The organism is Nonomuraea sp. KM90 (assembly GCF_052246675.1).
GTDB lineage: Bacteria > Actinomycetota > Actinomycetes > Streptosporangiales > Streptosporangiaceae > Nonomuraea.
In genome coordinates this window covers 56,764-112,279 of the sequence record NZ_JBQQCB010000022.1, presented here as the reverse complement: position 1 = coordinate 112,279, position 55,516 = coordinate 56,764, and the positions used below count along the sequence as shown (strand labels likewise).

The following is a 55,516-nucleotide window of genomic DNA, read 5'->3' as shown; positions in this document are numbered from 1 at the left end:
CCCCGGATCGACCCGCCCCAGCTCGGCCAGCGCCGCCGCGGCCTCCAGCCCCATCCGGTGCCTGATCGCCGGGTCGGAGGCGTGCGGCTCCGGCAGCCCCGTCGAGGGGTTGAACCCGGCCACCGGCTCCATCAGGTAGAACACCGGCTCCCGCGCGGTCTGCGCGGCCACCAGCCGGGGCGCGGCGACGGGCGTGTCGCGCAGCACCGCGAGCACCCGCGCCTCGCGGCGCAGCACCTCGTTGCTCTTCTGCCGGGTGTGCATGGGGGGCCGGCGCAGGATGTACGGGCGGCCGGCGCGCTCGAAGCGGACCATGACGTTCTGCGTGCCGCCCAGGACCGGCGCGGTGCCGCTGATCGGGCCCCCGGGCAGCCCCTGGTCGTCCATCCACGCGCCCAGCGCGTCGAAGTCGATGGCGCCGACGTCGATGTGGGTGGAGGTCATGTACCGCCCTTCGACAGAACGATATTCTGGTAGCCGACCCTACGAGAGCGCCGCGCGCACGGTCAACCCAGCGCCTGCATGTACGGCAGGAACTGGCAGGAGCGGTCGCCGGGCAGCTCGCCGCCGCGCACCATCATCGAGACCTCCCACGGGCTCCCGATGCCGTGCTCGCCCGCCCACCGGACCAGGCCGGCCTTGGCCAGGTCGAGATCCATGCGCACCTCGCCGCCCGCGTGCAGCGCCAGGTCGCCGATCAGGGCGCGGGCGGTCTCCTCGTCCCTGGCCACGACCGGGCCGATGACCGTGTTGTCGTCGTTGCGCCAGCACTGGCCGAAGCCGCCCTCGGCGATGCGCACCTGCTCCCCGAAGCCGAACATCCGCCGCAGCGCCGCCGACCGGTCCGTGCCGAACAGCTCGGCGTCGAGCTCCAGGATCCGGCCGAGGTCCGCCTCCGTGGCCGGGCGGGTCCGGCCCGACGGCTCGCCTTTGAAGACGCCGGTGTGCTTGGCCGCCCGGCCGACGACACGGAAGCCGAGCCGCTCGTACAGGGGGCGGCCGTGCTCGGTGGCGTACAGCGAGACCGTGCGCCCGCCCGCCTGCTCCAGCACGTGCTCCATGAGCCGCCGGGCCAGGCCCTGCCTGCCGAACCTGGAGGCGGTCAGGACCATGCTGATCACCGCGTGGTCGTCGCCGTAGCGGGTCAGGATGTTCGTGGCGGCCAGGCCGTCGCCGTCGGGGGCGTCCATTCCGTACACCTCGCCGATCTCGAACAGCAGGCGCCACTTGTGCCGCTCCGGCAGCCAGCCGCGGTCCTTGGCCAGGCGGGAGCAGTCGTCGAGGTCGTCGAGGGTGAGTCGGCGTACGGTCATGCGTGTCCTTCTGCGTGCCGAGGGCTCGTGCGGGTGGAGGATATCCGGATGGATTACGTGGCCGCGATTGATTTGGGCGGCACCACCATGAAAGGCGGATATATCGCCCGCGATGGGACAATCCTGGATTTTGACCGGCGGCCCACACCCCGGGCCGAAGGCCCGGATCGGGTGATCGCCGCGGTCTCCGCCTTCGTCGCCGACCTCGCCCGGCCGCGCGGCGGCGCCCGGCCGCTGGCCGTGGGGCTGGCGGTGCCGGGGCTGGTCACGCCGACGCACGCCGTCTTCTCCGCCGCGTTCGGGTGGCACGACGTGCCCGCCGCCGCGTTCACGGACGTGGACCTGCCGGTCGCGCTGGGACATGACGTGCGGTCCGCGGGAGAGGCTGAGCTGGCGTACGGGGCGGGCGGGAAGGACGTGCTGTACCTGCCCATCGGCACGGGGATCGCGGGCGCCGTGGTGCTGTCCGGGGCGCTGTACGGGGGTGCGGGCGGCTGGGCCGGGCAGATCGGGCACGTGCCGGTGCGGCCGGACGGGCTGCCCTGCGGGTGCGGGCAGCGGGGGTGCCTGGCGGCGTACGCGTCCGGCTCGGCCGTCGCGGCGCGCTGCGGGGTGGGCTCGGCCGAGGAGGTGGTGCGGCTGGCCGCCTCGGGGGATCCCCGGGCCGTGGAGGTGTGGGGGGAGGCGGTGGAGGCGCTCGCCCTGGCGCTGGCGACGTACACGCTGCTGCTGGACCCCGCCGCCATCGTGGTGGGCGGCGGGGTGTCGCTGGCGGGGGACGCGCTGGTCGGGCCGCTGCGGGAGCGGCTGGCGGCGCGGCTCGGGTTCCGGCCGGCGCCCGAGGTGCGGGTGTCGGAGCTGGGGGTGCTCGCCGGGCTGCGGGGGGCCGGGCTGCTGGGGTGGCGGGCCGTGTCAGGGGAGGAGGGCCGCCGGGAGGTCGACGGGCCGGGCGCGTAGCTCCTCGCCCAGGGCCTTCGCCTGGGGGTCCATGCGCGGGCTGGCCGCCACGCCCCTGCCCAGGAGGCCGTGCACGACGAAGTTGAGCGCCTTGAGGTTGGGCAGGTCGTGGCGGTCGATGTGGTGGTCCTTCAGGGCCGGGAGGAGCTGTTTGAGGGCGTCCGAGGTGAGGTGGGCGGCCAGCCAGTCGTAGCGGGCCCGGGTGTCGGTCCACACGCCGAGGTTGGCGGTGCCGCCCTTGTCGCCCGAGCGGGCCCCGGCGATGCGGCCCAGAGGGACGCGCACGACATCGCCCGCCGGGGAGGGAACAGCCTCCGGGGCGCCGGGGTCGGCCGCCCGGTCAGGGGGTGCGGGGGCGCCGGGTACGGGCGCGCCGGTGGTGGCGGGGCCGGTGCCGGGGAGCTCGCGGCCGTTCAGGAACACCCGGGGGCGGACCTCTGAGGCGGGCACCAGGACCGGCCAGTACACCCCGTACGGCGAGGCGTCGCCCGGCGGCGTGAGGCCGTAGAAGCCCGGGTAGCTGGCCAGGCCCGTCTCCACCACGGCCGAGGAGAAGGCGCGGCCGGCCCGGCGCGGGTCGGCGTCCATGACCGTGATCCGCAGCAGGCCCGACTCCGTGAGCGTCACGTCCACCTGGTCGAACGACTCGCGGGGGATCCGCGCCCAGATCGCCTCCTCCGCCACCCGCGCCTTCTCCGCCACGTCCAGGCCGGTCAGCACGAGCGTCATCGTGTTCCGGTAGCCGCCCAGGTAGTTGACGGCCACCTTGAGCGTGTCGGGCGGCGGCTCGCCCCGCACGCCCGAGATCAGCACCCGGTCGGGCCCGTCGTCCGACAGCGTGATCGTGTCGAACCTGGCCACCACGTCGGGGCCCAGGTAGCGCGGGCCGCCCAGCTCGTACACGAGCTGCGCCGTGACCGTGCCGACCGAGACCAGGCCGCCCGTGCCGGGATGCTTGGTGATCACCGCCGAGCCGTCCGCGCGCAGCTCGGCGAGGGGGAAGCCGCAGTGCGCGAGGTCCGGTACGTCCTGGAAGAACGCGTAGTTGCCGCCCGTGGCCTGGCAGCCGCACTCGATGACGTGGCCGGCCACCACCGAGCCCGCCAGCGGGTCGAGGTCGTCCGGCCCCCAGCCGTACCGCCAGATGCCGGGACCCGTCACCAGGGCCGCGTCCGTCACGCGGCCGGTCACCACCACGTCCGCGCCCGCCGACAGCGCGGCCGCGATCGGGCGGCCCCCGAGGTAGGCGTTCGCGGTCAGGGGCGTGGCCGTGAGGCGCTCGCCCGTGTCGGCGTTGACCAGGTCGAGCGGGCGGCCGGTGAGGTCGTCGCCGGTGACGTGGGCGACGGCGGGGGACAGGCCCAGGCGGGCGGCCAGCTCGTGCACGGCCTCCGCGCAGCCCTCCGGGTCCAGGCCGCCGGCATTGGTCACGATCTTGATGCCTTTGTCGAGGCAGGGGCCCAGGACGTCCTCCAGCTGGCGCAGGAACGTCGGGGCGTAGCCGGGGCGACCCTTGAGGCGGTTCCCCGCCAGGATGAGCATCGTCAGCTCGGCCAGCCAGTCCCCGGTCAGCACGTCGATCGGCCCGCCCTCGACCATCTCCTTGGCGGCGGAGAGGCGGTCACCGTAGAAGCCGCTGCAGTTCGCGACGCGCAGGACCATGATCAGACCTGCGGCGGGACCCACTTGGGCGGCCGCTTCTCCATGTAGGCCGCGATGCCCTCCTGGCCCTCCTCCGAGGTGAAGCGCTCGGCCGACAGCTCGGTCATCCGCCGCAGCCCCTCCTGGAACGACACCCCGGGAACCTCCCTGACCAGCCGCTTCGTGATCGCCAGGGCCTCCGGCCCGCCCTTCATCAGCATCCCGGCGTAGCGGGCGACGGTAGCGTCCAGCTCGTCCTCCGGCACGGCCTTCGACAGCAGCCCGATCTCCGCCGCCCGCGCGGCGTCGAACACCTCGCCGGTCAGGAAGTATTCGGCCGCCGCGCGCGCGCCCAGCCTCCTGAGCACCGGCACGGAGATCATGGCGGGCGCGACCCCGAGGCGTACTTCCGTGAACGCGAACGACGCCGTCAGCGGCGCGATCGCGAAGTCGCACGCGGCCACCAGCCCCAGCCCGCCCGCCCGCGCGGTGCCGTTGAGGCGGCAGATGACCGGCTTCGGGCTTTCCCAGAGCAGCTCCAGGATCTCCGGGAACGACGCCGTCACCGGCGCCCCCGGCCGGCCCTCCGAGGCGCGCTGCTCCTTGATGTCGGCCCCGGAGCAGAACACCGTGCCCGTGGCGGTCAGCACGATCACCCTGGCCTCCGGCTCGGCCAGCGCCCAGCCGAGCCGGTCGGCCAGCTCGCCGAGCAGGCGTACGGACAGCGCGTTGCGGTTGGGCGGCGAGTCGAGCGTGATCGTCGCGACGCCTCCCGCGAGGTCCTGGTGCACCAGGCTTGTCATAGGTCCCCCTCCTGGATGATCGCCAGCACGGCTCCCGCGTCGACCTGCTGGCCCTTCTCCACGTGTACGCCGGACACCACGCCGTCGGCCGGGGCGGTGATCCGGTGCTCCATCTTCATCGCCTCGAGGACGAGGACCGCCTGGCCCTTGGTCACCCGGTCGCCGGGCTCCACCTCGACCCGCAGCACGCTACCCGGCATGGGGGCGAGGAGGGAGCCGGGGGCGAGGTGTTCGGCGGGTTCGGGCAGGCGGGGGAGCGGGGTGAGCTCCGCGCGGCCCTCGGCGTGGTCGACGTGGACCTTTCCGTCCGGGTAGGAGGCCACCTCGAACGTACGCCGGACGCCGCCGCGCTCCAGGACCACCGCGTACGGTTCCGCGCTGACGACCGAGACCCCCTCCGGGAGCGGGTCGTAGACCACCTCGGCCTCCACGAAGCGGGCGACGCGGGGCTGGGAGCGCACGTTGCGCCAGCCGGCGGGCAGGCCGGACAGGACCTGCGCGCGGCGGCGGTTGGCGGCGGCGGTGGCGAGCGCGGCCGCCAGCACGGCGAGCTCGTCGGGGGCTTCGGGGCCGGTTTCGTGGGCGTCGCGGACGGGGCCGCCGGGGTCGAGGAAGCCGGTGTGCGTGTCGCCGGCCATGAAATCCCGATTTGTCAGGATTTTTAGCAGTAAGTCGCGGTTTGTCGTGAGGCCGTGGAGCTTCGCCCGCCGCAGCGCCATGACCAGCTTCCGCACCGCCTCCGCCCGCGTCGAGCCGTGCGCCACGATCTTGGCCAGCATCGCGTCGTAGTGCGGCGACACGACCGACCCGGACTCCACCCCCGAATCCACGCGTACGTCACCCGGGATCTCGAACCGCCGCAACACCCCCGTCTGCGGCAGATGCTCCCCGTCCTCCGCGTACAGCCGCGCCTCGACCGCCCACCCGGCGGGCGCGGGCGGGTCCGGCGGCAGTGCCGCGCCGTCGGCCACCTCCAGCTGCAGGCGTACGAGGTCGACGCCGTGGACCAGCTCGGTGACCGGGTGCTCGACCTGGAGCCGGGTGTTCATCTCCAGGAACGCCACCCGGTCCCCCTTGACCAGGAACTCCACCGTCCCGGCCCCGACATAGCCGATCTTCCGGGCGGCCCGGACGGCGGCGTCGTACAGCACCGCCCGCGTACCGTCCGAGATCCCAGGCGAGGGGCACTCCTCGACCACCTTCTGGTGCCGCCGCTGCACGCTGCACTCGCGCTCGCCCAGCGCCCACACGGCCCCGTGCCGGTCGGCCAGCACCTGGACCTCCACGTGCCTGGCGCCCTCCAGCAGCGGCTCCGCGAACACCGTGCCGTCGCCGAAGGCCGCCTCCGCCTCCCGCCGCGCCGACTCCACCTCGCGCGCCAGCTCCCCGGGCCCGCGCACCACGCGCATCCCGCGCCCGCCCCCGCCCGCGGACGCCTTCACCAGCAGCGGGAACTCCCCGGGATCGGACAGGTCGAGCGAGGGCAGCACGGGCACTCCGGCCTCCGTCATCAGCCGCTTCGCCCCGACCTTGGCGCCCATGGCGGCGATGGCCTCGGGCGGTGGCCCGACCCACACCAGGCCGGCCGCCAGCACGGCCCGGGCGAAGTCCGCGTTCTCGGACAGGAAGCCGTAGCCGGGATGCACGGCGTCCGCACCGCTCGCCCGGCAGGCCGCCAGGACGCGCTCGACGTCCAGGTAGGTGTCGGCGGGGCGGGCGCCGGGCAGGCGCACCGCCAGGTCGGCCTCGGCCACGTGCGGCGCGCCGGCGTCGGGGTCGGAGAACACGGCGACCGTAGAGATGCCGAGCGACCGGCACGTACGGAAGACACGGCGGGCGATCTCGCCCCGGTTCGCGACGAGCAGGCGGGTGATCATGGCCGGAACACCCCGAATCCCGCCGCCTCGGGAACCGGCGCGCTGTTGATCGCCGACAGGCACATGCCCAGCACCGTACGGGTGTCGCGGGGATCGATGACCCCGTCGTCGTACAGTCGGCCCGACAGGAAGAACGCCAGCGACTCGGCCTCGATCTGGGCCTCCACCATCGCCCGCATGGCCGCGTCCGCCTCCTCGTCGTACACCTGCCCCCTCGCCTGCGCCGACGCCCGCCCCACGATGGACAGCACCCCGGCGAGCTGCGCCGGCCCCATCACCGCCGACTTGGCGCTCGGCCAGCTGAACAGGAAGCGGGGGTCGTACGCGCGGCCGCACATGCCGTAGTTGCCCGCGCCGTACGAGGCCCCCATGACCACCGTCAGATGCGGCACGGTCGAGTTGGACACCGCGTTGATCATCATCGCGCCGTGCTTGATGATGCCGCCCTGCTCGTATTCCTTGCCGACCATGTAGCCGGTCGTGTTCTGCAGGAACACCAGCGGCGTGCGCGACTGGTTCGCGAGCTGGATGAACTGCGTGGCCTTCTGCGACTCCGCGCTGAACAGCACCCCGCGGGCGTTGGCCAGCACGCCCACCGGATGGCCGTGGATCCGCGCCCACCCCGTCACCAGCGAGGCCCCGTAGACCGGCTTGAACTCCTCGAACTCGCTCCCGTCCACCACCCGCGCGATCACCTCCCGCGGGTCGAACGGCACCTTGAGATCCTCCGGCACGATCCCGAGCAGCTCGTCGGCCGGATACGCCGGCTCCCGCACGTCCGGCTCCGGCGGCCGGCCCAGCTTGCGCCAGCCGAGCGAGGCGACGATCCGCCGCCCGAGCCGCAGCGCGTCGTGCTCGTCCTCGGCCAGGTAGTCGGCCAGGCCGCTGACCCTGGCGTGCATCTCCGCGCCGCCCAGCGACTCGTCGTCCGACTCCTCCCCGGTCGCCATCCTGACCAGCGGCGGGCCGCCCAGGAACACCTTGGCCCGATCCCGCACCATCACCACGTAGTCGCTCATCCCGGGCACGTAGGCCCCGCCCGCCGTGGAGTTGCCGAACACCAGCGCCACCGTCGGGACCCCCGCCGCCGACAGCCTCGTCAAGTCCCGGAAGATCTGCCCGCCCGGGATGAAGATCTCCTTCTGCGTCGGCAGGTCCGCGCCGCCGCTCTCGACCAGGTTCACGTACGGGAGCCGGTTGCGCAGGGCGATGTCCGACGCCCGCAGGGACTTCCGCAGCGACCACGGGTTGGAGGCGCCGCCGCGGACCGTGGGGTCGTTCGCCGTGATCACGCACTCGACGCCCTCGATCACCCCGATCCCGGACACCACGCTCGCCCCCACGGGGAAATCGCTGCCCCAGGCCGCCAGCGGCGACAGCTCCAGAAAGGGGGAGTCGGGGTCGACCAGCAGCTCGATCCGCTCCCTGGCCAGCAGCTTGCCGCGGGCGCGATGGCGCTCGACGTATTTCGCCCCGCCGCCGGCCACCGCCTTGGCGTGCTCGGCGTGCAGTTCGGCCAGCTTGGCCAGCATCGCCTCACGGCGCAGCCGGTAGTCGTCGCTCCCGGTGTCGAGCCTGCTCCTGATCACGCGCCCTCCTGGAGTCCACGACGGCCGTCAGCCCCACGAGCACGCAACCGAACAGCGTTTCCCAAGGGGAACCGGTGGCCTGGCGATCACGTTAGCGCACGACCGCGCAGACGGGCACGGGACAGGGCGTCCTGACCGGCTGCCGATGACGGGCGCTGGTCGGTGCTCGGAAAAGGACCGGGCACCGACTCATGGAGACGCTCCAGGACTACTTGCAGTGGCTCCAGCCGGACTTCCAGGTGTAGGAGCTCCACGAGCCGCCCCAGATCACGCACTTCTTCGCGGCGGGCAGGCGGATCGGGCCCGCGTACGCCGTGAACTTGCCCGGGTTGCTCGCGCTGGAGCCGCCCTTGACCTGCAGGATCGCGTTCATGCTCATCTTGCTGGGGATCAGCATGCGGGACATCGTGACCACGCAGTTCTTGCCGGCGCTGCTGTTGTACAGCAGGTAGATCGTGGCGTTGCTGCCCAGCGCGTGCGAGTCGACGACCTTGTAGCCGGCGCCGCACACGGCGGTCGGCTTGTACGTGTTCGGCTTCAACGTCGGGGTCGTCGGCCTGGTGGACTTGCCGGTCGCCGGAACAGTTGTCGTGGGGCCCTCGGACGGGCGCGATGTCGGCTCCATGTCCGGCTCGACCAGGGTGTTCGGCGTCTTCTTGGTCTTCGTCGGGGTGGGCGTGGGCTCGGGGTCGGGCCGCTTGGTGGTGGTCTGGGGCCTGGGAGCGTCCGTGGCCGGGTTGGGCACCTGGGCGACGGGCTCCTCGGTCGGCTTCTTGACCTTCTTGGTCTCTTCCGGCTCGATGTCCAGCGTCGGGACCGTGGGGGAATCCTCCGGCGTCGGCAGCACCGGGTCCGCGGTCTGCCCCGGGTCGGTGCTCACGGGGGGCTCGTCCGGCTGGTCGCCGCCCGAACCGCCGCCGTCCGTGTTGTTGGAGGAGTTGCCCACGGCGACCACCGGGACCTCCTGGCTGTTCGCCTGGACGACGACGGCACCGGCGACCACGAGCAGGGCCGCGGCGGCGGCTCCGGACAGGGCGAGCGTCAGGGTGCGGCGCTGCTTGGCGGGGGCCCCGTCACCCGGTCGCGCCGCTCCGGCCGCGCCCGGCCTTCCGGGACCGCCCGGCCCGCCACCGGCCGCGCCGGGTCCTCCCTGCTGGAAGGGCCGGCCTGGAGCGCCGGAGCCCTGTGGGGGCATTCCGGACGCCGCGGCCTGGAGACCGCCGTTGGGGCCGGCCTGCATGGCGGGGCCGCCCTGGGCAGGGGAAGCCGGGCCATGGGCGGAGGGGCCGCCCTGAGCGCCTCCGGGCGGCGTCTGGGCGGCCGCCTGAGGGCCGCCGGGCATCCCGGGCCCGGGCTGGGGCTGGGGCGCGCCGCCGGGCGGCTGGTGCGATCCAAACGGCATCCCGGCCTGCGGACCGCCATGAGGTGTACCGGCCTGGGGACCGCCATGAGGTGTACCGGCCTGAGGACCGCCATGAGGGCTTCCGGGCTGTGGGCCGCCATGGGGCGGGGGTGTCTGCGGTGCGCCGACCTGACCGGGCCCGCTCTGACCGGGGGCGCCGTGGGGCGGGGGGCCGGCGGTGGGGGTCTGTGCGGCCGCGGCGGCGGCCGGGTGGCCGTAGTCGCCGGTCTGCGGCGGGGTGCCCACAGGGTGGGGGCCGGTCGGCTGGGTCCAGGGGCCGGGGTAGTTGTCCTGGCCCGCGGGTGTGGTCCCCGGGTTGCCGCCGGGGCCGTTCGCGGCAGCGCCGGCGGCGGCAGCCGCGGCGGCGCCCGCCTGGACGGCGTTCTGGCCCGTCACCGGCTCGACGGCCGCCTTCGGGGCCGGCTGGCCGGTGAGGTGGACGATGAGCTCGTTGGCGCTGGGCCGCTGCGCCGGGTCCTTCGACAGGCAGGCGGCCACCAGGTCGCCCAGCAGCCCCTCCATCTTCCCGAGCTCCGGCTCCTCGTTCAGGATCCGGTTCATCACCACGGGAATGGAGTCGGCGCCGAACGCGGGCTTCCCGGTCGCCGCGAACACCATCGTGACGCCCCACGCGAACACGTCGGCCGCCTCCGACACCGCGGCCCCGCTGAGCTGCTCGGGCGCCAGGTACGAGGGCGTCCCCATGGCCATCCCCGTGGCGGTCGCGCCGGGGGAGTCGAGGGCGCGGGCGATGCCGAAGTCGATCACGACGGGACCCTCGGGCCCCATCAGCACGTTGGCGGGCTTGAAGTCGCGGTGCAGGATCCCCGCCCGGTGGATGGCCGCGAGCGCGGTGGCCGTACTGATCGCCAGGCGTTCCAGGGCGGCGCCCCGCCGCGGCCCCTCGTTGATCACCATCTCGCGCAGCGAGGGGCCGGGGACGTACTCGCTGACGATGTACGGCCGGCTCCCCTCGAGGTCGGCGTGCAGCACGGGAGCGGTGCAGAACCGGGCCACCCGCTGCGCCACCGCCACCTCGCGCAGGAACCGCGTCCTGGCGTCGGCGTCCGCCACCAGGGCGTTGTGCAGCAGCTTGACCGCGACCTGTTCGCCGGAGTCGCTCTTGCCCAGATAAACAACGCCCTGGCCGCCCTCGCCGAGCCGGGCGACGATGTCATACGTCCCCAGCCGTCGCGGATCGTCCGCCGCCAACGGCTGGAACTGATTCACGTCGGACCCCCATCACAACCCAACAGATGTGGCAAAACGCTACCAGCGAGACCCTTGGGGCGTCTGCCGGACGTGTCAGAAGTTTCGCGTTTTGACGGATCAAGTCAGTGTTTCGTCGCAGGTCGTGTACATCTTGGAACCCAAGGTCACGGCTTGGTGACGGGAGATCGCCCCTTTCAGATCGCCTTACCGGGGTTGAGGATGCCCAGGGGGTCGAAGACGGCCTTGATCCCGCGCTGGACCTCGGTCCCCACCGGCCCGGACTCCAGCGCCAGCCAGCGCTGCTTCAGCAGGCCCACGCCGTGCTCCCCGGTGAGCGTGCCGCCGAACTCCAGCGCCTTCGTGAACACCTCGTCCGCCGCGGCCCACACCTCCGGGGGCGGTTCCACGGTGCCGTGCTCGAAGATGAAGACCGGGTGCAGGTTGCCGTCCCCGGCGTGCGCCACCGTGGCGATCCGCACGCCGTGCCGCACCGCCGCCGCCTCGATCGCGGTGATCATGTCGGGCAGTACGGAACGCGGCACGCACACGTCTTCGACCAGGCACGCGCCCTGGCGCTCCTTGGCCCCGTACGCCAGCCGCCGCAGCCCGATCAGCTCCTCGGCCTCCTGCGGGCTGGAGGACACGGCCACGAAGGAGGAGCCGTTCTCGGTGCAGATCCGCTCCATGCGCTCGACCGCGGCCTGACTGTCGGCCGCGTCGGACTGCCCGATCAGCATGGCCTGCGTCGTGCTCTCCAGCCCGATGTTGCGCCAGTCGTCGATGGCCTCCAGCGTGGCCCGGTCGAGCAGCTCCATGAGCGACGGCTGGCAGCCGGCCGCCATGATCGCCGACACGGCCGCACCCGCGTCCCGCAGCGAGCCGAACTCGGCCGCGAACGTCGCCGGTGGCGCGGCCGGCGCGCGGCGCAGCCGCACCGTGGCGGCGGTGATCACGCCGAGCGTGCCCTCCGAGCCGACGAACAGGCCGGTCAGGTCGTAGCCCGTGACGCCCTTCATCGTGCGCCGGCCGGTGTTCAGGATCCGGCCGTCGGCCAGCACGACCTCCAGGCCGAGTGCCGAGTCCCGGGTCACGCCGTACTTCACGCAGCGGAGCCCGCCGGCGTTGGTGGCCAGGTTGCCGCCGATGGTGGAGATCTCGTACGAGGACGGGTCCGGCGCGTACATGAGCCCGTGCTCCCTGGCGGCCCGGTCCAGGTCGGCGGTGATGACGCCGGGCTCGACGACGGCGATCTCGTCGGCGGGGGAGAGCTCCCGGATCGCGGTCATCCGCGCCAGCGACAGGACGACCGAGCCGTCACCGGCGACGGAGGCGCCCGCCAGGCCGGTGCCGGCGCCGCGCGGCACCACCGGCACGCGGTGCTCGGTGGCCCACTTCATGGTGGTCACCACGTCGTCGCGGGAGGCCGCCAGCACCACGCCGAGCGGCTTGCCGGGTTCGAGGAACGTGCGGTCGCGGGCGTAGGAGTCGATCACGTCCGGGTCGGTCACGACCCGGGCTTCGGACAGAGAGTTCACCAAGGCATCAATCGGTCTCACGCTATGCAGATTAGGCGCTGAACTCCGCTGCCTGCGGTTTGCGCAGTGGGTTCCTTAAGGCCAGACTGCCCGGGTGGAAGTCAGGTGCCCGGTGTGTTCGGAGACTGACCAGGTTGTCGCGGTCCCCGGAGCGGTCGCCGCCGGGACCACGTACAAGATCGGGCGGGTCAGGTTACCGGGCACGCGCGAGGTCGCCGATCTGCCCACCGCGGCGTCGCTGGGCGCGTCGAAGCACGTCATGAGCCGCACGCAGCTCGCGGTCTGGCTGTCGTTCCCCAGCCGCCACTACACGGCGTGGACCAGGAACCAGGGCTACGTCCTGCTCCTGGTGGCGGCCCTGGTGCACCTGGTCGTGTCGCTGGTGATCGCGATGGGGCAGGAGCCGCAGTGGGGCGAGGTGCTGCTCGCCCCGTTCTGCCTGACGGGCCTGTTCTGGGGGCTCGGGCTGCTGAACGTGCTCGGCTCGTACGGCGCCCGCAAGCGTGACACGCAGGAGGCCCCGGCCAGGGAGAAGGCCCTGGCCGTCTGGGAGCGCCTCTATTACTGCGCCCGCGACAACGTGGCGTTCGAGCCGGGGGTCGGCGTCTCGTTCCACCCGAGCGAGACGCGCGAGTACATCTTCGGTTTCCGGAACGGCGGCGGCCCCCGCTGAGCGGGGGCCGGCTCACCTCAGGGGTCAGCCCCGCTCCTCCGCCACCAGCCGGACGCAGACGGCCAGGCCGTTGATGGCCTGCTCCAGCTCGTCCAGTTCGGGGAAGGTGGGCGCGATCCTGATCGTGCGGTCGTCGGGGTCCTGCCCGTACGGGTGCGTGGCGCCGGCCGGCGTCAGCGCGATGCCGGCCGCCTTGGCCCGGGCCACCACCTCGGCGGCGTGCGGCACCTCCAGGCTGATGAAGTAGCCGCCCTTGGGGCTGGTCCAGGTGGCCAGGTCGCCGAGCCGCTCGGTCAGCACCTTGTCCACCAGCTCGAACTTCGGGCCGATCAGCTCGGCGTGCCGCCGCATGTGCGCGGCCACGCCGTCGGCGTCGCGCAGGAACTCCACATGGCGCAGCTGGTTGATCTTGTCGGGGCCGATGGACTGCTTCGAGGTGTTGTGCAGGAACCACTCGACGTTGGCGGGCGAGCCGCCGAAGAACGACACGCCGGAGCCGGCCAGCGTCACCTTGGAGGTGGAGGCGTAGACGAACACGCGGTCGGCGTTGCCCTGCTCGGCGCTGAGCGCCAGCAGGTCGGCCAGCTCGTCGGGGGTGTCGGTGAGGTGGTGCACCGCGTACGCGTTGTCCCAGAAGATCCGGAAGTCCGGCGCGGCCGTCGTCATGGCGGCGAGCCTGCGGACGGTCTCGTCGCTGTAGGTGACGCCGGACGGGTTGCTGTACTTCGGCACGCACCACATGCCCTTGACGCTCGCGTCGGCGGCGACCAGGCGCTCGACGACGTCCATGTCGGGGCCGCCGGCGTTCATCGGGACGGGGACCATCTTGATCCCGAACCGCTCGCAGATGGTGAAATGCCGGTCATAGCCGGGGACCGGGCACAGGAACGTGATCTCCGGCTCCTCGATCCACCGGCGCGCGGCGCCCGGCACCGGGGTGAGCAGCGCGTGCACCACGGTGTCGTGCATGAGGGCCAGGCTGGCGTTGCCCCCGACGACGAGCTGCCCCGCCGGGACCTGAAGCAGCGGCGCGAACAACTCGCGCAGCTCGGGCAGGCCCTGCAGATTTCCGTAGTTGCGCCCGTCGGTGCCGTCGGCCGCCTTGTACGACGCGGGCAGCCTGAGCAGGTCGTCGGAGAGATCGAGCTGGCGCGGTGACGGCTTGCCCCTGGTCAGGTCGAGCGAGAGCCCTCGCTGGACGAGGTCGGCGTAGTCACTCTGTGCGGTCACGATCATCTCCTCCGAGTCGGTCCGGTAACGAAGGATAGAAGATGTCGCCAGGTGGGCCGGTAAGTATCCGCAATATGGACGGCCGCCGGAACGATCAGTCGCCAAAGCTTTCGGCGGCGAATAACAAAGAACGACTTCCCGAGCGGCGATCGTTGGCGTGGAATGGGTAGATCGGGGCAGGCAAAACTCCGCTCTGGAGGGAGCAGCCGTGACGACCGTTCGAGAGACCTCGATCGATCAGGTCAGGCGCCGTCGCACCGGGACCGTCATCGCCTCCTGGATGTCGACGACCGATCACAAGGTCATCGGGTACCTCTACCTGATCACCTCGTTCGGGTTCTTCCTGGCCGCGGGCATCATGGCCATGGTCATCAGGGCTGAGCTCGTCTCCCCGGGCATGCAGCTCGTCACCCAGCAGCAGTACAACCAGCTCTTCACCATCCACGGCACGGTGATGCTGCTGCTGTTCGCCACTCCGCTGTTCGCCGGGTTCGCGAACGTGGTCATGCCGCTCCAGATCGGCGCGCCCGACGTGGCGTTCCCGCGGCTGAACGCGGTGGCGTACTGGCTGTTCCTGTTCGGCGGGCTCATGGTGGTGGCCGGCTTCTTCACGCCGGGGGGCGCGGCAGACTTCGGCTGGTTCGCGTACACGCCGCTGTCGTCGGCGGTGTACTCGCCGCAGGTCGGCGCGGACCTGTGGATCATGGGCCTGGCGCTGTCCGGCCTCGGTACGATCCTCGGCGCCGTCAACTTCATCACCACGATCATCGGCATGCGGGCGCCGGGCATGACCATGTTCCGGATGCCGCTGTTCACCTGGAACGTGCTGCTGACCAGCATGCTCGTGCTGATGGCCTTCCCCGTGCTGGCCGCGGCGCTGCTGGTGCTGGAGTCGGACCGCAAGCTGGGCACGCAGGTCTTCCTCAGCGACAACGGCGGGCCGCTGCTCTGGCAGCACCTGTTCTGGTTCTTCGGTCATCCCGAGGTCTACATCATCGCGCTGCCGTTCTTCGGGATCATCACCGAGGTGATCCCGGTCTTCAGCCGTAAGCCGATCTTCGGCTACATGGGGCTGGTCGGCGCCACGATCGCGATCGCCGGCCTGTCGATGACCGTCTGGGCGCACCACATGTTCCCCACCGGCCAGGTGCTGCTGCCGTTCTTCTCGTTCATGACGTTCCTCATCGCCGTCCCGACCGGGGTGAAGTTCTTCAACTGGATCGGCACGATGTGGCGGGGCCATCTGAGCTTCGAGTCGCCGATGTTGTTCTCGGTGGGTTTCCTGGTGACGTTCCTGCTGGGCGGTCTGACGGGGGTCATCCTGGCCTCGCCGCCGCTCGACTTCCACATCAGCGACACCTACTTCGTCGTGGCCCACTTCCACTACGTGGTCTTCGGCACCGTCGTGTTCGCCATGTTCGCCGGGTTCTACTTCTGGTGGCCGAAGATGACCGGCCGGATGCTCGACGACCGGCTGGGCAAGGTGCACTTCTGGACGCTGTTCATCGGCTTCCACACCACCTTCCTCATCCAGCACGTGCTCGGGCAGTTGGGCATGCCGAGGCGCTACGCCGACTACGGCGTGGCCGACGGCTTCACCACGCTCAACCAGGTCTCCTCCGTCGGCGCGTTCCTACTGGGCGCCTCGACGCTGCCCTTCCTCTACAACGTCTGGAAGACGGCCAGGCGCGCGCCCAAGGTCACGCTCGACGACCCGTGGGGCTACGGCAACTCCCTGGAGTGGGCCACGAGCTGCCCGCCGCCGCGCCACAACTTCACCAGCATGCCCCCCATCCGCTCCGAGCGCCCCGCCTTCGACCTGCACTACCCCCGGGAGGAGACGGACAAGTCTCCCGAGGTGGAGGAGGGCGAGACCCCCGAGGTGCCGCCGCGCCACGACGCACCCGGCTGACCCCCCATGATGTTTCGCCCATCTAAGGAGATCGGCGATGACAGGCACGAAGATCCCCTTCGACCCCGAGACGGCCCCCTGCGGGAAGAGGTCCGGCGGTGAACGCCTCGTCGACGATGACGGCTATGGGCTGGTGATCCGCGACCAGTTCTTCGCGTGCGGCTGCCGCCGGATCCGCCACGAGTACCACGACGGAAGCATCCACCTGTCCGCCGTCCGCCACGACGGCAAGCGGGTGAAGGACCCGATAGAGCCGGACCATGGGAAGTGACGTAAATGATCGATGTGCTCATCGTCGGGGGCGGCGGGGCGGGACTGCGGGCGGCCATCGCGGTCGCCGAGACGGACCCGGCGCTCAAGGTGGCCGTGGTGTCGAAGGTCTATCCGATGCGCAGCCACACCGTCTCCGCCGAGGGCGGCGCCGCCGCCGTGATCGGCATCGGCGACACGCTCGACGAGCACTGCTACGACACGATCTCCGGCGGTGACTGGCTCTGCGACCAGGACGCGGTCGAGGCGTTCGTGGACGAGGCGCCCAGGGAGCTGATCCAGCTGGAGCACTGGGGCTGCCCCTGGAGCCGCGAGAGCGACGGCCGGGTGGCGGTCCGCCCGTTCGGCGGCATGAAGAAGATGCGCACCTGGTACGCCGCCGACAAGACCGGCTTCCACCTCCTGCACACGCTCTTCCAGACCACCCTGAAATATCAGGACATCATCAGGTACGACGAGTGGTTCGTCACCAAGCTCGTCGTCGACGACGGCCGCGTCCACGGCGTCGTGGCCGTCGAGATCAGGACCGGCCGGGTCGAGACCATCCCGGCCAGGACCGTCATCCTGGCCACCGGCGGCTGCGGCAAGGTCTTCCCCTTCACCACGAACGCCGCCATCAAGACCGGCGACGGCATGGCGCTGGCCTACCGCGAGGGGGCGCCGCTGAAGGACATGGAGTTCGTCCAGTACCACCCCACCGGCCTGCCGTTCACCGGCATCCTCATCACCGAGGCGGCCAGGGCGGAGGGCGGCTGGCTGATCAACAAGGACGGCTACCGCTACCTCCAGGACTACGACCTCGGCACCCCCACGCCGACCCCGAAGCTGCGCAGCATGGAGCTGGGGCCGCGCGACCGGCTCTCCCAGGCGTTCGTGCACGAGCAGCACAAGGGCCGCACCGTGGACACCCCGTACGGCCCGGTCGTCTACCTGGACCTGCGCCACCTCGGCGAGGGCAAGATCGACACCCGCATCCCGTTCGTGCGCGAGCTGTGCCGCAGCTACCAGAACCTCGACCCGGCCACCGACCTCATCCCGGTACGCCCGGTCGTGCACTACATGATGGGCGGCGTCCACACCGACATCGACGGCGCCACCCCGATCGCCGGGCTGTTCGCGGCCGGGGAGACGGCCTGCGTGAGCATCAACGGGGCCAACCGGCTCGGCTCCAACTCGCTGCCCGAGATCCTGGTGTTCGGGCGCCGGGCCGGGATCGCGGCCGCGGAGTTCGCCCGGTCGCACCGGCAGGCGGAGGCGGCGGCCGTACGCAGCCAGGGGGAGGACGAGCGGCGGCGGTTGGAGGGCGCGCGCGAGGGCAGCAGGAACGGTGAGCGGATCGCCGACCTGCGCGAGGAGATGCAGCACACGCTCGAAGGGGCGGCCGGCATCTACCGCACGGGGGACGTGCTGACCAAGGCCGTCGACACGCTCGCGGAGCTGCGCGAGCGCGCCGCGGAGGCCCGCGTCGAGGACACCAGCACCACCTTCAACACCGAACTGATCAACCTCCAGGAGCTGCACGCCATGCTGGAGATCGCGCAGACGATCGTGGCCTGCGCGCTGAACAGGCAGGAGTCGCGTGGCGCGCACCAGCGCACCGACTTCTCCGCCAGGGACGACGGCACGTACCTGGCGCACTCGCTGGTGCACCGCGCGCCCGACGGCACCCCGTCCGTCGGGCTGCTGCCCGTGACGATCACCCGCTGGCCTCCGGGAGAAAGGGTCTACGGCCGTGACTGAGCCCGACGCGGTGAGCGGAGTGGGGGGCGCCGCGAGGCGGGCCACCCGCGGAGCGAATGAGGAGGGTGAGGCAACCGATGGACACGGCTGACACCGAGGCGGCACGGCAGGGGGCGGGCACGCGCACCATCCGGATGGAGGTCTCCCGCTTCCGGCCGGGAGAGGACGCCGAGCCCGTCGTCCAGGGTTACGACGTGCCGCTCATGGCCGACTGGGCGGTGCTCGACGGGCTCAACTACATCAAGGACCAGCTCGACGGCAGCCTGTCCTACCGCTGGTCGTGCCGGATGGGCGTGTGCGGCTCGTGCGGCATGACGGTCAACGGCGAGCCCCGGCTGACCTGCGGCACCTTCCTCACCGAGTACGGCGACGGCCCGGTCAGGATCGAGCCGCTGAAGGGGTTCCCGGTCATCAGGGACCTGGTCGTGGACATCGACGACTTCCTGGCCAAGCTGTCATCCGTGCGGCCCTGGCTGATCAGGGAGGGCGAGGAGCCGCCGCTGACCACCGAGTACGCCCAGACGCCCGAGCAGCTGGAGGCGTACAAGCAGTACAGCATGTGCATCAACTGCCTGCTGTGCTACTCGGCCTGCCCGGTGTACGTGCTCGACCCCGACTTCCTCGGCCCGGCCGCCATCGCGCTCGCCCAGCGCTACAACCTCGACTCGCGGGACATGGGCGACCGCTTCGACGTGCTCAACCTGGAGGACTCCGTGTGGGGGTGCACGTTCGTCGGGGAGTGCACGAGGGTGTGTCCCAAGCACGTGGATCCGGCCGAGGCCATCCAGCGTTACAAGCTGAGCGCCGCCCTGCGCTCGGTGCTGCCCTGGAGCAGGCGATGAAGGCGCGGCGCAGGGAGGAGGTCACCCCGAGCGCCGCCGTGCGCACGACCTCGGCCGCCTACCGGCCGCGGCGCGACAACCTGTGGTTCGCCCGGTCGCGCAACTACACCGTCTTCGTGCTGCGCGAGCTGACCAGCGTCTTCGTGGCCTGGTCGATCGTCTTCCTGCTGTTGCTCGTCGACGCGGTGCTCGGCGGGAGCCTGCCGGAGTTCGCGGCGCTGGCGGGCCGGCCCTGGATGATCGCGATCAACGTGGTGGCGCTGGCCGCGACGGCCTTCCACGCGCTCACGTTCCTGAACCTCGCCCCCAAGGCCACCGTGGTGCGCCTGGACGGCTACCGGCTGCCCGCGTGGATGATCCAGGGCGGCAATCACTCGTTGTGGCTGATGATCTCCGCGATCATCGCCTTCTTCGTCCTGCGGGGGTTCCGATGAGGCGCACGCCGGAGCCGTACCTGTGGCTGCTGTTCAGCGGCGGGGGAGTGGTGGCGGCGCTCGTGCTGCCGGTGCTCGTGCTGCTGTTCGGGGTGCTGATGCCGCTCGGGATCCTGGACTGGCCCACGGCCGAGCACCTGAGCGGGCTGCTGGACAACCTGCTCGTACGCCTGGCCCTGGTCGTGGTCGTCGTGCTGTGCCTCTTCCACGCCGCGCACCGGATCCGCTTCACCAGCGAGGAGCTGCTCGGCATCGGCAGATTCGACCTGCTCATAGCGCTGCTCTGTTACGGGGGAGCCATCGCGGGCGGAGTCTTCGCTGTGAGTTTGATGTTCTGATTGTCGTAGTTTGATCACATTTCAACAACGTACTTTACGATGGGTTGACCCACCCTCTAGCGTCCGGCATTGCACACCCTATGGCCATGCAGCCCGGCGATCCCGGGCAGAGAGGGTTCCTGGTGCCCAGCAGAAAGCGCCTGTTAGCAACGTTCCCGGCGGTCGCCCTCCTTGGCGCTGCCCTGTCCGTGCCCCCGGCTCAGGCGACCTCCGTCGCGAACTACGAGCCCGCGGCCTCGGACTTCTACATCAACTACGCTCCTCCGGCGGTCGAGAAGGACACGAAGGAGCCCACGCTCGCCGACCAGAAGTCGCGCTCGCTCACCCCCGCGCAGAAGTACGACCGGAAGTTCAGCAGTGGCAACCCGGCGGCCGGCCGCATTCTCGCCGCCCGCGAGGACCAGGCCATCAGGACCGGCCGCAACCCCGCTGAATGGATCTTCAAGAACTCCGAGCAGACCCGCACGGCCAAGCTCCTGACGGTCCTCGTCGAGTTCAACGAGCAGGCCAACGACGACTTCTCCGGCTTCAACCGGCTGCGCACGGTCAACAGCGCGTCCAACGACTGCGCGGTCGAGCCCCCGGGCACGCTCAAGAACGGCCCGCTGCACAACAACATCCCCGACCCGGCCACGCTGCCGCACAAGGACAACAACTCCTTCTGGGTCAAGGACTTCAGCACCGAGCACTTCAACAAGATGCTCTACACCGACAAGGGCATCACCGAGCGCGTGCGCCCGGACCTGAAGGACCCGCGCGACGGCAAGCCCGGCATCGACATCTCCGGCTTCACGATGAAGAAGATGTACGAGGAGATGTCGAAGGGCGCCTACTCGGTCACCGGCTCGGCGGTCGGCTGGATCAAGGTCCCGCACTCCGAGGCCTGGTACGGCGCGGCGGCCTGTGGCGGCGCGCCCCAGGACATGTCCGGCCACCCGGACAACCCGCTCGGCGCCCAGCAGCTGCCCATCGACACGGTCAACGCCCTGGCCCAGGCCCAGCCGGACTTCCCGTGGGCCGACTACGACGTCGAGGACACCTCCGACGCCGACGGTGACGGCAACCACGCCGAGCCCGACGGTGTGATCGACCACCTCGTGCTCGTGCACGCCGGCAAGGACAAGTCCTCCGACGGCGGCGCCGAGGGCACCTACGCCATCTGGGCGCACTCCAGCGCGGTCGCCGGCGGCTACAAGGTCCCCGGCACCGACAAGAAGATCTCCAACTACATCGTGCAGCCCGAGGACTCCGGCGTCGGCGTCTTCGCCCACGAGTACGGCCACGACCTCGGCCTGCCCGACCTGTACGACACCTCCGGCGCGGCCAGCTCCGCCGTCGACTTCTGGGACCTGATGTCCAGCGGCTCGCACTCGGGCCCGATCTTCCAGTCGATGCCGAGCCACATGGGCCTGTGGGACAAGTGGGTGCTCGGCTGGGCGAACCCGAAGACGTTCAACCCCGGCGACGCCTCCAGGCTCGTCACGGTCGGCCAGTCCTCGCGCACGCCCAAGCTCACCCAGGACGGCATCCGGGTGAACCTGGCCTCCTCGCCGGTCCGGATGATCGACGTGCACAGCGGCGCCAACGCCTGGTGGAGCGGTCTCGACCAGGACTGGGCCAACCTCACGCTGACCCGCGACCTGCCCGTTCCCGCCGGGACCGATCTCAAGCTGTGGATGTGGAACAACTACGAGATCGAGCAGGACTGGGACTTCGGCTTCGTCGAGGTCTCGACCGACGGCGGCGAGACGTGGGCCCAGCAGAAGGTCTACGACGAGGCCGGCAACGAGGTCAGCACGCCTGACGACTACCCGGACCCGTACAAGAACCTCAAGACCTTCGGCAACAAGAAGTACGGCCTCACCGGTGACACCGGCGGCGCCTGGCGGCACGACTACGTGAACCTGACGCCGTTCGCCGGGCAGACGATCAAGCTGCGCCTGGCCTACAACACCGACGCGGCCTACCAGATGCGTGGCTGGCACGTGGACGACTTCGAGCTCACCAACGGCGGCGCCGCCGTGTGGAGCGACGACGTCGAGAGCGACACCGGGTGGAAGCCCGTCGGCGGCACGTTCACCAACACCAGCGGCCAGGGCTGGACCCGCAACAACGGCGAGCGCGAGATCTCCCGCTTCTACCTGGCCGAGTGGCGGAACTTCGACGGCTTCGACAAGGGCCTGCAGTACACCTATGACACCGACTACCTCCGTGAGGGAGCGTGGAAGGTGCAGAAGATGAAGTACAACGCGCCGGGCCTGCTGGTGTGGTACCGCGACTCGACGTACATCAACAACAACGTCGCCGACACCCTCAGGCAGGCGCCGAGCCTCGGCCCCAAGGGCAGCCTGCTGGTCGTGGACTCCCACTTCGAGCCGCTGCGCCGGACCGGCACCGCGGCCGAGAAGGACACGACGCTGCAGAAGAACCTGCCGGGGCGCGCGCAGACCTCCAACGCCGCGTTCGGGTTCGGCAAGACGTACCCGTTCAAGGAGTGCCTGGAGGCGGCGGACGAGCCGTACAGCGAGTACTGCACGGACTTCCCCGCGCAGAAGGGCGTGTCCACCTTCACGGACGCGAAGACCTGGTACCCGGGCATCGAGCAGATCGACGGCGGCCTCTACTTCCGGGACGGCGACGCCTCGGTGGTCGTGCCGTCCAAGGGCGACCAGACCTACTCGACCCGCGTGGTGCACCAGGACGGCACCCCGGCCACGGAGCTGTACGGCCAGGTGGCCGCCGGCTCGGTGCTCGGCACCGGCAACCCCGATGACGAGGGCAAGGCGCTGGGCGTGCAGTTCAAGCTGGTGAGCCCGCTGCCGGGCAACCTGGGCGCCATCGTCCAGGTGGTTCCGCCGAAGAAGTGAATCAAGGGCCGCCGGGGCACCCCCCGGCGGCTCTACGATTGGTGACCATGAGCGAATTGCGCACCAAAGACGAGCACACCGAGGCGATCCGGAGGGATCGCCGGGTGGCGGTGGTGGTGAACACTCGCTCGCGCCGCGGTCGCCGCCACTATTTCGAGGTGATCGAGCAGATCCACAACCTCGGGTTCGAGCCGCTGGCCGAGCTGTCGGTCTACAACCCCAAGAGGCTGCGCGAACTGCTCGACACAGCCCTGGCCACCGATCCCGACCTGCTCATCGTCGGCGGTGGCGACGGCACGCTCTCCTCGGCCGTACGCCACGTCGCCCACCGCGACGTGGCGCTCGGCGTGCTGCCGCTCGGCACCACCAACAACTTCGCCCGAAGCCTGGGCCTCCCGCTCGACCTGGCGGGCGCGATCAGGGTGTTCGCCACGGGCAAGGTGGCCGACATCGACCTCGGCATGGCCGACGACCGGCCGTTCGCCAACCTGGCCAGCTTCGGCGTCTCCGTCGAGGTGGCGGGCAAGGTCAAGCCCTGGCTCAAGCGGGTCGTGGGGCGCCCCGCCTACCCGCTGACGGCGCTGACGATCCTGCCCAACCACCGGCCGTTCCGTGCGTACATCACGGTGGAGGGGCAGCGTCACGAGCTGCTCACCCACCAGCTCAACATCGCCAACGGCCGCTTCCACGGCGGCTGGCAGGTGGCCAGGGACATCAGCATCGACAACGGCATGCTGGTGGCCTACCAGCTCGGCTCGGGCAAGAAGCTGCGCCTGCTCGGGGAGACCCTGATCAGGGCGACGACCGGCCGCTGGCGCAGCATGGCCGGCGGGCCGTTCGTGGTGGGCCGGGAGATGCTGCTGGAGACCGACCCGCCGATGGCCGCCGACGTGGACGGCGAGGTGCGGCTACGCACCCCGATCAGGCTCCGCGTGGTCCCGAACGGGGTGCGCGTCATGGTGCCCGCCGCCTTCGAGGACCGCTGAGCCGGCCCCCTCACGCCCAGGAGAATCCCATTGCTCCTGCCCCTTCTCTCGCTTGAACACGTACAGTAGTCACTCCGTCGCGAGGTGTTCAGGGGCAGGGAAAGTGCGGCGGGGGCGTGCGTCAGGCGTCCGCCAGCCCCCGGTACGCCGGGGTGAGCGGGTGTGCCAGGTCGCCGGGCGGCGGGAAGACCCGCAGGAGCAGGTCGGGCGCGACGGCCGAGGGCCGGCGTTCGGGGCGGTGCGCCGTGGCGCCGGGGGCGTAGAAGTCGGCCAGGCGGTCCGCGAACGGCACGTCCGCCACCGCCAGCGGATCGGCGGCCGGTTCGTCGGCGAGCGAGCCGAGCAGCTGCTCCCGGGTGCGCCCGCGCCAGGCCAGCACCAGGAACGGGTCGTCGTCGAACGACTCGGCCAGCAGGTAGAGCACGGCCGACAGGTGCTTGCAGGGGAACCCCCAGTCGGGGCACGAGCAGTCCATGTCCAGGTCGCGCGGGAACAGGTCGATGCCCATCGCGGCGAACAGCTCCTCGATCTCCGGCGGCATCTCGCCCGCCAGGAGCTTGGCCCGGTAGACCGCCTGCGCCGCGATCGACTCCTCGATGGCGGTCCAGCGGGCCTCGTCGTACGCCTCGATCCGGACCGCGATCGTGTACGGCCGCGGCCGCGAGCCCTGGACGGCGGCCCTGACCTCGCCGGCGGACAGGTCGATGGACAGGACCTGGCCCTGGCGGGCGTAGGCCCGGCCGCGCGCGAGGCGGCCCTTGTCGCAGACGCGCTCCAGGATGTCGATGAAGCGGCGTGACCACCAGGTGGAGCCGATGCTGCCGCGCCGCGTGCGGGCCTTGAGGCCGCCCTCGACCTTGATCGGCCTGCCGCCGTCGTACCAGCCGGGCATGCTCAGCCCACCCCCTCGGCCGTCAGTCTGAACACCTCGCGCAGCTCCTCGGTGGACAGGTCGGTCAGCCAGTCCTCGCCCGTGCCCACGACCCGCTCGGCCAGCGCCTTCTTGCGCTCGATCATCTGGTCCACGCGCTCTTCGAGGGTGCCGGCGCAGATGAGCTTGCGCACCTGCACGTTCTTGCGCTGGCCGATCCGGAACGCGCGGTCGGTGGCCTGGTCCTCGACGGCCGGGTTCCACCAGCGGTCCACGTGGATGACGTGGTTGGCGGCCGTCAGGTTGAGCCCGACGCCGGCGGCCTTGAGCGAGAGCACGAACAGCGTCGGCTCGGGATCGTTCTGGAACCGGTCGACCAGGCGGTCGCGGGTCTTCTTCGGCAGCCCGCCGTGCAGCCAGAGGACCGGGCGGTCGAGGCGCTGGGCGAGGTACGGCTGGAGCATCGTCCCGAACTCGGCATATTGCGTGAAGAGCAGTGCCTTCTCGCCCTCCGCCAGGATCTCTTCGGACAGCTGCTCCAGCCGGGCGAGCTTGCCGGACCTGCCCGCCAGGCGGGAGCCGTCCTTGAGCAGGTGGGCGGGGTGGTTGCAGACCTGCTTGAGCCGGGCCATGGCCGACAGCACCAGGCCGCGCCGCTCGATGCCCTCACTGCTGTCGATCTTGGCCAGCATGTCGTCCACGACGGCCTGGTAGAGCGTGGCCTGCTCGGTCGTGAGCGGGCACCACTCCTTGACCTCCAGCTTCTCCGGCAGGTCCGAGATGATCGACTTGTCGGTCTTGAGGCGGCGCAGGATGAACGGGCCCGTCGCCCGCCTGAGCGCCTGGGCCGCCTGCTCGTCCTGGCGGGCCTCGATCGGCTCCTGGAAGCGGGTCCTGAACCGCGAACGCGGCCCCAGCAGCCCCGGGTTGGCGAACTCCATGATCGACCAGAGCTCGGCCAGGTGGTTCTCCACCGGGGTGCCCGTCAGCGCGAGCCTGGTGCCCGTGGGGATCGACCGGACGGCCTGGGCCTGCAACGTGCCGCTGTTCTTGATCGACTGGGCCTCGTCGCACACGACCCTGCGCCACTCGAAGCCCTTGAGCGTCTCCAGGTCGCGCTGGGCGGTGCCGTACGTGGTGATCACCAGGTCGGCGCGCTCGATCTCCGCGGGGTCGCGGCCGGCGCCGTGGTGCACGTACACCCGCAGCCCCGGCGCGAACCTGGCCGCCTCCCGCTGCCAGTTGCCGACCAGCGACATCGGGCACACCAGCAGCGTCGGGGCGCCGGCCCGCTCGTGGACGAGCAGCGCCAGCGTGGTGATCGTCTTGCCCAGCCCCATGTCGTCGGCGAGCACCCCGCCCAGGCCCAGCTCCGACAGGAAGCTCAGCCACGCCAGGCCGCGCTCCTGGTACGGCCTGAGCGTGGCGTCCAGGCCCGGCGGCGTGGCCAGCGGGGCAAGCCGCCGCTCGGCCTGCCCGGACAGCAGGTCGCCGAGCACGCCGTCGGCGTCGATCTCCAGCAGCGGCAGCTCGTCGTCGTCGCTCCGCACGACCTGGCGCAGGATGTCGGCGGCGCTCGCCTCGCCCGTACGGCCGCCCTCCACGGCCCTCAGCGCGGCCTTGAGCTGCCGGTCGTCCAGCTCCACCCACTGGCCGCGCACCCTGACCAGCGGCACCTTGAGCCGGGCCAGCTCGGCCAGCTCCGCCTCGCTGATCGTCTCCTCGCCCACCGCCAGGTCCACCCGGAAGTCGACCAGCTCCCGCATCCCGAAGCCCTGGCTCGCGGCCGCCGTCTGCGCCTTGGTCCTGGTGGTCAGCTTCAGCCCCAGCCGGGTGCGGCCCGCCCAGCGCGGCAGCTGCACCCCGAACCCGGCCGCCTGCAGCAGCGGCGCGGCCTGCCGCAGGAACCCGAACGCGCCCGCCGTGTCCAGCGCCAGCTCCCTCGGCTCGGGGACGCGCAGGGCGTGGTCCAGCTCGGGATACAGCCTGACCGCGCGCCCGAGCCCCGCCAGCAGCTCCCGCTCCGGCCGGCCCGGCAGCCCCGTCACCTGCCCGCCGCGCCAGATCGCCTCCGCCGGCACGTAGAGGCTGGGGTCGTCGGCGGCCTGCAGCGCCAGCTCGACCCGCCAGTCGTCGGTGTCGGCGGGCTCCAGCAGGCGGAAGCACACGCGCGTCGCGCCCTCGGACGCCGCCACCGCGTCGTGCCACTTCTCCAGCTCCTTGCGCAGCTCGGGCACGTCGGGGCAGGCCGGGGCGGGTCCGGTGAGCGCGGCCAGCCAGCGCTCCTGGAGGGTCCGGGGCGGCCGGGCGATCAGCGGCTCGGTGAGCGTCCGGCGGACGAGGGCGTCGGCGAACGCCTCCAGCGCCGCGCGCAGGACCTCGGCGGACGGGCGCTCGGTGCGGGAGGTGCGGCAGGCGGGCGGCATGGCCAGGGCCAGCTCGCGGAAGTACGCCGCGTCGGCCCCGGTGAGGACCGGCCGCCACAGGGCGCGGGCGTCGTCCTGGGGGACCGCCCACATCGCCATGGAGTCGGCGGGGACGTCCAGGGGATCGGTGGCGATCAGTTGCGGGAGGACGCGGCCGCGGCGTACGAGATCGTGGGCGAAGGCGGCGACGGCGGCCCAGTGGCGCACGGTGGCGGTGGTAGTGGTGGTGGCGTGCTCGTCCAGCACCCGGAGCGCCTGCGCGGCGCGCGGGACGACGGCGGGCACCTGCCACGGGCGCAGCCGCGGGCGGGCCACCTCCGCCAGCCGGCCGGTCTCCGGCGACGGCAGCGGCTCCTTCGCCGAGCCGGGCAGCAGCAGCTCGAGCGAGGTGCCCGACGAGGGGTCGAGGTCGAGCGCGGTGGCCAGGGCGGGCGCGGGGACGGCGAAGGGATGGGGGCGCGGCGCGGCGGCGCTTTGGCGCGGGCGCCCGCCGAGGTCCGGAACGGGGTCGGTGCCCTCCGCCCAGAAGGCGAGCCCGTCCGCCGCCCAAACCCCGTGTACCAGCACCCCGGCAGGCTACCTCCACCAGCGGAAGATCGGGTCCGGGCCGGATCCGGCGGGGCCGGATTAGGATCTTGGCATGAGGTTTTCGGGGGCCGAGGACAGGTGGCGGCAGGGGCTGGGCACGTTGCGGGACGTCGTACGCCAGACGCTCGTCACCCGGCAGCTCGCCGAGCACCTCCCCGCCACTCCCTGCCGCATCCTCGACGTGGGCTCCGGCCAGGGCACGCAGGCGCTCAGGATGGCCGCCAGGGGTCATCACGTCACCGCGCTCGACGCCTCCGGCGACCTGCTCGGCCTCCTGGAGACCGGGATCCAGCCGGGCATGCGGATCAGGACCGTCCGGGCCGAGGCCGAGCGGCTGGGGGAGCTCTTCGAGCCGGGCGGGTTCGACGCGGTGCTGTGCCACGGCGTGCTGATGTACTTCGACGACCCCGATCCGTTCCTCGCCGACCTGGCCCGGATGCTCGCCCCCGGCGGCCTGCTGTCGCTGCTCGTGCGCAACGGCGACGCGCTGGCCATGCGGCCGGGGCTGCTGGGCGACTGGGAGGGGGCGCTGCGGGCGTTCGGCGGGACGGGTTACGTCAACCGGCTCGGCGTGCCGGCCCGGGCCGACCGGCTCGGCGAGCTGGCGGGGCGGCTGGCCGTACACGGGCTGGAGGTGCGTCAGTGGTACGGCGTGCGCGTGTTCAGCGACACCTTCCCCGACGACGCGCCCATCCCGGAGAACCTCGACGACCTGCTGGCGGCCGAGGAGCGGGCCGGCCGGACCGATCCCTACCGCGGGGTCTCCGCCCTGATTCACCTCATCTGCTCGGCGTCTTGAAGGCAACGGAGTAGAATAAAAGTATGAATCCTCCCGGATCGTGGTGTGAGCGGCCCAAGCCGCAGGCTCCCTCGTGCGAGCTCCCGTCCCCGTGGAGCAAGCCGAAGAAGCCCGACAACTGGTGCGAGGTCCAGAAGGATCCCGTGCTGTCCGTCCTGGGATTCCTGTTCAAGGCCGCCAAGCGTTAGGTCCGCTACGCCCCATTACTTGGTGGTAGAAGGCCATTTGTTTGGGTAGTCGCCTTCCTCAGCGGAGGAGGCGAACGTTGTGAACGACACCCACAAGCTGGTCAACGATCTCTCCGAGCAGGTCTCCAGGCTCGTCAAGGACGAGTTCCGCCTGGCCAGGATGGAGCTCGCGGAGAAGGGCAAGCGCGCGGGACTCGGCGCGGGCCTGTTCGGCGCGGCGGGAACGGCCGCGTTCTTCGGCGGTGCGGCCCTCGTGGCCGCCGTCATCATGCTCCTTGCTCTGGTCCTGCCCGGATGGGCGGCCGCCGCGATCGTCGCGGGCGTGCTGTTCATCGCTGCCGCGCTCCTCGGCCTCATCGGAAAGAACGAGGTGAAACGAGCGGCGCCGATGGTCCCATCGGAGGCCATCGCGAGCGTCAAGGCCGATATCGACATGGTCAGGGAGAGGGCACGGCGATGAGCGAGACGGACCCCGGACACAGCGAGCAGCACGCCGGTGACGTCGGCGCCCGCAGAGCGACCGTGGGCACCCCGACGGAGCGCGAGTCCATCAACGTCCCCCCGACCAGACCAGGCGCGGCAGAGAACGCGCGCCGGGCCGAAGCGGCCCGGCAGGAACACGAGACGTTCATCCCCGAGACCCCCATTCCGGATGAACGGTCCGAGGCGGCCGAGAATCTGCGGACCGAAGAGGAATCACTGAGAGGGGCGCGCGGGGCGGACGACGAGGAGGAAGAGGACGACGTGCGCAAAGATATCCAGGAGACCCGAAGAGAGATGGGCGAGACCGTCAGCGCGCTGGCCGAGAAGGCCGACGTGAAGGGCAGGGCCGAGCACGCGGCGGAGGTCGCCAAGGACCGGGCCGCCGACGCGGCGGAGGCCGTGCGGGACAAGGCCTCGGAGGTGGCGAGCAAGGTCCGCGAGGGCACACCCGACCAGGTCAAGGACGCGGCGGCGGAGGCTAGGAAGCGTCCCGTCCTGCTGATCGCGGTCGTCGGCGCGGTGACGGCCTTCGTGGTGCGCCGCGTCCTGCGGCGCCGGCGCACCCACAAGTAGGCACGAACGCGACAGGACGTGTCCCCCCGAGACGTCCCCGACCGTGACGTGCCCGACCGTGACGTGCCTGAGGGGCCAGGGGAGTTGCCGCGGCGGGCGTGGTGGCGGGTGGTGCGGCGGACGGTCGCCGAGTTCCGCGACGACCGCGTGCAGGACCTGGCCGCGGCGCTGACCTACTACGCCGTGCTGTCCGTCTTCCCGGCGCTGATCGTGCTGGTGTCGCTGTTCCGCCTGCTGGGCAGGAACGACGCGGCCGCGGTGGTCGGCGAGCTCATGGAGGTGGCGCCCGCCGACGTGCGCACCGTCATCACGCAGGGCGTGCGGGCGGTCGAGGGCAGCGACGCCACGGCGGGTCTCGTGGCGGCGGCCGGGCTGCTGGTCGCCCTGTGGTCGGCCTCCGGCTACATCGCCGCCTTCATCAGGGCCGGCAACGCGATCTACGACATCAAGGAGGGCCGCCCGTTCTGGAAGGTGACTCCGCTCAGGATCGGCCTGACGCTGCTGACCACCGTGCTCCTCGCGGCCGGCGCGATCGCCGTGACGCTGACCGGCGATCTGGCCGGTGCCGTGGGCGGCGCGCTGGGCATGACCGACACGGCGGTGACGGCCTGGAACGTGCTCAAGTGGCCGGCCCTCGCCCTCGTCGCCGCCGGACTGATCATGGTCCTGTACTGGGCGGCGCCCAACGTACGCCAGCCCGGCATGCGCTGGATCACCCCCGGGAGCCTGCTCGCGGTGGCGCTCTGGGTGATCGTCTCCGGCGGTTTCGCCCTGTACGCCTCCCGCTTCGCCTCCTACGACAAGACCTACGGCACGCTGGCGGCCGTCGTGGTGTTCCTGATCTGGTTGTGGCTGTCGAACATGGCGCTGCTGTTCGGCGCCGAACTGGACGCCGAGCTGATCAGGGAGCGCAGGATCGCGGCCGCGGGGCAGCCGGCCGGGCGGGAGCCGTACGCGGTGCCACGGGACCCGCCGAAGGCCGATAACCTGCCGGAGTGATGCGTCGAACGGCCGCCGCGGCCCTGCTCGCCCTGCTGGTGGCCGGGTGCGGCGGTGGGTCGGCGGTGAGCGACTACGGCAAGGTGGTCAAGGGCGCCAAGGGCGCGACCGTGCCGGTGGAGGTGCGCCCGGGGCAGCGGTTCTCGCTGGCCGTCCCCGACAACCCGTCGGTGGGCGACAACTGGGACCTGGTGGAGGTGCCGGACGCGAAGGTGGCCTCGTTCATCAGCGAGGAGAGCGAGCGCGACGGCGACGCCCCCGGGTCCGGCGGCACCTCCTACTTCGTCTTCAACGGCAAGCGGCCGGGCACGACCGAGATCAGGCTGCGCAACTGCTGGCGCTGCGGCCAGGACAAGACGCCGTCCACCGAGGAGAGCAGGCAGCAGTCCGGCGAAGCGATCTTCACCGTCACCGTCGCCGGGCCGGCCCGTTAGGGTGCAGATCATGGACTTCATCCGGGTGCGCGCCGCGGCCGACGGCGCGGAGACGATCTCCTACTGGACCGGCGACGTCTACGGCTGGCAGGACGACGACGGGCCGCACCACCTGTTCGGGTTCGAGGGGCTCAACGTGGCCAGGGCGGTCGAGAGCGACGGCGGCTGGCAGCTGCTGACCCGCGAGGCCGCCCTCTACCTCGACCCCCGCGGCAGGCAGGTGCTCGACTCCTGGGACAACCCGTTCACCGGGCGCACGGTCGAGGTCCGCCACGTCTTCAACGATCCGGTCAACCAGCGGCTGGGGGCCTACCCGGTGCCGGAGACGCGGCTCGGCGACCAGGTCGTCTACAACGTGGACGTCCGGCTGGCCTACCCGTCGCCGCTCAAGGTCGCCGACTATCCCGACAACTCGGCGAGCGACACCTACCGGGCGCTGGAGCTGTTCCAGTTCTTCGTCTCGGCGCGCGACCTGGAGTCGGGCGTGCCCGACGTGCCGTGCGCGTTCTCCTGGTGCCGGGTCTCGCCGTGGCTGCCGTGGATGGCGATGGCGCAGCGCGGGGGCGGGCTGGTCTACCACTGCCGGGGCGCCAAGGTGGCCGAGGTGCCCGAGCGGTTGCGGGAGCGGGTGGGCGAGCACTTCCTGCACGCGCCCGCCGAGTGGTCGGCGCCCAACATGACCAGCTGGACGGCGTTCGCGGGGCAGGTAGGGTCGGGCGGTGAGCACTGACCTGTTCTGCGAGATCATCGCCGGTGAGCGGCCCGCCCACGTGGTGAGCTCCGACGAGGTGGCGGTCTCCTTCCTCGACACCCGGCCGGTCTTCAAGGGCCACGTGCTGGTGGTGCCGCGCGCCCACGTCGAGACGCTCTCCGACCTCGGCGACGTCGGGCCGTTCTTCGAGCGCGTGCAGGCCATGGCGCGCGCGGTGGAGGCGGGGCTCGAGGCCGGCGGCACGTTCGTGGCCATGAACAACCGCGTCAGTCAGAGCGTGGCCCACCTGCACGTGCACGTGGTGCCGCGCAACAAGAAGGACGGGCTGCGCGGCTTCTTCTGGCCGCGCACCACGTACGACTCCGCCGAGGAGGCCGAGTCGTACGCCGGCCTCATCGCCAAGGCCCTCTGACCCACCCCCGGCCTCCCTCCCCGAAGGACGGCACCGGAGTGCGGCGGGAGAGGGGTGGCGTGGCGGGGCGTGGGAGCGGCTAGGCTCTGGCCGCGTGGAATACCTGGTCGGCGTCGCCGTCGTCGCGGTGCTCGTCGGCGTGCCCTCGATCGTGCTGTGGCGGGTCATGCGGGGCCGGCGGGAGCTGGGCACGAGCCCGGCCGAGCGGGCCACGTTCGAGACCCTGCACACCGCCTCCCTGGCCGGGCCGCCGCTGCGGGCCGGGCTGACGGCCGACGGCGCCGAGCGTGCCTCGCGGCACCTGCGCGCCCTGCTCAACTCCGACGCCCTGGCCATCACCGACGGGGAGCGGCTGCTGGTCTACGACGGCGACGGCGACGACCACCACGCCGACCAGGCGTTCGAGCACGCGGCGGCCACCCTGAAGGACGGCCGCACGCAGGTCCTGACCATCGCGTGCGACCTGCTGGAGTGCCCGATCAGGCACGCCGTGGTCGTGCCGCTGACCACCGACGACCGCGTGGTCGGGACGCTGGCCGCCTACGGGCAGAACGCCTCCGCCGGCCTGGTCAGGGCCGCGCAGGAGGTGGCCGGGTGGGTGGACTCGCAGCTGGAGCTGGCCGAGCTGGACCGCTCGCGCACGCTGCTCATGGAGGCCGAGGTGCGCGCCCTGCGCGCGCAGATCTCCCCGCACTTCATCTACAACTCGCTCACCACGATCGCCTCGTTCGTCCGCACCGACCCGGAGCGGGCCAGGGAGCTGCTGCTGGAGTTCGCCGACTTCACCCGCTACTCCTTCCGCAGGCACGGCGAGTTCACCACGCTGGCCGAGGAGCTGCGCTCGATCGACCGCTACCTGATCCTGGAGCGGGCCAGGTTCGGCGACCAGTTGCAGGTGACGCTGCGCATCGCGCCGGAGGTGCTGCCGGTCGCCGTGCCGTTCCTGTGCCTGCAGCCGCTGGTCGAGAACGCCGTACGCCACGGCCTGGAGAGCAAGGACGGCGTCGGCCGCATCACGATCATCGCCGAGGACGCCGGTGCCGAGTGCCGCATCAGCGTCGAGGACGACGGGCTCGGCATGGACCCCGACCGGCTGCGCCGCATCCTCGCAGGTGAGATCACTCCTGCGGGCGGCGTCGGGCTGGCGAACGTGGACGAGCGGCTGCGCCAGGTGTACGGCGACGAGTACGGTCTCGTGGTCGAGACGGCCAGCGGAGCGGGCACCAAGGTCAACGTCAGATTGCCGAAATATCACCCAGGCGTCTCCGCCCGTTGACCTCGATCTTTGTTGTCGGTTTTATCACTGTCTATGGCACAACTCCGGGTCCTCGCGGTCGACGACGAGCTACCCGCCCTCGAAGACCTGTCGTACCTGCTGCGCGCCGACCCCCGCATCGGCGAGGTGGCCACCGCCAGGGACGGCGCCGCGGCGCTGCGCCTGCTCGACCGGGCCATCGCCGACGGCCGGCCGATCGACGCCGTGTTCCTGGACATCAGGATGCGCGGGCTCGACGGCGTGGTGCTCGGACGCCTCCTGTCGCAGTTCGCGAACCCGCCCAGGGTGGTGTTCGTGACCGCGTACGAGGAGCACGCGGTGGACGCGTTCGAGATCAAGGCCGAGGACTACCTGCTCAAACCCGTCCGGCCCGAGCGGCTGGCGGAGGCGATCAGGCGGGTGGCGGTCTCGGCCGACGTGCCCGTGGAGGGCGGGGAGAGCGACACGATCCCGGTCGAGCTGGGCGGCGTGACCCGGTTCGTGTCCAGCGCCGACGTCATCTACGTGGAGGCGCACGGCGACTACGCGCGGCTGCACACGGCCGCGGGCAGCCACCTCGTCCGGATCCCGCTGGCCACCCTGGAGGAGCGGTGGGCCTCGGCCGGGTTCCTCCGCGTGCACCGCAGCCACCTGGTGGCCGTCAAGCACATCGAGGAACTGCACATCGACTCCGGCAAGTGCACCGTACGCGTCGGCGCCACCGAGCTCCCGGTCAGCCGCCGGCACACCCGCGAGCTGCGCGACCTGCTGGTGCGGCGGGCCAGGAAGGGCAGGCCCGAATGAGCTCCGAGCCGCGCCCGCCGCGCCGGACGCCCCCGCCGCGCACCGATCCGCCCCGCCGGACGCCGCCGCCCCCGGCCCGCCGGTCCTCCGACGGGCCCCGCCGCGTCGCCGTCACCAGCCCGCGCACGGCCGCCGCCCGGCGCCCCCGCTACCCCGCCACCCGCGAGATCGACGAGCAGACCCGGCTCGGCGAGGTCTACATGCACTCGCTGCTGCGCACCCAGTTCCGGCTGGCACTGTTCGTCTGCACGGTGCTGGCCTGCGTGGTCTGCGGGCTGCCGCTGCTGTTCCTGCTCATCCCGGAGCTGCGCGAGGTGCACCTGCTGGGCGTGCCGCTCCCGTGGGCGGTGCTGGCCGGGCTCATCTACCCGGCCTTCGTCATCGGCGCCTGGCTCTACGTCCGGCAGGCCGAGCGCAACGAGCGCCACTTCGCCGAGCTGGTCGAGCGCCGATGAGCCTGGCCGCCGTGCTGGTCGTCGTGGTGGCGGCCGTGCTCATCGGGGCGTTCGGGATCAGGGTCTCGCGGACCACCTCCGACTTCTACGTCGCCTCCCGCACGGTCAGCCCGCTGTGGAACGCCTCGGCGATCGGCGGCGAGTACCTGTCGGCGGCCTCGTTCCTCGGGATCGCCGGGCTCATCCTGTCCTTCGGCGTGGACATGCTCTGGCTGCCGGTCGGCTGGACCGGGGGATACCTGGTGCTGCTCGTGCTGGTGTCGGCGCCGCTGCGGCGGTCGGGGGCGTACACGCTGCCCGACTTCGCCGAGGCCAGGCTCGAGTCGATGACCGTGCGCCGCACCGCGAGCGTGCTCGTCGTGCTGATCGGCTGGCTCTACCTCATGCCGCAGTTCCAGAGCGCGGGGCTGGTGCTGCGCACGATCACCGGCGCGCCCGTGTGGGTGGGCGGGCTGCTGGTCGCGGTCGTCGTGGCGGTGAACGTGCTGTCGGGCGGCATGCGGTCGATCACGTTCGTGCAGGCGTTCCAGTACTGGCTCAAGCTGACCGCGCTGGCGGTGCCGCTGGTGTTCCTGCTGATGGCCTGGAAGGCCGACGGCGCGCCCGGCGTGAGCGCGGCGGACGCGGCCGTCTGGCAGGTGCCGCTGGCCGGGGCCAAGGAGTACGGGCTGTACTCGACGTACTCGCTGATCCTGGCCACGTTCCTGGGCACCATGGGGCTGCCGCACGTCCTGGTGCGGTTCTACACCAACCCGGACGGGCGGGCCGCGCGCCGTACGACGCTGGTGGTGCTGTCGCTGCTCGGGGCGTTCTACCTGCTGCCCGCCGTGTACGGCTGGCTCGGCCGCATGTACGCCCTCGACCTCGTACGCACGGACACGGTCGTGCTGACGCTGCCCTCCCGCATGATCGGCGGCACGCTGGGCGACGTGCTGACCGCGCTGGTCACCGCGGGCGCGTTCGCGGCGTTCCTGTCCACCTCCTCCGGGCTGACCGTGTCCGTGGCCGGGGTGATCGCGCAGGACCTGCTCAAGGGCGGGGTGAGCTCGTTCAGGATCGCCACGCTGATGGCGGTGGCGGTGCCGCTGGCCCTGGCGCTGTGGGCGCGGGCGCTGCCGGTGGCGGACGTGGTGGGGCTGGCCTTCGCGGTGGCGGCCTCGTCGTTCTGCCCGCTGCTCGTCCTGGGCATCTGGTGGCGGCGCCTGTCGACGACGGGGGCGCTGGCGGGGCTGTTCGTCGGGGGCGGCCTGGCCTGCGCCGCCGTCCTGGCGACGATCGTCGGGGGCCCGCAGGCGGGCCTGACCGGAGCCCTGCTCGCGCAGCCGGCGGCGTGGACGGTGCCGATCGCGTTCGTGGTGATGGTGGCCGTGTCGTTCCTGACCCCGCACCGGGTGCCCCCGGGGACGGCCAGGACCATGGTCCGGCTGCACACCCCGGAGGACCTCGACCTCGACCGCGGCGACTGGCGCCCCCGCTCGTCCTGACCCCGGAGATCCGGCGGTCGCGCTGACGTCGAGCGTCACGGAGGGTACCGTTATGGCAACCGTGGGGTTATCATAGAACGCGCATTCGATAAATCGAACGACGGAGGTGCTGGTCGTGGCGCATGCGGTCCCTACACTGGACATCGTGCCGGTCTCTGCGTCTCTTCGCGGCCCTGCGGCCGCCGTCGCCTATCTGCTGGCGACCGCTCGAGCCAGCGGCATGCGCATCAACCGCACCAAGCTTGCCAACCTCCTCTATCTCGCCGATCTGGGTGCCGTTGCGAACGGGCTTCCTCCCGGCTCCGGCGTCGAATGGCGATGGCGTCACGACGGCCCGCACAGTCTTCGTCTGGCGGAGGTCGAAAGGGACCTGTCGGAGGCCGGCGTCGTCCAGGTCGAGGAGAGCGCCGATCCCTTCGCCGGACATCGCGAATGCGCAGTCCACTTGATCGACGCGCCGCAGGTGGTCATCGACCCGGAGTTCGCCGAGATCATCGACGGCGTTCTGGCCGAATACGGCCGATGGTCAGCGGGCCAGCTACGCGAGTTCACCTACCAGACGCCTCCCATGCAAGAGGCGATGAAGCAGGACCGGCATGAGGCACGGCTCGATCTGGCCGGCGGGCCCCCGCTGCCCGATCTCGGTTCCGGCCTGGCGCGCTTGCGTGCCTGGGCCGCACGCAATCCCTTGCCCGATGACGAGCCCGGCGGAGTCGATGATCTGGTCGAGGAGAGCCGGCAACTCGCCGAGCACCGGGCCGACGCGACCCGGCAGCTATTGGGGGAATAGATGCCGGGTCCTTATGTGTCCGGCGGCGTCTATCTCGTCGGTGACAAGGAAGGGCGCCTCATTCCGGAAGAAGAGCGCGTGGTCCACGACGAGCGCCGTCCGGTGGTCGTGGTCACGGGCGGGGGCACCAACAGCGATACCAGTTGGCCCTTCGTCCTCGCCTGCCCGATCTCCGGGTCCACGTCGCGACGCACCCGATTCGACGTTCACTTGGCCAGAGGGCAAGGTGGCGTCGTGAAGAAGTGCTGGATCCGGGTCCCTGCGGTTCAACCACTCCTGAAGACGGCGCTGGAGGACCGGACGGGCACTCTCGACGAGGACCTCCTCACCCAGGTGCAGGGGCGTCTCGCCCAATACCTCGGCCTGCTGGGCTGAGGGGGAGGGCGGCGGGGCCGGAACGTCCTAGGGCAGATAGGCCTTTCTGACCTTGGCCCGCTCCAGGGTGTGGACGTCGTCGCAGTCGTGGCAGTAGCCGGTGACCGTGCCGGGGCCGATCTCCAGGCCGTCCATGTAGTGCTCGCGCCGCTGCCACACCACCACGATCGGCTCGCCGGTAACGGTGGCCTCCAGCAGGGTCTCCTCGGCCGAGCCGGGTGCGGGCCGGCCCGCCGCGGCGCCGCTGAGCAGCGCTCTGGCCGCGGCCTCGGCGTCGAACTCCGGATCGTCGTGGCCCTCCACCGGCAGGCGCCGCCGCTGCTTGCGTTCCGCCTTGATCGTCCCGTCCGCCGCCAGGCCGACGGGGGCGTGGCCCGCCTGGCGCAGCAGGCGCAGCGTCTCGTCGGGAGGCAGCGTGCCGAGCGCGACCGTCGGCGCGATCTGGCGTAAGCCCGCCTTGCGCAGCGCCTTCGCGCCGCACAGCTCGGTGATGACCGCGGGGTCCGTGGCGATCACGACGGAGGGGGCGGAGCTGACCTGGATGGCGCCGTGCTTGCGGGCCGTGTCGGTGACGAGGTAGCGCAGCGGCTGGGGGAGCTTCTTGGCGGAGAAGCGGGTCAGGCCGTCGAGCAGCGTGTCGGCGCTCGTGCCCGCGTCCAGCGCCCTGCGCACGGTCTGCTCGGAGAAGCGCCACACGCTCGCCCGGTCGCGCGACTCCAGGTCGGCGCAGGAGTTCAGGAACGCCGCCAGGTCGGGGGACGGGAGGCCGGGCACGATGGCGGTCAGGTCGTTCTGGAGGGTCACGGTCGTGGCGGGCGCGGGGAAGCGCTCGGTCACGTCGCCGGAGTCAAGGACGGCCCGGCCGAGTGCCGTGAGCGCCCCATCGGCGAGGATCCCGAGCCACTCGCCCTCGCGCAGGGCTGCCGCGACGAACTCGTCGGCCGCGCGGGCGGCCTCCGCGACCGCCCGCGTGCGCCAGGCCACCGCCGCCTTCAGCCCGGCGGCGTCCGTGCCCGCGCCCGGGGGCAGGGTGCGCAGCGTCTCCAGGACCGCCCGCCGGATCCGCCCCGCCTCGCACTGGAACTCGTACGGCGGCGGCAACGGATCAAGATGCTCCTCGCAGCACCCCACGACCCGGTGCGTGGCCGCCTGCGGCAGCTCCAGCCAGGCCCTCGCCAGCACCCGCCACCTGTCACCGGTGGAGCGCGCCGTCCAGTCGTCCACGAGCGTGGTGCTGACCAGCCGCTCGCCCAGCTCCGAGGCGACCAGGTCGGCGCCGAAGGCGACGTCCAGGAACAGCACGGCCTGCTGCTCCGGCAGGCCGAGCGCCTTGGCCAGCCGTCTGACCTCGCGGACGCCCACGCCGCCCGCCTTCAGCTCGGCGATCGGCTCCGTCCCCGCCAGCTCCGCCAGGGCCTCGACGCGGTCCACCGCGACCAGCGCGGCGCTCACGCCGTCGGCCTCGGCGCGCCGCTCGCCCGGGACGTCGGGCTGCCCGGTCAGCTCCGGCTTCCAGCCGTCGCCGCGCAGGGCGAGCGCGATCTCGCTGGGCAGCTCGTACTGCCAGCCGTCGCGGATCACGAACCCGGCGTCGACCAGGCGTTGCACGGGATGCGCGCGGGATATGGAGCCGTAGTAGATCTGCTCGGCCTCCAGCACCGGCGCCCCGGACGCCATGGACTCCAGCAGCGTGGCGGCCTGGCGCGGCAGCCGGGCCGCCCGGGCCCGCACGGCGGCGCTGTCCCGCAGCAGCTCCTCGGCCTGCGTGACCAGATCGGCCTTGCGGCCCGCGGGCTGCCCGCCGAACGCCTTGACCATCGTCTTCAGCGTCTCGGCGGTGACCTTCTTCTCGAACGCCCGCAACGGCCTGCCCAGCCCGAACGGATGCGCCCACAGGCCGGGGCGGTGCCGGGAGCGCACGGTCGCGCCGTCGAGCTCGACCAGGCCGTGCCCGGCCAGCAGGTCCAGCACCTCACCGAGCCGGCCACGGGGGTCGCGCACCATGCCGGCCAGCCCGTCGCGGGTGACCTCGCCGCCGGCCGCCTGGATGGCCTGGCTGACGGTGTGGCAGTCGGAGTCGAGGTCGAGCAGGACGGGGATCGCCAGCTCGGGACGGGCCAGCAGGCGTTCGAGCATGTCGAGTGAGGGCGCTCCGGCCAGCTCGGGCCTGTTGCGAAGGAGATGGGTGAGGTCGGCGGCGGGAAGAGGCACGGATCGACTTTAGTGCGATGTCCGCCACTTCCGGGTACGGAAGGCTCTTACCGGAGCGTGACGCCTTGGTGCCGATGCGTGCGCGTCGTCCTAGGCCATCACCCGCTCGTACGCCGCCACCAGCTCCGCCATCGCCAGCACCGCCCCCTCCGGATCCTTGGCGGCGTCGTCCCACCGCCGGAGGGCGACCGCGTCGGCCGACCACTCGTGGGCCTCGAAGGCGGCGGCCTCCTCCGGTGACATCGGCCCGCCCTGGACGCGCAGCGAGCGCACCGAGACCGGGCTCAGCGTGTCGTGGTAGGCCGGGTCCACGGCCACCAGGTAGCGCTTGGCGGCCACGTGCTGCTCGATCGCCCAGGCCGAGCGTTCCGTGAGGTGGTCGCGGGCGAAGGCGGCGCCGGCCTGCTCGTGCGGCAGGCCCCGGTGCCGCGCGGCCACCTGGCGGGCGCGGCCGACGTCGTGGAAGGCGGCGGCGAGGACCAGCTCGTCGTCGGCGCCGGCGGCCATCGCGTGGGCGGCCGCCTGGAGGGCGTGGGTGCGCTGGTCGACGGCCTCGCCACCGTACGGGAGGCCGGCGAGGCCCTCGAAGAGGTCGTGAAGTTCATCCCTGGAAAGCATGATTTGTCCTCTCTTAGGGGTACGCATCATGAGGCGCTGTCCGGGGCCGGGAGGTGGCCGGAGGGTGGACCCGCACGGGACGCCGGGTGACGGGCGAGTGGGTTCAGCCGGTGTTAACCCCCCGGTTCGTGCACCGTCAGGCGCGTCTGACCTGCTCATCACTGTCGGCGACGACCGTGGCCAGCCAGATCTGCCACCTGCGACAAGCTCGGAGACCTGACTGTGAAACGTATCCTGACCGCCCTGGCCATGATCGGCGCGCTCGCGGCGGCGGGCTGCTCCTCCGCCAGCGGCAGCACCGGTGACGGCGAGGTGCTCCGCTTCGCCGTCGTGCCGGTCGAGCAGAACATCGACCCCACGGCCGAGTACAAGGACATCATCGCGCTCGTCGAGAAGAACACCGGTAAGAAGGTGGAGTTCGTCCGCTCGACCGACTACAACGCGGTCATCGAGGGCATGGTGTCCGGCAAGCTGGACCTGGCCGAGTTCGGGCCGCTGTCGTACGTGCTGGCCAGGAGCAACGGCGCCAAGATCACCCCGATCGCGTCCATGGTCGAGAAGGGCGGCAAGCCCACCTACCAGAGCTACGGCATCGTGCCCGCGAACAGCCGGATCGCCGACATCAACGGGTTCAAGGGCGCCAAGGTGTGCTTCGTCGACCCGGGCTCCACCTCCGGATATCTCTTCCCGAGCCAGGGGCTGCTGGGCGCGGGCATCGACCCCAAGACGGGCGTGCGGCCCGTCATGGCGGGCGGGCACGACAACTCCGTGCTCTCGGTCGCCGACGGCAAGTGCGAGGCCGGCTTCGCCGAGAACGCCATGGTCGACCACATCCTCATCGAGAAGGGCAAGCTGAAGGCCGGTCAGGTGAAGGTGGTGTGGAAGTCCGAGCCGATCCCGATGTCGCCGGTGGCCATGCGCGACGGGCTGCCCGCCGACGTGAAGGACAAGCTCACCCAGACCTTTACCAAGGACGCCAACAAGGACAGGCTCGTGCAGCTCGGCATCTGCAAGGACGAAGCCTCCTGCCGGGTGACGGCCGACTCGTCCGTGTGGGGCTTCCAGGCGGTCACGGACGCGACCTTCGACCCGGTACGCGAGGTGTGCGCCGCCACCCACAACGAGAAGTGCTCCACGGCATGACGGCGGTCGTACGGACCGACGGGCTGGTCAAGGCGTTCGGCGAGGTGACCGCGTGCGCGGGGATCGACCTGACCGTGGACCGGGGCGAGATCGTCGCCCTGCTGGGCCCCTCGGGGTCGGGCAAGTCCACGCTGCTGCGCCACCTCAACGGGCTGACCAGGCCGGATTCGGGGCAGGTCGAGGTGCTGGGGGTCGACGTGGTCACCGCCAAGGGGGCCGCGCTGCGGGCCCTGCGGCGCCGGGTGGGCGTGGTCTTCCAGCAGTTCAACCTGGTCGGGCGGCTCACCGTCATGGAGAACGTGCTCAACGGCGCCCTCGGCCGCGTCCGCGGGCCCCGGTACGGCGTCGTCACCTGGCCCAGGTCCGTACGCGCGGAGGCGCTGGAGCACCTGGACCGGGTGGGCCTGGCGGACCGGGCCTACCAGCGGGCCGGAAGCCTGTCGGGCGGGCAGCAGCAGCGCGTGGCCATCGCGCGGGCGCTGCTGCAGCGGCCCGAGCTGATGCTCGCCGACGAGCCCGTGGCCTCGCTGGACCCGGAGACGGCCGCGTCCGTCATGGACCTGCTGGTACGCGTGTGCCGCGAGGACGGGCTCACCATGGTGTGCACGCTGCACCAGATCGAGCTGGCGCTGCAGTGGACGCGGCGGGTGGTGGGGCTGCGGCTGGGGGAGGTCCGGCTGGACGAGCCCACCGACCTGCTGGACGCGGTCCGCCTGCGCGGCCTGTACGTGTCCGACCCCGTGACCGTGCCATGACCGCCCGCACGGCTCCCGACCGCCCGGCCCCGGCCCCGGCCGGGGCTCGCGGCGTAGGCGGGTCCGCGAACTCGAGCGGCCCCGAGGGTGGCTCCGGTGGCGGCTCCGGTGGCGGCCACGGTGCTGGCCCCAGCGGCGGCCACGGTGGTGGCTCCGGGGGCGGTCTCGGGGGCGGCTCGCGGCGCCCTGGGCACGGTGGCGGGGGAGCGGCGAGCGGGGCCCGGGCGGCTCGGCCGCCGCGTAGCGCGCGGCGCGTGGCGGCGTGGGCGTTCCCGATCGTGTCCGTGGTGCTGGGCGTCGTCGCGCTCGACCACCTCGGCGTCGGTGTCGCCGGCCTGGTCGGCGGGTTCGGCGAGGTGGCCGCGCTGCTGGCCCGGGCCTGGCCGCCGACGCTCGCCGATCCCGCCACGACGTTCGCGCACGTGCTCGACACGCTCTGGATGGCCGTCGCCGGCACCGCGCTGGCCACGGTGCTGGCCGCCGTGCTCGGCGTGCTGGCCGCCGCCCGGGGCGGTGCCGGGGGATCGTCCGCCTTCGCGAAGGCCGTCCGGCCGGTCGCGCTCGCCGTGATCGTCGCCTGCCGGGCCATCCCCGACGTGGTGTTCGCGGTCTTCTTCGTGGCCGCGGTCGGCATCGGCCCGCTGCCCGGCGTGCTGGCGCTCGGCCTGCACTCCGTGGGCATGCTGGGCAAGCTGTTCGCCGAGGCGGTCGAGCAGGCGGACGCGGGCGTGCGCGAGGCCGTGGCCGGCACCGGCGCCGGTCGTGTGCAGCGGCTCATGACGGGCGTGCTGCCGCAGGTGGCGCCCTCCTGGGTGGCGGCCATCCTGTACCGGCTGGACATCAACTTCCGCGGCTCCGTGCTGCTGGGCGCCGTCGGCGCGGGCGGCGTCGGGCTGGACCTGAAGACCGCGTTCGGGTTCACCGACTACCGCGAGGCCACCGGGATCGCGCTGGTGACCGTGGCCGTGGTGCTGCTGGTCGAGGCGGTGTCGGTGGCGCTGCGCGGGCAGCTGCTGGGCGCGGGGCGTACCGGGGCGATTCCCCCCGTACGCGGGACCCGGGTGCCGTGGACGCGCGGCCGGCTGGCCGCGCACCTGGCCGGATGGGGCGGGCTGGTGCTCGCGGCGGTGGCGTTCTGGCAGGTCGGGGCGGGTCCGGCGGCGCTGGCCGACGCGGCCGGCGGCTCCGTGCGGGCGCTCGGCGAGTTCTTCCCGCCCGACTTCGCGCCCGTCTCCGGGCTGCTCGGCGAGGGGCTGCTGGAGACGGCCGCCATCGCGCTCGGCGCCACCTTCCTCGGCACGCTCGCCGGCGTCCCGCTCGGCCTGGCAGCCGCGCGCGCCGTCGCCCCCAACGACGGGGTACGCCTGACCGCCCGCGTCCTCCTCGTCGGTCTGCGCTCCATCCCGGACCTGCTGCTGGTGCTGGTGTTCGTGGCGGCGTTCGGGCTCATGGACGGGCCGGTCGCCGGGACCCTGGCGCTGGCCGTCTTCACCGCCGCCCTGGTCGCCAAGCTCGTCGCCGACGACGCCGAGGAGCTGCGCCGGGGGCCGCGCGAGGCCGTGCTGTCCGCCGGGGCCGGCCCCGTGCAGGAGCTCACCGTGGCTGTGCTCGGCCAGCTCACGCCCCGCCTGGCCGCCACCACTCTCTACGCGCTCGACGTCAACCTGCGGGCCTTCTTCATCCTCGGCATCGTGGGCGCGGGTGAGCTCGGCTACGCGCTGAGCCAGCACATCAGGGCGCTCGATCACGATGTCGTCACCGCGATCGTGCTGCCGGTGTTCGTGCTGGTCCTGGCCGTGGAGGCGGTCTCGGCCCGGCTCAGATCCGTCCTGCGTTGATGACCTGCCCGCTCCTGCGGCGTCGTCCGCCGTTCACCTCCCGGTCAGGGGCGGCGCTGAGGCTGCTTGTCATGACAAGCACGCAGCGCTACCTGGAGATGGCCGACATCCTGGAGGCGGAGCTGGCCCACGTACCCGTGGGCGCGCAGGTGCCGAGCGAGCACGTGCTGGCCGACCGCTTCCACGTCAGCAGGCCCGCCGCCCGCGCGGCCCTGCAGGAGCTGGAGCGGCGGCTGCTGGTGCGGCGCGTCCAGGGGGTCGGCACCTTCAGGCGCGGGCGGGTGGAGTACGTGATCTCCGCGCACTTCCCGCCCTCGTTCAGCGAGACCGTGCGGATGGCGGGCGCCGAGCCGGGGTCCCGGCTGGTGAGCTGCGGGGTCCGGCGCGCGGTCGAGCAGGAACGCTCCAGGCTCGGCCTGGCCGGCGGGGCGGCCGTGTGGACGGTCGAGCGGGTGTTCAGCGTGAACGGCGAGGTCGCCGCGTACGCCACCAGCGTCCTGCCCCGGCGCCCCCTGCTGAACCTGGACAGGGAGCTCGGCGACGAGGTCTCCCTGCACAAGGTCCTGCGCCGCCGCTACGGGCTCACCGTCGTCCGCGCCCGCTACCGCATCAGCCTCGACGTGCCCCCGCAGAGCATCGCCGAGCACCTGACCGGGGGCAGCCGGGGGCCCGTCTGGCTGGCCGAGAGCGTGAACCGCGCCGTCGGCGGCCCGTACGTCGAGTACGCCCGCACCTACCTGCGGCCCGACGTCCTCGACGTCACCTTCGAGATCGAAGAGGAAACGCATTGACCGACGTGATGACCGACCCGATGAGCAGGGAGGAACGCGCCGGGCTGCTCGCCGCCGCGACTCCCGGCGAACTGCTGCCCCTCGCCGAGCGCCTGCTCCAGAACGGCGACCTGGGCGAGCCGACCGTGCTGCACCCGCCCGAGGTCGGCATGGTGATGCTGACCGTGCGCGAGCCGGTGGCCGAGGAGCGCTTCCACCTGGGGGAGGTGCTGGTCACCTCGTGCACCGTCGAGGTGGCGGGGGCGGCGGGCTGGTGCATGCGCGGCGGTGACGACCGCGTGGCCGCCCTGGCCGCCGCCCTCCTGGACGCCGCCGCGGCGGCCGGGCTGCCCGCGGCCGGGGACGTGCACGCGCTGTGCGCGGCCGTCGCCGATCGCCGGGCCAGGGAGGACGCGGCCGAGTGGGCCGAGGTGTCCATGACCCGCGTGGCCTTCGAGGAGCTGACATGACCAGCACCGCCGTACAGGGGATCGGCGTCCACGTCCGGGCGGTGACGCCGACGGCGGCGCGGGCGCAGGCCGACTTCCGCGCGCTGCTGAACGTGCTGTCCCGGCCGGGCGTCCTGGACGTCGTCGGACGTACGGACGGGCCCGCGGCGCTGGCCGTGGCCGCCGGGCTGGCCGACGTCGAGGTGCCCACGGCCGTACTGGCCGCTCCGGGCGCGGAGCACTGGGCGAGGGTCCTGCACCTGGCCACCTCGGCGCCGCCCGCCGCGCCGGCGGAGGCCCGCATGGTGGTCGCGCTGCGCCCGCCGACGGCCGAAGAGATCGCGGCCCTGCCCCGGGGCGACGCCCTGCACCCCGAGCGCGGCACCCGCCTGATCGTCGCGGTCACCGGCCTGTCGTCGCAGGAGGCCGGGGAACGGAACGTTCCCGGCCCGCAGGTCCCCGGCCCGCAGGTCCCCGGCCCGCAGGTCCCCGGCCCGCAGGTCCCCGGCCCGCAGGTCCCGGGCGCGGAGGGGCCCGGGGTCGTGCTGGTACTCAGCGGGCCCGGGGTGCCGGGGACGCGGCGGCTGCGGGTCACGGGGCTCGCCCGGGAGGTCTTCGCCGCCCTGGCCGCGGCCAACGCCGGCTTCCCCGCGGGCGTCGACACGTTCCTCGTCGCCGCCGACGGGACCGTCGCCGGGCTGCCGCGCAGCACCCGCATCGAGATCGAGAACGGAGAGCACTGAATGGGGTACTCAGGTGCCAGCGGCGGCCACGAGGCCATCCTGGCGGCCGAGAAGCTCGTCGAACGCCACAGGTACGGCGGGCCCAGCGCCTGGCTCGGCATCGACCAGATCACCGGCCGGCTGCGGCCGGCCGTGGACCGCATCATGGGGGAGGGCGGCCTGTGGGCGCCGGAGCTGGCGGCCAGGGCGCTGCGCCAGTCCGAGGGCGACGTGCAGGAGGCGGCGCAGCTGATCCGGGCACACCGCTCGACGCTGCCCCGGGTGGCCTACTCGGAGCCGGTGCACGCCGACGAGCTGCGGGTCTCCCGCCGCATCTCGCCCGCCTTCCGCAACCCGCCCGGCAGCCAGCTCCTCGGCCGCACGCTCGACTACGTGGGCCGGCTGCTCGACCTCATGCCGGAGGAGCAGGCCAGGGCCCGCGTCGAGGAGCTCCAGGAGCCCGCCGCCCCCGACGGCCATGAGCACGGCCACGAGCACGCCCACGAGCACGGCCACGACGGTACGGACCCCCGGCGCCCGCCGCGCCTGCTCGGCCTGCTCCGCTCGATGGGCCTGCTGGTCGACAGGAGCACCGAGGGTGACCCCGAGCCGTACGACATCACCCGCTCCCCCGTACGCCCCGGAATCCCGCGCTCGGCCCGCCTGACCGCGATGGCCAGGGCCGAGACCGGCGCGCTGGTCCACCTCTGGTACTCCAGCACCTTCCAGCCCGGCCGGCACAACCACGAGTTCCCCGGCGAGGTACGCCACGGCACCCTGCCCGTCAGGGTCCGCCACCCGCTCACCGGCGACCCGGTCACGGTGGCCGAGGTACGGGTCACCGAGGTCGAGACGATCGACGACCTGGACCGCGCCGAGGAGGACCGCAGCCGCCTGGACATGGGCTACGGCATGTGCTTCGGCCACAACGAGCGCAAGGCCATCGCCATGGCCGGGCTCGACCTGCTGGTCCACCGCGACGGCGGCCGGACGAGCCTGGAGCAGGAGGTGCTGCTGACCCTCGACGGCATCGAGGCGTCCGGCTTCCTGGAGCACCTCAAGCTGCCCCACTACGTGGACTTCCGCTCGGTGCTCGACCGCAAGCGCGCGGTGCGCGCGGCCATGGAGGAGGCCCGATGAGGACGATCACCGACCTGGCCGGGGACGGCGGCCCCCGAGGCATCTTCGACGAGCTGTCCAAGCGCGAGGTGCGCAGGGCCGCGCTCACCGCCGTGGCCGTGCCGGGCTACCAGGTGCCGTTCGGCTCGCGCGAGATGCCGGTCGCCCGGGGCTGGGGCTCCGGCGGGTTGCAGGTCACGCTGGCCCTCGTCGGCCAGGACGACCGGCTCAAGGTCATCGACCAGGGCGAGGACGGCGGCGTGAACGCCTCCAACCTGCGCCGCCTGGTCGTCGGCCACGTCGGCTGCGAGGAGGAGACCGACACCCGGAAGGCCAGCCTGATCCAGTCCAGGCACCGCATCCCCGAGACGCCGCTCCGCGCCGACCAGGTGCTCGTGCTGCAGGTGCCGGTGCCCGAGCCGCTGCGCGCGGTCGAGCACGACGTGCGCGAGCAGCGCAGGATGCACGCCGAGGCCGACTACTCGCGCATGTGGGTCGGCCTGTACGAGGACATCGTGCGCAACGGCGTCGTCACCAAGACGGCCGGCTACCCCTGCACGGTCAACGGCCGGTACCTGATCTCGCCCACGCCGATCCCCAGGTTCGACGTGCCGAAGCTGGACCGGGCCGAGCACCTGACGCTGTTCGGGGCCGGGCGGGAGAAGCGGATCTACGCGGTGCCGCCGCACACGCGGGTGGAGCCGCTGGTGTTCGACGACATCCCGTTCGAGGTCGAGCACACGCCGGGCGCCGGCTGCCGGCACTGCGGCTCCGAGGGGTCGTACCTGGTGGAGGTGCCGTCCGTGGACGGCTCCGTGGCCTGGGTGTGCAGCGACACGGACTTCTGCGCGCGGAACAGGGAGATGGAGCGATGAGCTGGGCGTTGAAGGTGGAGGGGCTCGGCAGGGTGTACGGCGAGCAGGGGCCGCGGTCCCTGCCCGGCACCGGGCCCGAGCACGGCACCTCGGTCTCGCCCGCGACCGGCGCCGTGGTGGCCGCCTGGGACGTCGGCTTCGAGGTGGAGCCGGGGGAGGCGCTGGGCATCGTCGGCGAGTCGGGCTCGGGCAAGTCGACGGTCATGCGCTGCGTGGCCGGCGACGAGCGGCCCAGCCGGGGCAGCGCGTACCTGCGCGGCTACGACGACGGGGCGACCGACGTGCTGGCGCTCGACGACAGCGCCCGGCGGCGGCTGCGCATCGACCGCGTCGCCGTCGTCTACCAGGACCCGGCCTACGGGCTCGACCTGGACACGAGCGCGGGCGGCAACATCGCCGAGCGGCTCACCGCCGCCGGCGGCCGGCACTTCGGCCGCATCCGGGAGCGGGCCGCCGAGCTGCTGGAGCTGACCGAGGTGCCGCTGTCCCGCATGGACGACCCCGTACGCACGTTCTCCGGCGGCATGCGCCAGCGCGTGCAGATCGCCAAGGCGCTGGCCAACCGCCCGCCCGTGCTGCTGCTCGACGAGCCGACCACGGGCCTGGACGCCTCGGTCGCGGCCGGCGTGCTCGACCTGCTGAGGAACCTGCTCGAACGGCTCGGCGTCGCCGCCGTGGTCGTCTCCCACGATTTCGGCGTCATCGAGATGCTGACCAGGAGGGTGATGGTGATGCAACACGGCCGCGTGGTGGAGACGGGCCTGACCGACCAGCTGCTGGAGGATCCGCAGCACCCGTACAGCCAGCGGCTGGTGGCGGCGGCGCGCGGATGAACGTCCTGCGGATCAGGGGACTGGTCAAGTCGTTCACCCTGCACACGATCGACGGCCGCACGGTGGGCGCGCTGCGCGGCGTGGACCTGGACGTGGCCCGCGGCGAGCACGTCGCGCTGGCCGGCTCGTCCGGTGCCGGCAAGTCGTCGCTGCTGCGCTGCGTCTACCGCACGTACGTGCCGACGGCCGGGCACATCCTGCTGCGCACCTCCGCCGGCGCCACGGTGGACCTCGCCGCCCTGCCCGACGCCCAGGTCGCCGAACTTCGGGGCCGGGAGCTGGGGTACGTCTCCCAGTTCCTGCGCGCCGAGCCGCGCCGGGCCGTGCTCGACGTGGTGGCACGCGCCGGGGCCGCCCGCGGCCTCGACGCGGACGCCTCCCGGGACGCCGCCGCGGCCGCCCTGCGCCGGCTGGGCATCGACGAGCGGCTCTGGGCCATGCACACCACCGTCCTGTCCGGCGGCCAGAAGCAGCGCGTGAACCTGGCCGCCGGCACCATCTCGCCCCCCAGGCTGCTGCTGCTCGACGAGCCGGTCTCCGCGCTCGACCCGGTCAACCGGGAGGCGGTGCTGTCCATGATCGCCGACCTGACCGGCGCGGGCGTGGCCGTGCTGTCGGTCTTCCACGACCTCGACGCCATCGAGCGGCTGGCCACCCGGGTCGTGGTGCTCGCGGACGGCCGCGTGGCCGCCGAGGGGCCGCCCGCCGCCGTACTGCGTGATTCCGAACCGAACCTGGAGGTGGCCCGATGAGAGTGCTGGCCCATGCGAAGGCCGTGCTGCCCGACCGCGTCATCGACGACGCGCTCGTCGTCGTCGAGCACGGACTGATCACCCACGTCGGCCCCGCCCGGCCGGGCGCGGTGCCCGCCGAGGCCGTGGACCTGCGGGGCGCGCTGCTGCTGCCCGGCATCGTGGACACCCACTCCGACGGGCTGGAGACCGAGCTGCGGCCCAGGCCGGGGGCGGAGTTCGAGGTCGGGTTCGGGGTGTCCAGCTTCGAGGGGCGGGTGCGCGCCGCCGGGGTGACCACGGTGTTCCACGGGGTCGCGTTCGAGTCGCACAACCGCAAGGGGCGGACCGTCGACCGGGCGCGCCGGCTCGACGCCGCCATCCGCGAGCGCGCCGCCTCCGGGCACGCGCTGGTCGACCACCACATCCTCTACCGGCTCGACGCCCGCGACCCCGAGGGCCTGGCGGCCCTCGAAACCTGCCTGTCCGGTACGCCCGCCCTGTCCGGTACGCCCGCTCCGCCGCTGGTCTCCTTCGAGGACCACACGCCGGGGCAGGGCCAGTACCGGGACTCGGCGGTGTACCGGCGCTGGCTGGAGGGCACCGAGGGCATCTCGTCCGAGGAGGCCCAGCGGCGGGTGGAGACGCTGGTCGCCGAGCGCGACTCGCGGATCGGGCACCGGCAGATCGCGCTCGGGCGGCTGGCGGAGCACGCGGCGCTGGGGCGGGCGCGGCTGCTCGCGCACGACCCGGTGACGCCCGAGGAGATCGACGTGGCGGTGGCCAACGGGGTCGCGGTCGCGGAGTTCCCGACCACCCTGGCGGCCGCCAGGGCGGCCCGCGAGCGCGGCCTGCGCGTGGTGGCCGGGGCGCCGAACGTGCTGCGCGGCGGCTCCCATTCCGGGAACGTGGCGGCGGCCGAACTCGTGGCGGCCGGGCTGGTGGACGGCCTGTCCAGCGACTACCTGCCCTCCGCCCCGCTGGCCGCCTCCCTGCTGCTGGCCTCCCAGGGCGTCGCGTCACTGCCCGCGGCCGTGGCGCTGGTCACCTCCGGCCCCGCCTCCGTCGCCGGGCTGGCGGACCGGGGCGGGCTGGTCGAGGGGCAGCGCGGCGACCTGGCCGTGGTGACCGTGGACCGGGGGTGGCCGACCGTGCGGATGACCGTCACAGCGAGTGATCGTGTGCTGCCGGCGGGGGTAGGACGGTGACGGGGACACCTCTGGGAGAGGGGACGGCGATGCCGGTCGCTGACGACGCCGGAGGGGCGGGTTCGGTGCCTTCGGGGCGGGGCTGGAGTGCCGGGGTGCCGGGGGAGGCGCATCCGGCGCTCGCCGCCGCCGCGTCCGCCGCGCTGGAGGCGTACACCGCCGCCACCGCCGAGCACGACCGCGCCACCCTGGCCGCCGTCGTGGCGGACGGCGCCGACGGCACCCCCACCATGCGCATCGACGTGCTCGTCGAGAACGCCATCCTGGCCGCCCTGGCCCGGCACCCGGTCAACGTCCTGACCGAGGAGACCGGCTGGGTGGACCACGGCTCGGCGCTGACCCTGGTCATGGACCCGGTGGACGGCTCCGCGAACGCCGCCGCCGGCGTGCCCCTGGCCGCGTTCTCGGCGGCGGTGGCCGAGGACGGCGTCTTCACCGAGGCGCTGACCGTCTGGCTGGACACCGGGCGCAGCTGGTGGGCGAAGGCCGGCGTGCCGTCGCCGCTGCGCACGACCGGCCGTACGGAGCTGGCCGGCGCCGCCGTCTCCCTCCTCCGGCCCCACCCGGCCAACCCGGGGGCCGCGGCGGCGTGGTGGGAGGTGGCCCGGCGGGCGGCCCGCGTCCGGATCCTGTCCACGAGCTGCCTGGAGGGCGCCCTCGTGGCCCAGGGCGCGACGGACGCCTTCGCCGACGCCGCCACCGACACGCACCGGCTGGTGGACATCGCGGCCTCGGTCGTGCTGGCGGAGGCGGCCGGCGGGGCGGTCAGGGACGTGTTCGGGCGGCCGATCGGCCTGGACACCGACCTGACCAGGCGCTGGAGCGGCGTCGTGGCGGCCACGCCGGACTTGGCGGACGAGCTGGCCGCGGTCCTCCACGTCGCCTACCAGGCCGGACGTGCCTAGGACGGCTCCTCGTGACCCGTGAGTCTCGCGGCCACCCGGAAGTCGATGCGGATGTCGCGGTAGGTGACGCCTGCCTCCACCCGCTCGGGCAGGTTCGTACGGTCGCCGCCCCAGGCGCACTCGCCGGCGGGCTCCGCCTCCGCCCGCACGGTCACCTCCGGGGGCGTGCGGAACCGCAGCTCCCTGGCCGTGGCGGAGGCGCTGATCTCGACGTCCGGGTCGCGCGGGTGCTCCGGTCTGGCCATGGTGCTCCTCACTCGTCCTTGTGGCGGATGATGTGCCCGGCGGTGTCGGTGACGTGGCCGAGCAGGTCGCGGCCCGCGCGGAGGGACTTGCGGGCCAGGGCGGTGGCCAGCTCGGACGTGCTCAGGTGGTCCGCATGTTCGTCCGGCTCGCCGTCTTCAGGTTCGCCCTCCTGGGGTTCGACGTTGTGGGGTTCGCCGACGTGCTGGGGCGCGGGGCGTGGCGGGGCGCCGTTGGCGGCGGCGGGCACGCCGTAGGCATCGGCCCCGGCCCGCTGCACGAACGGCCCGGTCGCCGACCCGACGCCCTGCACGGCACCCGTGGCCACGTCTTGGACGGCGCCCGTGGCGTCCTGGACGGCGCCTCCGACCGCCGGGCCGACATCGCGCACGACGTCACCGGCACCGGCGCCCACGTCCCGGACCGCGCCCCCGGCTCCCGCGCCGACGTCCCGTACGGCGTTCGCGGCGCCGGCGCCGACGTCGCGGACCGCGTACGCGGCCCCCGTGCCGACGTCCCGGACCGCGTGCCCGGCTCCCGCGCCCACGTCCCGGACCGCGTATCCCGCGCCGGTCCCGAGGTCCTGGACGGCCGTCCCGAGGCCCCGCGTGATGTGCTCCAGGATCTGCGGGTTGTCGTCGATCGTCTTCAGCACCCGGTCGATGATGCGCGCCACGTTGTCCAGCCGCACCTTCAGCAGCGCCTGCGCCTCCACGCCCTTGATCCCGAGCTCGACGCTCCCCAGCAGCACGTCGGCACCCACGTTCAGCCTGAGCAGATCGAGCACCTCGGCCTGCAGCGACACCTTCGCCCGCAGGTCGCGCACGGTCAGGTCGATCTCCTCGACCCTGACCACGGGAACGTCCAGGTAGACGTCCGGATCGGTGGCCTCCCTCGAGGCATCGCCGTCGCCGCTCCCGGACATGGTCTTCTCCTTGAGCCGCCTCGAGTCGTACAGCCGGGTGGCTACCCACCGCGTACCGGGCTCAGCCCGCGCCATGCGGAGACGTGACCCCCTCTTGGCAGGGTCCTGAAGTCAGCGGGGCGGGAGCTCGCCGGATCCCCTCGGCACCAGCTCCACCGGCACCTTCACCCGCCGCGCCGCCGGCGACGGGTTCAGCAGCAGGTCCACCGCGCTGCGCGCCAGGCGGGAGGTGTCGTAGCGGACCACCGTCACCCCCGGGTTGAACACGTCGGCCAGGGCGAAGTCGTCGAAGCTCACGTACGCGGGCCGCTCCGGCCGCTCCCGGAGCGCCTGAAGGATGCCGATGGCGGCGCGGTTGTTGGTGGCGAAGAACGCCGTGGGCGGCGCCGGCAGGTCCAGCAGCCGGGTGACCTCGTACGAGACCTGTCCCGGGTCGAACACCCCCCGCACCACCAGCGCCTCGTCGGCCGGCACCCCGGCCGCGGCCAGCGCCGTACGGTAGCCGGTGGCCCGGTCGTGCACCGAGCTCAGCCCGTCGTCGTCGGAGATCAGCGCGATCCGGCGGTGGCCGCGGGCGAGCAGGTGCTCGGTCGCGGTCCTGGCGCCCCACACGTCGTCGAGCAGGACGACGTCGGCCGCCTCCAGGCCGAGGGGCACGCGGTCCACGAACACCGTGGTGAGGCCGGGGTGCTCGGCCAGCCAGGAGTGGTCGGCCGCCGACGGGACGACGATCAGCGAGTCGACGCCGCGCGCGTACATGGACTCGATGAGCATGCGCTCCTTCGCGGCGCTCTCCTCGTACGAGCCGAACACCACCAGCGCCTCGTGGTGCGCCGCGGCGGCCTCCACGGCGGCGGCCAGGCGCGAGTAGAACTCGTTGGAGATGTTCTCCATCACGAGCCCGAGCGTCAGCATGGTGGCGCCCCGGGCCAGCCGGGCGGCAGCCTCGTTGCGGCGGTAGCCGAGCGCGCTGATCGCCGCCTGCACCCGCTGCTGCAGCGACGCCCTGACGTGCGGCTCCTGGTTGACGACCCGGGAGACCGTCTTGAGGCTCACGCCCGCCTGCCGGGCCACGTCCGCCATGGTCGGCCTGCGAGGTGTCATATTGTGCCCCCATGGATGACGATTGGATCTGTGGCCGGTTGGGTGAGGACGAGCCTTGGGCCCTGGGCGCGGTCAACCCGCCGGTGTTCGAGAACTCGCTGTTCACGTTCGCGACGGCGGAGGAGCTGGGCGAGGCCATCAGGAACGAGGACGAGCGGTACGTCTACTGGCGGGGGACCAACCCGACGGTCGATCTCGCCCAGCGTAAGCTGGCCGCCCTTGAGCGGGGGGAGCGAGCCAAGTGTTTCGGCTCGGGGATGGGCGCGATCTCGGCGACCATCTCGTCGCTGGTGTCGGCCGGCGACCACGTGCTGGTGCTGGGCGCGGTCTACGGGCCGACCACCCAGTTCCTGCGCTATCTGGAGAAGTTCGGGGTCACGCATACGCATGTCGACGACCTCGCGGGATGTGACAGCGCTATCAGGGCGAGCACCCGCCTACTCTACTTCGAGTCCCCGTCCTACATGGCCTACCGCGTGGTCGACATCACCGAGGTGACCGGGTGGGCGCGGGAGCGGGGACTGGTGACGGTGATGGACAACACGTGGTCCACGCCGCTGTTCCAGAAGCCGCTGACGATGGGGGTGGACCTCGTCGTGCACTCGTTGTCGAAGTACATCGGCGGGCACAGCGACCTGGTGGGCGGGGTGGTCGTGGGCCCGGCGCGGCTGGTCCGGCCGCTGGCGCTGAAGGAGTACCAGCTCTACGGGGCCGCCATGTCGCCGCACGACGCGGCCAAGGTGATCAAGGGGCTGCGCACGCTGCCCGTGCGGATGGCGGCGCACCAGGAGCGGGGGCTGGCGGTGGCGGCCTTCCTGGAGGATCACCCGGCCGTGCGGGAGGTGAACCATCCGGGGTTGCCGTCGCATCCGGGGCACGCGATCGCGGTGCGGCAGATGTCCGGGTTCTCCAGCCTGTTCAGCCTCGTGCTCGACACGGAGTCGCGGGAGGAGGTGGCGGCCTTCCTCGACAAGTTGCGACATTTCAGGATTGGGGTGTCCTGGGGTGGGTTCGAGAGCCTGGTGAACGCGCCCGCGCTGTCCACCGAGGAGAGCGTGCGGGCCACCATGGGCATCCCGGTCGGCCTCGTCCGCCTCTCCGTCGGACTAGAGCCCGCGGACACCCTGATCAAGGATCTCGGTCTGGCGCTGGAGGGGCTGACCGCCTAGCGTGATTGACAGCGCTGTCTGACCCTCGCGGGAGGCTCGTCATGAGAAAGCCCCTCCTCCTGGCGGCCGCGGTCGCCGTCACGCTGGTGTCCGCGGCATGCGGCTCCGGCTCGTCGTCCTCGGGAGAGGTACGGCTGCGAATGATCGAAAGTCTGACCAGTCCAGAGCGTACGAAGCTCATCAAATCCCTCGTCGCCGACTTCGAGCAGGCCAACCCGGGCGTCACCGTCGAGCTGATCTCCCCGCCCCTCGACAGCGCCGACCAGAAGATCACCCAGATCCTGCAGACGAAGAAGGACCTGGACGTGCTGGAAGTACGCGACCACACGGCCAAGTCCTTCTCCAACAACGGCTGGCTGGCCGAGCTGCCCACCACGGCCTGGGCCGGCTGGTCCGACCTGACCGAGCTGGCCCAGAAGAAGGCGGTCGAGGTCGGGGGGAAGGCCTATCTGATCCCGTACGGGTTCTACCAGCGGACCCTGTTCTACCGTACGGACTTCGGCATGACCCAGCCGCCCACGACCTGGGAGGAGCTGTACGAGGCCGGGAAGAGGATGACCTCGGGCGACCGGTTCGGCTACTCGTTCCGGGGCGGCAAGGGCGGCGCCGACTACGCGGTCATGATGATC

Annotated in this window: 54 protein-coding genes (2 of these 54 running past the window's edge); 38 read left to right on the top strand and 16 right to left on the bottom strand. The window is 72.3% G+C overall.

What is annotated here, in order from left to right; translation table 11 throughout:
* Nucleotides 1-444, bottom strand: the start of a protein-coding gene (locus ACTWPW_RS23800) for a phosphotransferase family protein (protein WP_375109550.1). 570 nt of this gene lie to the left of the window's left edge; the window shows 444 of its 1,014 coding nt (coding positions 1-444); its start codon is at nt 442-444; the stop codon falls past the left edge of the window.
* A gap of 62 nt (nt 445-506) precedes the next feature.
* Nucleotides 507-1,313 carry a GNAT family N-acetyltransferase gene (locus ACTWPW_RS23795; protein ID WP_443169938.1) on the bottom strand — a complete coding sequence of 269 codons (807 nt, stop codon included), beginning with the start codon at nt 1,311-1,313 and terminating at the stop codon, nt 507-509.
* A gap of 48 nt (nt 1,314-1,361) precedes the next feature.
* Here ACTWPW_RS23795 and ACTWPW_RS23790 point away from each other — a divergent pair, with 48 nt between their 5' ends.
* The gene (locus ACTWPW_RS23790; RefSeq protein WP_443169937.1) at nt 1,362-2,270 is read left to right on the top strand and encodes an ROK family protein; all 909 of its coding nucleotides are present in this window, start codon (nt 1,362-1,364) and stop codon (nt 2,268-2,270) included.
* On the opposite strand, the gene ACTWPW_RS23785 is transcribed toward ACTWPW_RS23790, so the two are convergent.
* The 6 genes from ACTWPW_RS23785 to ACTWPW_RS23760 all read right to left on the bottom strand — a co-directional run bounded on the left by ACTWPW_RS23785 (nt 2,226) and on the right by ACTWPW_RS23760 (nt 12,350).
* Entirely contained in the window at nt 2,226-3,932 is a 1,707-nt protein-coding gene (locus ACTWPW_RS23785) for an acyclic terpene utilization AtuA family protein (protein ID WP_375109553.1), read from the bottom strand. The genes ACTWPW_RS23790 and ACTWPW_RS23785 overlap by 45 nt on opposite strands.
* 2 nt (nt 3,933-3,934) lie before the next feature.
* Nucleotides 3,935-4,714: an enoyl-CoA hydratase-related protein gene (locus tag ACTWPW_RS23780; protein ID WP_375109554.1), complete on the bottom strand. Its 780-nt coding sequence runs from the start codon at nt 4,712-4,714 to the stop codon at nt 3,935-3,937.
* Entirely contained in the window at nt 4,711-6,591 is a 1,881-nt protein-coding gene (locus ACTWPW_RS23775; protein ID WP_443169936.1) for an ATP-binding protein, read from the bottom strand. Before ACTWPW_RS23775 ends, ACTWPW_RS23780 begins: the two co-directional genes overlap by 4 nt.
* The gene (locus tag ACTWPW_RS23770; RefSeq protein ID WP_443169949.1) at nt 6,588-8,123 is read right to left on the bottom strand and encodes an acyl-CoA carboxylase subunit beta; all 1,536 of its coding nucleotides are present in this window, start codon (nt 8,121-8,123) and stop codon (nt 6,588-6,590) included. The genes ACTWPW_RS23775 and ACTWPW_RS23770 overlap by 4 nt, the downstream gene beginning before the upstream one ends.
* Nucleotides 8,124-8,388: 265 nt before the next feature.
* Entirely contained in the window at nt 8,389-10,812 is a 2,424-nt protein-coding gene (locus tag ACTWPW_RS23765) for a protein kinase domain-containing protein (protein ID WP_443169935.1), read from the bottom strand.
* A 176-nt stretch (nt 10,813-10,988) separates the two neighbouring features.
* A complete protein-coding gene (locus tag ACTWPW_RS23760; RefSeq protein ID WP_364117621.1) occupies nt 10,989-12,350 on the bottom strand; it encodes an FAD-binding oxidoreductase in 1,362 nt (453 codons plus the stop codon).
* A 91-nt stretch (nt 12,351-12,441) separates the two neighbouring features.
* Between ACTWPW_RS23760 and ACTWPW_RS23755 the strand changes: the two genes are divergently transcribed.
* The gene (locus ACTWPW_RS23755) at nt 12,442-13,002 is read left to right on the top strand and encodes a hypothetical protein (RefSeq protein WP_364117623.1); all 561 of its coding nucleotides are present in this window, start codon (nt 12,442-12,444) and stop codon (nt 13,000-13,002) included.
* Between the two features lie 24 nt (nt 13,003-13,026).
* Here the strand turns inward: ACTWPW_RS23755 and ACTWPW_RS23750 are convergent, their stop codons facing one another.
* Nucleotides 13,027-14,238: an aminotransferase class I/II-fold pyridoxal phosphate-dependent enzyme gene (locus tag ACTWPW_RS23750; protein WP_443169934.1), complete on the bottom strand. Its 1,212-nt coding sequence runs from the start codon at nt 14,236-14,238 to the stop codon at nt 13,027-13,029.
* Between the two features lie 202 nt (nt 14,239-14,440).
* Between ACTWPW_RS23750 and ctaD the strand changes: the two genes are divergently transcribed.
* From ctaD to ACTWPW_RS23710, 8 genes are all read left to right on the top strand, one after another.
* Nucleotides 14,441-16,144 (top strand): aa3-type cytochrome oxidase subunit I, encoded by a 1,704-nt coding sequence (gene ctaD, locus ACTWPW_RS23745; RefSeq protein WP_375109559.1) that lies wholly within the window; start codon nt 14,441-14,443, stop codon nt 16,142-16,144.
* 37 nt (nt 16,145-16,181) lie between these two features.
* Nucleotides 16,182-16,415, top strand: coding sequence for a hypothetical protein (locus ACTWPW_RS23740; protein WP_364117628.1), 234 nt, complete (start codon nt 16,182-16,184; stop codon nt 16,413-16,415).
* 5 nt (nt 16,416-16,420) lie between these two features.
* Nucleotides 16,421-18,154, top strand: a complete 1,734-nt coding sequence (gene frdA / locus ACTWPW_RS23735; protein WP_375109560.1) for a fumarate reductase (quinol) flavoprotein subunit — start codon at nt 16,421-16,423, stop codon at nt 18,152-18,154.
* Nucleotides 18,155-18,231: 77 nt separating this feature from the next.
* Nucleotides 18,232-18,996 carry a succinate dehydrogenase iron-sulfur subunit gene (gene sdhB, locus ACTWPW_RS23730; RefSeq protein ID WP_375109561.1) on the top strand — a complete coding sequence of 255 codons (765 nt, stop codon included), beginning with the start codon at nt 18,232-18,234 and terminating at the stop codon, nt 18,994-18,996.
* Nucleotides 18,993-19,430 (top strand): hypothetical protein, encoded by a 438-nt coding sequence (locus ACTWPW_RS23725; protein WP_375109562.1) that lies wholly within the window; start codon nt 18,993-18,995, stop codon nt 19,428-19,430. The genes sdhB and ACTWPW_RS23725 overlap by 4 nt, the downstream gene beginning before the upstream one ends.
* Entirely contained in the window at nt 19,427-19,768 is a 342-nt protein-coding gene (gene frdD, locus ACTWPW_RS23720; protein ID WP_375109563.1) for a fumarate reductase subunit FrdD, read from the top strand. The genes ACTWPW_RS23725 and frdD overlap by 4 nt, the downstream gene beginning before the upstream one ends.
* An 86-nt stretch (nt 19,769-19,854) precedes the next feature.
* A complete protein-coding gene (locus ACTWPW_RS23715) occupies nt 19,855-22,635 on the top strand; it encodes an immune inhibitor A domain-containing protein (protein ID WP_443169933.1) in 2,781 nt (926 codons plus the stop codon).
* A 47-nt stretch (nt 22,636-22,682) separates the two neighbouring features.
* Nucleotides 22,683-23,621 carry a diacylglycerol/lipid kinase family protein gene (locus ACTWPW_RS23710; protein WP_364117640.1) on the top strand — a complete coding sequence of 313 codons (939 nt, stop codon included), beginning with the start codon at nt 22,683-22,685 and terminating at the stop codon, nt 23,619-23,621.
* 121 nt (nt 23,622-23,742) lie between these two features.
* On the opposite strand, the gene ACTWPW_RS23705 is transcribed toward ACTWPW_RS23710, so the two are convergent.
* Nucleotides 23,743-24,513: an SWIM zinc finger family protein gene (locus tag ACTWPW_RS23705; protein WP_375109565.1), complete on the bottom strand. Its 771-nt coding sequence runs from the start codon at nt 24,511-24,513 to the stop codon at nt 23,743-23,745.
* Between the two features lie 2 nt (nt 24,514-24,515).
* Nucleotides 24,516-27,485, bottom strand: coding sequence for an SNF2-related protein (locus ACTWPW_RS23700; RefSeq protein ID WP_443169932.1), 2,970 nt, complete (start codon nt 27,483-27,485; stop codon nt 24,516-24,518).
* 73 nt (nt 27,486-27,558) lie between these two features.
* Here ACTWPW_RS23700 and ACTWPW_RS23695 point away from each other — a divergent pair, with 73 nt between their 5' ends.
* The 14 genes from ACTWPW_RS23695 to ACTWPW_RS23630 all read left to right on the top strand — a co-directional run bounded on the left by ACTWPW_RS23695 (nt 27,559) and on the right by ACTWPW_RS23630 (nt 37,269).
* Entirely contained in the window at nt 27,559-28,305 is a 747-nt protein-coding gene (locus ACTWPW_RS23695) for a methyltransferase domain-containing protein (RefSeq protein ID WP_443169931.1), read from the top strand.
* 23 nt (nt 28,306-28,328) lie between these two features.
* Nucleotides 28,329-28,493, top strand: coding sequence for a hypothetical protein (locus ACTWPW_RS23690; RefSeq protein WP_364117648.1), 165 nt, complete (start codon nt 28,329-28,331; stop codon nt 28,491-28,493).
* Nucleotides 28,494-28,572: 79 nt separating this feature from the next.
* Nucleotides 28,573-28,953, top strand: coding sequence for a phage holin family protein (locus ACTWPW_RS23685; protein ID WP_375109568.1), 381 nt, complete (start codon nt 28,573-28,575; stop codon nt 28,951-28,953).
* Nucleotides 28,950-29,549, top strand: coding sequence for a DUF3618 domain-containing protein (locus tag ACTWPW_RS23680; protein ID WP_364117651.1), 600 nt, complete (start codon nt 28,950-28,952; stop codon nt 29,547-29,549). Before ACTWPW_RS23685 ends, ACTWPW_RS23680 begins: the two co-directional genes overlap by 4 nt.
* A gap of 18 nt (nt 29,550-29,567) precedes the next feature.
* A complete protein-coding gene (locus ACTWPW_RS23675) occupies nt 29,568-30,548 on the top strand; it encodes a YihY/virulence factor BrkB family protein (protein WP_443169930.1) in 981 nt (326 codons plus the stop codon).
* Nucleotides 30,548-30,982: a protease inhibitor I42 family protein gene (locus ACTWPW_RS23670; RefSeq protein ID WP_443169948.1), complete on the top strand. Its 435-nt coding sequence runs from the start codon at nt 30,548-30,550 to the stop codon at nt 30,980-30,982. Before ACTWPW_RS23675 ends, ACTWPW_RS23670 begins: the two co-directional genes overlap by 1 nt.
* 10 nt (nt 30,983-30,992) lie before the next feature.
* The gene (locus ACTWPW_RS23665; protein WP_443169929.1) at nt 30,993-31,712 is read left to right on the top strand and encodes a DUF1838 family protein; all 720 of its coding nucleotides are present in this window, start codon (nt 30,993-30,995) and stop codon (nt 31,710-31,712) included.
* Entirely contained in the window at nt 31,702-32,106 is a 405-nt protein-coding gene (locus ACTWPW_RS23660) for an HIT family protein (protein WP_364117658.1), read from the top strand. Before ACTWPW_RS23665 ends, ACTWPW_RS23660 begins: the two co-directional genes overlap by 11 nt.
* A 94-nt stretch (nt 32,107-32,200) precedes the next feature.
* Nucleotides 32,201-33,382 carry a sensor histidine kinase gene (locus ACTWPW_RS23655; RefSeq protein WP_375109572.1) on the top strand — a complete coding sequence of 394 codons (1,182 nt, stop codon included), beginning with the start codon at nt 32,201-32,203 and terminating at the stop codon, nt 33,380-33,382.
* A gap of 33 nt (nt 33,383-33,415) precedes the next feature.
* Nucleotides 33,416-34,165: a LytR/AlgR family response regulator transcription factor gene (locus ACTWPW_RS23650; RefSeq protein WP_375109573.1), complete on the top strand. Its 750-nt coding sequence runs from the start codon at nt 33,416-33,418 to the stop codon at nt 34,163-34,165.
* Entirely contained in the window at nt 34,162-34,620 is a 459-nt protein-coding gene (locus ACTWPW_RS23645; RefSeq protein ID WP_375109574.1) for a hypothetical protein, read from the top strand. Before ACTWPW_RS23650 ends, ACTWPW_RS23645 begins: the two co-directional genes overlap by 4 nt.
* A complete protein-coding gene (locus ACTWPW_RS23640) occupies nt 34,617-36,104 on the top strand; it encodes a sodium/solute symporter (protein ID WP_375109575.1) in 1,488 nt (495 codons plus the stop codon). The genes ACTWPW_RS23645 and ACTWPW_RS23640 overlap by 4 nt, the downstream gene beginning before the upstream one ends.
* A gap of 145 nt (nt 36,105-36,249) precedes the next feature.
* Nucleotides 36,250-36,894 carry a hypothetical protein gene (locus ACTWPW_RS23635; RefSeq protein WP_443169928.1) on the top strand — a complete coding sequence of 215 codons (645 nt, stop codon included), beginning with the start codon at nt 36,250-36,252 and terminating at the stop codon, nt 36,892-36,894.
* Nucleotides 36,895-36,909: 15 nt separating this feature from the next.
* Nucleotides 36,910-37,269 (top strand): type II toxin-antitoxin system PemK/MazF family toxin, encoded by a 360-nt coding sequence (locus ACTWPW_RS23630; protein ID WP_443169927.1) that lies wholly within the window; start codon nt 36,910-36,912, stop codon nt 37,267-37,269.
* 27 nt (nt 37,270-37,296) lie between these two features.
* On the opposite strand, the gene ACTWPW_RS23625 is transcribed toward ACTWPW_RS23630, so the two are convergent.
* Both ACTWPW_RS23625 and ACTWPW_RS23620 read right to left on the bottom strand, forming a co-directional pair.
* Entirely contained in the window at nt 37,297-39,480 is a 2,184-nt protein-coding gene (locus ACTWPW_RS23625) for a helicase-associated domain-containing protein (RefSeq protein ID WP_443169926.1), read from the bottom strand.
* Nucleotides 39,481-39,570: 90 nt separating this feature from the next.
* Nucleotides 39,571-40,098, bottom strand: coding sequence for a hypothetical protein (locus ACTWPW_RS23620; protein ID WP_443169925.1), 528 nt, complete (start codon nt 40,096-40,098; stop codon nt 39,571-39,573).
* Between the two features lie 222 nt (nt 40,099-40,320).
* Between ACTWPW_RS23620 and ACTWPW_RS23615 the strand changes: the two genes are divergently transcribed.
* The 12 genes from ACTWPW_RS23615 to ACTWPW_RS23560 all read left to right on the top strand — a co-directional run bounded on the left by ACTWPW_RS23615 (nt 40,321) and on the right by ACTWPW_RS23560 (nt 51,446).
* Nucleotides 40,321-41,241 (top strand): phosphate/phosphite/phosphonate ABC transporter substrate-binding protein, encoded by a 921-nt coding sequence (locus ACTWPW_RS23615; protein ID WP_375109580.1) that lies wholly within the window; start codon nt 40,321-40,323, stop codon nt 41,239-41,241.
* On the top strand, nt 41,238-41,996 hold the full coding sequence (gene phnC / locus ACTWPW_RS23610) for a phosphonate ABC transporter ATP-binding protein (protein ID WP_375109581.1): 759 nt from the start codon (nt 41,238-41,240) through the stop codon (nt 41,994-41,996). The genes ACTWPW_RS23615 and phnC overlap by 4 nt, the downstream gene beginning before the upstream one ends.
* 254 nt (nt 41,997-42,250) lie before the next feature.
* Nucleotides 42,251-43,834: a PhnE/PtxC family ABC transporter permease gene (locus ACTWPW_RS23605; protein ID WP_443169924.1), complete on the top strand. Its 1,584-nt coding sequence runs from the start codon at nt 42,251-42,253 to the stop codon at nt 43,832-43,834.
* Nucleotides 43,835-43,905: 71 nt separating this feature from the next.
* Nucleotides 43,906-44,625, top strand: coding sequence for a GntR family transcriptional regulator (locus ACTWPW_RS23600; protein ID WP_375109583.1), 720 nt, complete (start codon nt 43,906-43,908; stop codon nt 44,623-44,625).
* A gap of 5 nt (nt 44,626-44,630) precedes the next feature.
* On the top strand, nt 44,631-45,074 hold the full coding sequence (phnG, locus tag ACTWPW_RS23595) for a phosphonate C-P lyase system protein PhnG (protein WP_443169947.1): 444 nt from the start codon (nt 44,631-44,633) through the stop codon (nt 45,072-45,074).
* Nucleotides 45,071-45,796, top strand: a complete 726-nt coding sequence (gene phnH / locus ACTWPW_RS23590; protein ID WP_443169923.1) for a phosphonate C-P lyase system protein PhnH — start codon at nt 45,071-45,073, stop codon at nt 45,794-45,796. The genes phnG and phnH overlap by 4 nt, the downstream gene beginning before the upstream one ends.
* Entirely contained in the window at nt 45,797-46,915 is a 1,119-nt protein-coding gene (locus ACTWPW_RS23585) for a carbon-phosphorus lyase complex subunit PhnI (protein WP_443169922.1), read from the top strand. It begins immediately after the preceding gene.
* Entirely contained in the window at nt 46,912-47,769 is an 858-nt protein-coding gene (locus ACTWPW_RS23580; RefSeq protein ID WP_443169921.1) for an alpha-D-ribose 1-methylphosphonate 5-phosphate C-P-lyase PhnJ, read from the top strand. Before ACTWPW_RS23585 ends, ACTWPW_RS23580 begins: the two co-directional genes overlap by 4 nt.
* Nucleotides 47,766-48,602, top strand: coding sequence for an ATP-binding cassette domain-containing protein (locus ACTWPW_RS23575; protein ID WP_375109587.1), 837 nt, complete (start codon nt 47,766-47,768; stop codon nt 48,600-48,602). Before ACTWPW_RS23580 ends, ACTWPW_RS23575 begins: the two co-directional genes overlap by 4 nt.
* Nucleotides 48,599-49,354, top strand: coding sequence for an ATP-binding cassette domain-containing protein (locus ACTWPW_RS23570; protein ID WP_375109588.1), 756 nt, complete (start codon nt 48,599-48,601; stop codon nt 49,352-49,354). The genes ACTWPW_RS23575 and ACTWPW_RS23570 overlap by 4 nt, the downstream gene beginning before the upstream one ends.
* On the top strand, nt 49,351-50,541 hold the full coding sequence (locus tag ACTWPW_RS23565) for an alpha-D-ribose 1-methylphosphonate 5-triphosphate diphosphatase (RefSeq protein ID WP_375109589.1): 1,191 nt from the start codon (nt 49,351-49,353) through the stop codon (nt 50,539-50,541). Before ACTWPW_RS23570 ends, ACTWPW_RS23565 begins: the two co-directional genes overlap by 4 nt.
* 29 nt (nt 50,542-50,570) lie before the next feature.
* On the top strand, nt 50,571-51,446 hold the full coding sequence (locus ACTWPW_RS23560) for an inositol monophosphatase family protein (protein ID WP_443169920.1): 876 nt from the start codon (nt 50,571-50,573) through the stop codon (nt 51,444-51,446).
* On the opposite strand, the gene ACTWPW_RS23555 is transcribed toward ACTWPW_RS23560, so the two are convergent.
* The 3 genes from ACTWPW_RS23555 to ACTWPW_RS23545 form a co-directional block, all read right to left on the bottom strand.
* Nucleotides 51,443-51,691 (bottom strand): hypothetical protein, encoded by a 249-nt coding sequence (locus ACTWPW_RS23555; RefSeq protein WP_443169919.1) that lies wholly within the window; start codon nt 51,689-51,691, stop codon nt 51,443-51,445. The genes ACTWPW_RS23560 and ACTWPW_RS23555 overlap by 4 nt on opposite strands.
* An 8-nt stretch (nt 51,692-51,699) precedes the next feature.
* Nucleotides 51,700-52,614, bottom strand: coding sequence for a hypothetical protein (locus ACTWPW_RS23550; protein WP_443169918.1), 915 nt, complete (start codon nt 52,612-52,614; stop codon nt 51,700-51,702).
* Between the two features lie 111 nt (nt 52,615-52,725).
* Nucleotides 52,726-53,718 carry a LacI family DNA-binding transcriptional regulator gene (locus ACTWPW_RS23545; RefSeq protein WP_375109593.1) on the bottom strand — a complete coding sequence of 331 codons (993 nt, stop codon included), beginning with the start codon at nt 53,716-53,718 and terminating at the stop codon, nt 52,726-52,728.
* 11 nt (nt 53,719-53,729) lie between these two features.
* Between ACTWPW_RS23545 and ACTWPW_RS23540 the strand changes: the two genes are divergently transcribed.
* Nucleotides 53,730-54,887: a trans-sulfuration enzyme family protein gene (locus tag ACTWPW_RS23540; protein ID WP_375109594.1), complete on the top strand. Its 1,158-nt coding sequence runs from the start codon at nt 53,730-53,732 to the stop codon at nt 54,885-54,887.
* 41 nt (nt 54,888-54,928) lie between these two features.
* Nucleotides 54,929-55,516: the 5' end (the start) of an ABC transporter substrate-binding protein gene (locus ACTWPW_RS23535; protein ID WP_443169917.1), read on the top strand. The gene runs 672 nt beyond the window's last position; 588 of the gene's 1,260 nt are visible here — the first part of the coding sequence; it begins with the start codon at nt 54,929-54,931; the stop codon falls past the right edge of the window.

What these genes read in the sequence shown, in the direction of transcription:
- ACTWPW_RS23795 (WP_443169938.1), bottom strand. Translation starts at nt 1,313, where the DNA reads ATGACCGTACGCCGACTCACCCTCGACGACCTCGACGACTGCTCCCGC.
- ACTWPW_RS23790 (WP_443169937.1), top strand. Translation starts at nt 1,362, where the DNA reads ATGGATTACGTGGCCGCGATTGATTTGGGCGGCACCACCATGAAAGGC.
- ACTWPW_RS23785 (WP_375109553.1), bottom strand. Translation starts at nt 3,932, where the DNA reads ATGGTCCTGCGCGTCGCGAACTGCAGCGGCTTCTACGGTGACCGCCTC.
- ACTWPW_RS23780 (WP_375109554.1), bottom strand. Translation starts at nt 4,714, where the DNA reads ATGACAAGCCTGGTGCACCAGGACCTCGCGGGAGGCGTCGCGACGATC.
- ACTWPW_RS23775 (WP_443169936.1), bottom strand. Translation starts at nt 6,591, where the DNA reads ATGATCACCCGCCTGCTCGTCGCGAACCGGGGCGAGATCGCCCGCCGT.
- ACTWPW_RS23770 (WP_443169949.1), bottom strand. Translation starts at nt 8,123, where the DNA reads ATGCTGGCCAAGCTGGCCGAACTGCACGCCGAGCACGCCAAGGCGGTG.
- ACTWPW_RS23750 (WP_443169934.1), bottom strand. Translation starts at nt 14,238, where the DNA reads ATGATCGTGACCGCACAGAGTGACTACGCCGACCTCGTCCAGCGAGGG.
- ACTWPW_RS23740 (WP_364117628.1), top strand. Translation starts at nt 16,182, where the DNA reads ATGACAGGCACGAAGATCCCCTTCGACCCCGAGACGGCCCCCTGCGGG.
- frdA (WP_375109560.1), top strand. Translation starts at nt 16,421, where the DNA reads ATGATCGATGTGCTCATCGTCGGGGGCGGCGGGGCGGGACTGCGGGCG.
- sdhB (WP_375109561.1), top strand. Translation starts at nt 18,232, where the DNA reads ATGGACACGGCTGACACCGAGGCGGCACGGCAGGGGGCGGGCACGCGC.
- ACTWPW_RS23725 (WP_375109562.1), top strand. Translation starts at nt 18,993, where the DNA reads ATGAAGGCGCGGCGCAGGGAGGAGGTCACCCCGAGCGCCGCCGTGCGC.
- frdD (WP_375109563.1), top strand. Translation starts at nt 19,427, where the DNA reads ATGAGGCGCACGCCGGAGCCGTACCTGTGGCTGCTGTTCAGCGGCGGG.
- ACTWPW_RS23715 (WP_443169933.1), top strand. Translation starts at nt 19,855, where the DNA reads ATGCAGCCCGGCGATCCCGGGCAGAGAGGGTTCCTGGTGCCCAGCAGA.
- ACTWPW_RS23710 (WP_364117640.1), top strand. Translation starts at nt 22,683, where the DNA reads ATGAGCGAATTGCGCACCAAAGACGAGCACACCGAGGCGATCCGGAGG.
- ACTWPW_RS23705 (WP_375109565.1), bottom strand. Translation starts at nt 24,513, where the DNA reads ATGCCCGGCTGGTACGACGGCGGCAGGCCGATCAAGGTCGAGGGCGGC.
- ACTWPW_RS23695 (WP_443169931.1), top strand. Translation starts at nt 27,559, where the DNA reads ATGAGGTTTTCGGGGGCCGAGGACAGGTGGCGGCAGGGGCTGGGCACG.
- ACTWPW_RS23690 (WP_364117648.1), top strand. Translation starts at nt 28,329, where the DNA reads ATGAATCCTCCCGGATCGTGGTGTGAGCGGCCCAAGCCGCAGGCTCCC.
- ACTWPW_RS23680 (WP_364117651.1), top strand. Translation starts at nt 28,950, where the DNA reads ATGAGCGAGACGGACCCCGGACACAGCGAGCAGCACGCCGGTGACGTC.
- ACTWPW_RS23670 (WP_443169948.1), top strand. Translation starts at nt 30,548, where the DNA reads ATGCGTCGAACGGCCGCCGCGGCCCTGCTCGCCCTGCTGGTGGCCGGG.
- ACTWPW_RS23665 (WP_443169929.1), top strand. Translation starts at nt 30,993, where the DNA reads ATGGACTTCATCCGGGTGCGCGCCGCGGCCGACGGCGCGGAGACGATC.
- ACTWPW_RS23650 (WP_375109573.1), top strand. Translation starts at nt 33,416, where the DNA reads ATGGCACAACTCCGGGTCCTCGCGGTCGACGACGAGCTACCCGCCCTC.
- ACTWPW_RS23645 (WP_375109574.1), top strand. Translation starts at nt 34,162, where the DNA reads ATGAGCTCCGAGCCGCGCCCGCCGCGCCGGACGCCCCCGCCGCGCACC.
- ACTWPW_RS23640 (WP_375109575.1), top strand. Translation starts at nt 34,617, where the DNA reads ATGAGCCTGGCCGCCGTGCTGGTCGTCGTGGTGGCGGCCGTGCTCATC.
- ACTWPW_RS23620 (WP_443169925.1), bottom strand. Translation starts at nt 40,098, where the DNA reads ATGCTTTCCAGGGATGAACTTCACGACCTCTTCGAGGGCCTCGCCGGC.
- phnC (WP_375109581.1), top strand. Translation starts at nt 41,238, where the DNA reads ATGACGGCGGTCGTACGGACCGACGGGCTGGTCAAGGCGTTCGGCGAG.
- ACTWPW_RS23600 (WP_375109583.1), top strand. Translation starts at nt 43,906, where the DNA reads ATGACAAGCACGCAGCGCTACCTGGAGATGGCCGACATCCTGGAGGCG.
- phnH (WP_443169923.1), top strand. Translation starts at nt 45,071, where the DNA reads ATGACCAGCACCGCCGTACAGGGGATCGGCGTCCACGTCCGGGCGGTG.
- ACTWPW_RS23585 (WP_443169922.1), top strand. Translation starts at nt 45,797, where the DNA reads ATGGGGTACTCAGGTGCCAGCGGCGGCCACGAGGCCATCCTGGCGGCC.
- ACTWPW_RS23580 (WP_443169921.1), top strand. Translation starts at nt 46,912, where the DNA reads ATGAGGACGATCACCGACCTGGCCGGGGACGGCGGCCCCCGAGGCATC.
- ACTWPW_RS23575 (WP_375109587.1), top strand. Translation starts at nt 47,766, where the DNA reads ATGAGCTGGGCGTTGAAGGTGGAGGGGCTCGGCAGGGTGTACGGCGAG.
- ACTWPW_RS23570 (WP_375109588.1), top strand. Translation starts at nt 48,599, where the DNA reads ATGAACGTCCTGCGGATCAGGGGACTGGTCAAGTCGTTCACCCTGCAC.
- ACTWPW_RS23565 (WP_375109589.1), top strand. Translation starts at nt 49,351, where the DNA reads ATGAGAGTGCTGGCCCATGCGAAGGCCGTGCTGCCCGACCGCGTCATC.
- ACTWPW_RS23560 (WP_443169920.1), top strand. Translation starts at nt 50,571, where the DNA reads ATGCCGGTCGCTGACGACGCCGGAGGGGCGGGTTCGGTGCCTTCGGGG.
- ACTWPW_RS23555 (WP_443169919.1), bottom strand. Translation starts at nt 51,691, where the DNA reads ATGGCCAGACCGGAGCACCCGCGCGACCCGGACGTCGAGATCAGCGCC.
- ACTWPW_RS23550 (WP_443169918.1), bottom strand. Translation starts at nt 52,614, where the DNA reads ATGTCCGGGAGCGGCGACGGCGATGCCTCGAGGGAGGCCACCGATCCG.
- ACTWPW_RS23545 (WP_375109593.1), bottom strand. Translation starts at nt 53,718, where the DNA reads ATGACACCTCGCAGGCCGACCATGGCGGACGTGGCCCGGCAGGCGGGC.
- ACTWPW_RS23540 (WP_375109594.1), top strand. Translation starts at nt 53,730, where the DNA reads ATGGATGACGATTGGATCTGTGGCCGGTTGGGTGAGGACGAGCCTTGG.